Genomic DNA, 52,776 nt, shown 5'->3' on the forward strand with positions numbered 1-52,776 from the left:
AGCCCTGCGCGGCTGGTGTTTGCCGATTCGAGGGAAGGGGAGCGTTGGTTGGCGGCGATGTCTTCCCGATTGGCACGCTTTATTCCCGATGAGGGCGAGCGCCGCCGTCTGTTGGTCAATATTCAATATGAAAGCAGTCGCGCCGGACTCAACACTCAAGTGATTTTGGGTTTGATTGAAGTGGAAAGCGCGTTTCGCCAATATGCCATCAGCGGCGTGGGCGCGCGCGGTTTGATGCAGGTGATGCCGTTTTGGAAAAACTATATCGGCAATCCGTCGCACAATCTTTTCGATATCCGCACCAATCTGCGCTATGGTTGCACCATTCTTCGCCATTACAACAATATCGAAAAAGGCAATATTGTCCGCGCTTTGGCAAGGTTTAACGGCAGTTTGGGCAGTAACAAATATCCGAACGCCGTGTTAGGCGCGTGGCGAAATAGATGGCAGTGGGGTTGATTCGGGATAAATGGGATAGGGCAGATCTTGCGTGATGTTGGTTTCTGTTAAAACCGTTTTATACCGATGAAGCAGGTTTACGATAAACGGCTTGCGATTTGACCCCATGCAATTCCTTTGAATCCTGTATAATCAGAAAATCTGTTAATTCACACTTTCAGACGGCCTTTCGCAAACTTAAGGCCGTCTGAAACATTATTTATGGCAAGAGATAACCGTATTCAAATGTTTCCGCACGAGTGGCGTGCCAGTACCACACTTTCCGGCGTTTACGCACTGCGTATGTTGGGGATGTTTTTGGTGTTGCCTGTTTTGGCGATGTATGCCGCTTCGTTGCCTGGAGCAGAAAACAATAAAGCGCTGGTCGGTATGGCGATGGGTATTTACGGGCTGACACAGGCTTTGCTGCAACTGCCTTTGGGCATGGCTTCTGACAAGTTCGGCCGTAAAAAAGTGATTTATGCCGGCTTGATTGTGTTTGCGGCGGGTAGTTTTTTGGCTGCAGTTGCCGACAGCCTGCAGATGTTGGTTGCCGCGCGTGCCATTCAGGGCGCGGGCGCAGTCAGTGCGGCGGTAACGGCTTTGCTGGCAGATTTGACCCGTAACGAAGTGCGGACGCGTGCGATGGCGATGATCGGCCTGAGTATCGGCTTGACCTTTTCCGTCAGCCTAGTGCTGGCCCCGATGATTGCCAGCTTTATCGGCGTATCCGGCCTGTTTGCGCTGACCGGTATTCTGACTGTAATCAGTATCGGCGTGGTTGCCTGGATGACACCTGATCCGGAAGTATCAAAAATGCACGAAGACACGCAGGCGCAGCCTTCGCGTATGGGTGAAGTATTGAAAAACCGCCAACTGCTCAATCTCGACTTCGGTATTTTTGCCTTGCATGCGGCGCAAATGGCTTTATTTACCGCATTGCCGTTTGCCATGACGCAGCTGGGTTTGGAAAAAATCCATCACTGGCAAGTCTATCTGCCGTCAACCATTACCGGCCTGATTATTATGGTGCCGCTGATTATTGTCGGCGAAACGCGCAACAAGCTCAAACAAGTGTTTATCCTTGGTATCGTCTGCATTGCTGCGGCGCAAATCGGCCTGCTGTTTGGAATGCACTCGGTATGGTTGATTACCGCTTATCTGATTGTTTACTTTATTGGTTTCAATGTATTGGAAGCCAGCCTGCCGTCTATGGTATCGAAAATCGCTCCGTCCGATTTGAAAGGCACCGCGATGGGCGTGTATAACACCATGCAGTCGGTCGGCTTATTTGTCGGCGGCGCAACCGGTGGTTTATTGTTCCAAAAATACGGTTTTGTAGGCGTATTTGCCTTTTGTAGCGTATTGATGTTGCTGTGGCTGGTATTGGCAGTCATTTCGCCGGCACCTAAACCTGTCAAAAACCTCAGCTATCCGCTTAACGCCGAATGGCAACAAAATCCGGATTTGCTCTACCAAAAATTGACCGAAATTGAAGGCGTTGAAAGCATCAGCTTTAGCGCAGACAAACAAACCATTTATATCAAGGCCTTGCAAAAAGGATTCGACCAAGAGGCCGCCGAAAAAATTATCACAGGAGTGTAAAATGTCATTGAATAAAGTTATCCTCATCGGCCGTCTCGGCCGCGACCCGGAAGTCCGCTATATGCCCAACGGCGAGGCCGTCTGTAACTTCAGCGTTGCCACCAGCGAAACGTGGAACGACCGTAACGGCCAACGCGTAGAACGTACCGAATGGCACAACATCACCATGTACCGCAAACTCGCCGAAATCGCCGGTCAATACCTGCGTAAAGGCAGCCAAGTGTATCTGGAAGGCCGTATCCAAAGCCGTAAATACCAAGGCAAAGACGGCATCGAGCGCACCGCTTACGACATCATCGCCAACGAAATGAAAATGCTTGGCGGTCGCAACGACAACAGCGGCGGCGCACCATATGATGACGGCTACAACCAAGGCGGTCATTCAAGCCAAAGCAGTTACCAACAAGCATCACAACAGCAATACCAATCCACCCCAGCGCAAGAACCCCCGGCCGCCCCAGCCCGTCGTCCTGCTCCGGCACAACCGACCGCTCCGGTTGATGATATCGACGACGATATTCCGTTCTAATTATTGAGCAAATAAAAAGGCCGTCTGAAAAATATACTTTCAGACGGCCTGAGATCTTTGTAAAATCCCCAAAAATCCCTCAATGTCTTGGGGAGATTTAGGGGATTTTTACAAAGGTTTTTGTCAGGTTTTTATGCTTAATCAATAAATTAGGGAGGCGTTTGTTTTTCAGGCTGTCATGTTACTGCCTTTCAAACGTCAATTTTCCTATATCCATAAGGAATAAGGGGGTTATATATGTTTAGAAACTAAGCTAAACAGATTTAGTCTCAATATATTCTCAGCTTCTGAAATATTCATCCCCCAAATATCTGCTAATATTGCAATGCCAATATTGGCATTCCAGGGTAGTAAAGCTTGTGTTTTAAAACACCCAAAAGGTCCATCGGTTTCAATCAATATTTTTTCTATTGGCATTAGTTTGACCAACTCATAACCCTTTTTACTGCTTAACATTGCAGGTCCTACAGAAAAATAGCAGCCTATTTCAATCGCTCGTTTTAGCTGTTGTTTTGTGCCTGAAAACCAATGAAGGATTGGTAAGTTACCATTTACTTGAATTAATTCATCTAGTACAGCATTTGCACTCATTCTAGAATGTATACTTAATATTTTTCCTCCAGATTTTGCTGAGCTTCTTAAAATATGGCGAAAAACCTTTAATTGGGTTTCCCAATGTGTTTTAAACTCTTTTCCGCCATCCAGCCCAATTTCACCTACATAGCGAGTTTGGTTTAATAATTCATCAAACAAATCCAATTCCTGCCAACGTTCGTGAGCCAGTTGCGGATGCAATCCCAAGGCGGTACGAATACGAGGACAATCTTTTGCTAATGAACTTGTTCCATACCACGCTTTGGGTGTGGTTGTAACAGATAAAACATAAATATTTTCATCTTTACATCGTTTTGCAACGTATTGTGGATTAGTATATAAATCCAAATGGCAATGCATATCCATCATAATATTTGGTTCACTATTAAAAGTTGCTCCACTTCATCCAGTCCGCTCCTAAAAACATTTGCAAACTGATTTAGTTGTTGAGTGGGTAGTGGACCACTTTGTAAAACCCATTGATTGATGTTGCGATGATTTTTTTGACGAATAGCACTTATTAAAGCAAATAAATCATCTCTTCTGTCCTGATTTATTAAAATTTGCCGAATATCATTAAATTCATATTGGGCATCATTGGTAATACCAGCATAATGCAATGACGCTCTACGAATCAGGCATGGAACACAAACCCCGCATTGTTTATTTTTGCGTTTCCAATGGCTACACGAAACAGTATCAGGGATAATTTGCTGTAATAATGGTAAATTTTTACATTCTGCTATCATTTGCCCTTTAGTTTTAAATTGATAAGGATTTCTTAAAGTGAAAGGAATATTGACCGCAGTGAAAAATTTTTGTATTTCTTGGATAAAATAAGGGTGAGTGGTACGGGTACTTAAAGCGCCTACTCTGCGTACTGTTAAAGGTGCATTGATTGAAATTACCCCATTTTCAGGCACTAAAATATCAATCTTTTTTTGCGCGACTTCCTGTAATGTATAAGCTGATACAATAGCAAATGCCAAAAAATTTAAACTTCTGGTTCGCATTGTGATTTCAGCAGTTTTTCCATTATTTAGATGTGGCTGTGCAATCGCATTAAATTGCGAAAATCGATCAGTATAACCATATTGATTAAGTTTCTGGATAATGACATGCTGACGTGATTTATCACCTTTATAAGAATGGCTAACTAAAACCGGTGAATGTCCCTGCTCCAATAAATCAATCGCCCCAATTGCTGAATCTAAACCACCTGAAAACAAACAAACGCTGTCTTTATTTCTTAAATCCACCAATTTGGTTCGGCTACTTAATTTATAGGGCCGTGGCGGTAATTGCCCTCCTGCCTGAAAATTAAACTGCCAAATATCGCCACTTAAAAAGTGTAAGATCTGTTCTAAATGGGTTTTGTTTGTATGCCAAATATCAGGCTGGCACAAAGGTAAAGTAATGGAAAACGAACGACACCAACCATTTGCGGTATCTTTTCGCAAAACAAAAGTGTCTGCTGCCGTTACTGCCAAAGCAATCGTCAAAAAATCCATTACAGTATCACTGGGTGCAACACCCAATTTTTTAACTTGTTTCAAAATCCTATTGCCGATATAAGCAATTTGTAGATTTTTATCTCCCATTCCATACAACCGAACAGGTATTACACCGTTTGGTAGATTTTTTAATTGTTCAATATCGTGATGAAAAACTAATTGAGCCATCAATACTCCTCCCACTCTTCCCAAATTTCCAAAATAGTTTGATTTTGAATTTCTTGCATTTGTTCAATTGTTAACTGGCAAACATCATCCGTAAATTTAGGGGCAAGCTTAATATCTACTACTTCACGAATGAGTTGTCGTAAATCATTTTCTGCTATGGCAATTTGCACAGGATCATCACCTTTCTTCCAAGCCTTGCCGGCATCGTGTGCAATTTGCAGAAAAATACTTTCAGTTAAATAACAAACCATCATTCCACCAATGACTTCAGTAGTAATGCTATTTTCATCAAAAGTTGTCATTCCTTCCAATGCTTCTGATAAAGCAATATTCATCGCAGCACGAATTTTGTCTGAATCACCGTGGTGACCAGCCAAAAGTTCGGTAATTTGGGTGATGACTTGATCACAAGGCTGGCCATTTAAACTATGTAAATTAACCGAATATTGTTGCTGCTGGCTGCCTGAAAAAATGCCAAATAAATCCGAACCTGCTTGGGTAATTTTCCCTAATTTTTGGACGGCTGTATGCTTACCACCACTGGCTTTTCGTGCATAATGACCAAGTGCTTTACGTACATCATCACGTCCACTGCCTCGTACAGCCCTACCGATTGCTTGACGCAATCCCTTTAATCTCTGTGGATCTGGCGTTTGAGTCGTTGCTTGGCTGTCATCAACCCAAGCCGGTAACAGAGGTGAACGACCATTTGGTCCTACGCTAGACTGTGAAGTACCCATTTATTATTCCTTATACCAATTTGCATTTTTTAAAGCCGTATTTAACCAAGGTTTTTTTACACTTTGTTTTAACCCAATAATGAAACGGTTTAAAATTCTTGCCCCATCTTCTGAATTTTCTGCCAACAAACAAGCCCCCACAAAACCATTTGGACTTTTATCCCAATTATCCACTTTTCTTAATTGTTCCACTAACGCGTCCATAACAGAGATTTGTTCATCCATTGTTAGTTGTTGAATGGCATCTTGGGTACCTTGTGAGCCTGTTCTTGATGTGGTTGTAAGTAAAATGTTTAAAGCATCTTGGGCTTTTTGAGAAAGTTGAGCGGTATAAGTATTTAGCGGTATGGTTTCTCTGGATAAATAGATCGCCGCACGCAAATCAACATTGGATAATTTGGGCTCTAACTTTGCCCATTCTTTGATAAATGCTTGAATAGGCTTATTTTCAGAGAGTGTTGATAAATTTTGCTCATTGTTATCTTCCAGCTCTTTTAATAGTTCAGGTTTACCCTCTCTTTCGTTAACAAGCCGATAAAATTTTGTTATCACATCATAATCCACGCATCGCTCAAAAATAACCAGCTTGGTAATAATTGCTTCATCTAACGGCATTTGACGCTTGTTTGCGATTTTGGTACGCATTTTAATGGTATTTAAAATACGTTTTACAATTCTAGGATTACCCTGAATATTAGGTGAATTTGCTAATAAAGGCGCTATTCTGTTTGCGCGTTCAAAATCTGACAATAGAGTTTGATTGTGTTGCTCCTCAATAGTTTCAGCCACTTCTTCTGGATTTAAAGATTGACTTTTCCAAGATTGTTGCAAATGATTTTCTAAAAATTGGCGTAAACTTGCTAATTTTCCGGTTGGTACTTTTTGATGAATGGCGTACAGCATATATAAATACGCACGAATTTCAAGCACACCTGCTTTGGGTACACGAATAGGAATCTGTATGAGCTTATCCAAATAATCAATTTGATGACGATACGACAAATCTTTGTAATGCTCCGCAACTGAATGGCGAATCATTTCCTCGTCAGCCGCGATAATGAATGCCGTCCGATTTAAAAACAAAAATAAACGAATCGCCTCCAATGTCTGAATAGCATTAGCAGGCAGACAACGGTCAAGATTATCAATTACAATAACCAGCTTTTTGCCTAAATCCTGTAAGATTTCGCCATATTCTTTTCTGAACTCATCAATTTGTTTTGGTGGAGTTTGTTGTTCTTTGGATTTGATAAGATTTTTTTCTGAATCAACGATTTCTTTTACTGTTTCTACAACTTGCTTACTTTCCGTTTCATTTTGAATACCATCCAAAGCATTTTGGGCTGTTTCAAATATTTTGGATACTAAACCAAAAGCAGGTAAGCCTGCTGCTAAAGCTGCACCCTCTACAACTAAACCAGCTACACGTAAGCCATTAATTCTTGCAAATAAGTTTTTGGATTTTTGCAAGATGGTTTCTTTATCTTTGGCGGCCTGAATCAAATGGCTTGCAATAGTTTCCAAAAGCGCCGCTCTGGCATCATCAAATCCCTGATAGAGCCAAGCATCAAATTTAATTATAATCCATTCATCAGGTTTGATTTGTTGCTCAATTAAATTTAATAGAGAGGACTTGCCTGCCCCCCAGTTGCCAAAAACACCTATCGAAACGGGAAGCATAGCTTCAGTTTCTAATATTTCAGTAACAATTTGCGACACTTCGCCAAAATTGAGATAGTCTTCTTTAGATTCAGTATCTGACCACATTTAATTAACCTCATTTATAAAATATAATTTTTTACATTTTACATATTTTTAGTAAACATTTTAATGTTTTTATAATGATAAGTATATAGAAAGTAGCAAGGTCGGTGGATGAGTTATCGAAATTAAAAGATATTAGGAAAAGGGATGGAAGTGGAATAAAACAGATAAACAGATTAAACTACTATAATCAATAAGCGTAAAAAACAGTATACTCAAATTTAGCAATGCCTCTTACTAGAGTTAAACGTGATAATTTCTACTATAACCTACCAGCTTTTCCTTCTTTCAATGATTTTATGAATAAACATTGTCAACTTGGTATCTCATAGCAAGCATATTGTGTAAAAATAAAATCTGAAATCTAATCTTTTCATACTTTATTTTTACGCAATCCAGATTGAAAAGTGAATAATAAGAATTTAATTATCTGATTTTAAATATCTTTATAGTTTACATTTTACTATAAAATAGAAACAACCGTTCTAATCATTGAACAATACAAAAGGCCGTCTGAAAAATATACTTTCAGACGGCCTTTTAAATGATTTAAAAGAAAATCCTACATTTGCACCGAACCGCTGACGGTCAGGCTGATTTCTTCTGAGCCTGGGGAGGCTGGTACGCCATCTTCTATTCCTGCAGCTACCTCTGCGACAGGGGCTGCCCGCAGCATTTTGGCGTGTGCAAAGTCGCCGCCGACTTGGCGGTTGCCGATGTGGCCCAAGTTGAGTTTGACGATTTTGTAGCTGGAGAAGCCGAGCGTTTGGGCGAGGTTTTGGGCGCGGTCTTTGAAGCGCAGGATGACGGCTTTGCTCAGTTGGTCGACGGTTTCTTCGCGTTTTTCTTTGGATACGGAAAACGAGGAGCTTTCCAAAACGGCAATATTGATGCTATCGGCAATCAGGCGGTTGAGTGCTTCAAAGTCTTTGCTTTCTACTTTGAAGTAGGCGTGTTCTTCCCAGCCGGTTTGGGTGCGTTTGCCGTTGGTGTATTGATAGCGCGGGGAAGCGTTGCGCTCCATCAGCTCGGCTTTAAATTTGTTGTTTTGGGAGATTTTGTTGAACTGGTTAAATTTTTTCATGAAGGCTTGGTTGACGGCTTGACGGTCTTTGCCTTCTGCGTTGACGCTGAAATGCGCGGTCATGGTATCCCGTGGCACTTCCATGTTGGCGGATTCGGAAAATTCAACGATGTTGTAGTTGAGGCTTTCTGCTGCTACGGGCAGGGAGGCCGCTAGCAGTAGGGCGGTAAGGGCTGGACGGAGCATTTTGTTTTTCCTTGTAATGCGGATTTTAAAAAAGTAATTTAGCATGAAAGATGGAAACGTTGGCTTTGGCAAGCGTAAGGATTTGTATGGGTTGAGGCCGTCTGAAAAGAAGTTACTTTGTGTCCATCAAGCCGACCTCATGGGGATTGAGGCGGGCTTTTTCTTCTTGGCCTAAGCCGACCAATTTCCGTAAGCGAGTCATGTAGGCATTGACGTCAAGGCCTCGTCCGTAGCGTTGCGCCTCCCAGATGGTTTCTGCCAAGGCTTCCATCATATCGTGTTCGGCTTTGACCCAGTCGCCGTTGTAACGGGCGCAAAGTTGTTGGTGGATGGCACGGATGCCCGAGGGTTGGTCGATGGCGCTTTGCTCTTGCAGGGAAAGGTGTAGCGACATATGCAGGAATGGATTGCTTTCGCCGTCTTCGGGCAGCCATTCTTTATCTAAATATTGTTCGATGTCTTCGAGATAGTGTCCGTATTCGGGATGGGCTTCGATAATGCGTAAGGCTTTTTGTTGCAGGCCGTCCAATTGGAGCGGTGCGAGCCTGTGTTGCCAGACGTGGGCAAAGAATCGGCGGACATCGTGGGTGTTTACGTCATACATGATGGGTGTGATTTGATTTTGGGATATGTGATTATATAGCGATTGCGATAAAAAAGGCCGTCTGAAAAATATGTTTTCAGACGGCCTTTGTTTTGCAGGGTTTAGCGGCGGTCGATGATTCGGTAATACACTTCGCCGTCTTGGACATAGCCCAATTCGACACGGGCAATTTCGGCAATGGCCTCTTGTCCGTGTGCCAAATCTTCAACTTCCGCATTGAGGAAATTGTTGCGTAAAGTGAGCGTTTGGTTTTTTTCCTCCTGACGGACGAGCTGCTCCTGCAATTCTTCCGTATGCCCGACGCTGCCTTTACCAAACCAAAGGCTGTACTGACAGCACAAAAGTGCGAAGGTTAAAACAAAAGTTACCCACTTCATACAATCAATATCCTATATTCTGCTTATTTGCCCAGTTGGTAGAATGCGGCTTTGCCAGGGTAGTAGGCGGCTTCGGCCAATTCTTCTTCAATGCGCAACAATTGGTTGTATTTCGCCATGCGGTCGGAGCGGGACAGGGAGCCGGTTTTGATTTGCATACAGTTGGTGGCAACTGCCAAGTCGGCAATGGTGCTGTCTTCGGTTTCACCGGAACGGTGGCTCATTACGCTGGCGTAGCGGTTGCGTTTGGCCAAGTCAACGGCTTGCAGGGTTTCGCTCAATGTACCGATTTGGTTGACTTTGACCAGCAATGCGTTTGCCACGCCTTTTTCGATGCCTTCGGCCAAGATTTTTGGATTGGTTACGAACAAGTCGTCGCCGACCAATTGAACTTTTTTGCCCAATTTTTCGGTCAGCAGTTTCCAGCCTTCCCAGTCGTTTTCGTCCATGCCGTCTTCGATGGAAACGATTGGGAATTCGTTAACCAGACCTTCCAAGTATTCGGCAAATTCTGCGCTGGTGTAAGAGCGGCCTTCGGCTTCCAGATGGTATTGGCCGTCTTTGTAGAACTCGCTGGATGCGCAGTCCAGGGCGAACAATACGTCTTCGCCAGCTTTGTAGCCTGCGGCTTCGGTTGCTTCAACGATCAGCTGCAGGGCTTCTTTGTGGCTGTTCAGGTTAGGTGCGAAACCGCCTTCGTCGCCGACGGTAGTTGGGAAGCCTTTGCCGTCACACAGTTTTTTCAGCGCGTGAAAAATTTCTGCACCGCAACGCAGGGCTTCGCGGAAAGATTTTGCGCCGACAGGCATGATCATGAATTCTTGGATGTTCAGGCTGTTGTTGGCATGTTCGCCGCCGTTGATAACGTTCATCATCGGAACAGGCAGAGCCATTGGGCCTGCGCCGCCCAAGTAGCGATATAGAGGCAGGCCTGCATCTTCGGCAGCTGCGCGTGCTACGGCCATAGAAACGGCCAAAGTAGCGTTGGCACCCAAGTTGCCTTTGTTTTCAGTACCGTCCAATTCGATCATGATTTGGTCGATATAAGATTGTTCGTTGGCATCGATACCGATGAGGGCTTGCGCGATTTGGTTGTTGACGTGGTCAACGGCTTTCAATACGCCTTTGCCCAAGTAACGGGATTTGTCGCCGTCACGCAGTTCCAAAGCTTCTTTTTGGCCGGTTGATGCGCCGCTAGGTACAGCTGCGCGTCCCATGACGCCGGATTCCAACAATACGTCACACTCTACGGTAGGGTTGCCGCGGGAGTCCAAAATTTCGCGTGCAAAAATATCAACGATTGCGCTCATGAATATCTCCAAATAGGATGGTAAAAGAAAAGTAGCTTTGTTACGCTTCAGACGGCCTTGAGGATGATTGCCGAAGTCTGATGAATGCAGCCATTATACCGTCTTTGCCGGGCATGGCATCGGTGTCGGTATGAAACCGACTGTAAGTTTGTTTCACGTCAATATCGTTCAAACAAACATAAGCCGTATAGTGTAACATTTTTTACCCTTTTTAGGGTGAAAAGCTGATTAAATCAGGCATAAGGCCGTCTGAAAAACGGATTAGCCTTCGCCAAAAATCATCGAGCCTACGCCGTCATCGGTCAGTACTTCCAAGAGCAGGGCGTTGGGAACGCGGCCGTCTATGATATGCGTGGCTTTGACGCCGCTTTTGGCGGCTTCGACGGCTGAGGCAATTTTAGGCAGCATACCGCCGTACAGCGTGCCGTCTTCAATCAGTTTGTCAATGCGGCTTGGCGTCAGGGTGGTCAATAATTTGCCTTCTTTATCCAGTACGCCGGGGATATTGGTCATCATCAGCAGTTTTTCGGCCTGAAGTTTTTCCGCCAGTTTGCCGGCAACCAAGTCGGCATTGATGTTGAACGCTTCGCCGTTTTGGCCTACGCCGATGGGTGCGATGACAGGAAGGCAGCCGCGCTCGACCAAGCCTTCCACCAAACGGGTATCGATGTCAGCCACTGTGCCGACTTGGCCGATGTCCACGCCTTTTTGTTCGGGCGTGTCGATCAGGAGTTTTTCCGCTTTGATGAAGTGGTTATCCCGGCCGGTAATGCCGACGGCGCGACCGCCGAAGGTGGTAATCATGGAAACGATTTCTTTATTGACGTGTCCGCCCAAAACCATTTCTACGATGTCCATGGTTTCGCTGTCGGTCACGCGCATGCCTTGAACAAACTCTCCTTTTTTGCCGACTTTTTCCAACATTTCATTGATTTGCGGGCCGCCGCCGTGAACGATGACGGGATGCAGGCCGATTAGTTTGAGCAGGACGACATCGCGTGCGAAGCCCTCTTTTAAGGCCGACTCGGTCATGGCATTGCCGCCGTATTTGATGACGATGATGGAGCCGGAAAAACGGCGGATATAAGGTAAAGATTCGGCAAGGACGCGCGCCTTGATGGCAGGGGAGACAGATTGTTGCTGGGTCATGGTTTCAACCTTGTTTCATGATTTCGGCCTTTATCTTAATCCCAAAGGCCGTCTGAAACAATATTTCCAAACGCTTGAAATCCTGTTAAATCAGTTAAATGGTTGAAACCAGCCTCATGCAAACGGTAAAATGACGGTTTGCTTCGGCCTCTTCGCCGATTACTAAGGATACCCATGATGAAAATCAGCACCCAATTCGATGCCGGTTCGGTCGTTGTCAAAGACTTGAGCAACCCTGCCGATATCCGCCTCGCCCTGCGTCCCGACAATGCTTCGGAGTTTGCCCAATGGTTTTACTTCCGTTTGCAGGGTGCGGCCTATCAAAACTGCGTGATGCATTTTGAAAATGCGGCGGACGCTGCGTATCCTTTGGGCTGGGAGGACTATCAGGCTTGCGCCTCTTACGACCGCCAAAATTGGTTCCGTGTGCCGACCAGCTACGAAAACGGCGTGTTGACCATCAACCATACGCCTTTGTCCAACAGCGTTTACTACGCTTATTTCGAGCCTTATTCCAACGAGCAGCATTTGAACCTTTTGGGCGATGCGCAGGGCAGTGGTTTGTGCCGTATCGACGACTTGGGCAGTACCGTTCAAGGCCGCGATATCAATCTTCTGACCATCGGCAACCAAGTCGAAAGCGACATGAAAGTCTGGATTATCGCCCGTCAGCATCCGGGAGAAACCATGGCGGAATGGTTTGTTGAAGGTTTGCTGGGCCGCCTGCTTGATCCGCAAGATCCGACCGCGCGTATGCTGCTTGACCGTGCGACTTTCTATATTGTGCCGAATATGAATCCGGACGGTTCAGTTTTGGGTAATCTGCGCACCAATGCCGCCGGCGCCAACCTCAACCGCGAATGGGAAAACCCGACTTTGGAGCGAAGCCCCGAAGTCTTTGCCGTCCGCGAAAAAATGATGGAAACCGGCGTGGATTTGTTCTTGGATATTCACGGCGATGAAGGTCTGCCGTTTGTCTTTGTGGCCGGTACCGAAGGCGTGCCTAACTACAACGAGCGCATCGAAGCCTTGGAAGACCAATTCAAACTGGCGTTGCTCAATGCCAGCCCCGATTTCCAAGACGATTACGGCTATGACAAAGATGCGCCGGGTCAGGCAAACATGACTTTGGCGACCAACTGGGTCGGCAATCATTTCAACTGCCTTGCCTATACTTTGGAAATGCCGTTTAAAGACAATGCCAATCTGCCGGACGACGATTTCGGCTGGAACGGCCAACGTTCGCTGCGCTTGGGCGAGGCCATGTTGTCTGCTATTTTGAATGTGGTTGACGATTTGCGTTAAACCATCCGACACCGCATACAGGCCGTCTGAAAGTTCAGGCTTTCAGACGGCCTTTGAGATAAGGAACACACATTATGATGATACATCCCCAGTTTGATCCGGTGCTGATCAGCATCGGCCCGCTTGCCATCCGCTGGTATGCCTTGAGCTATATTGTCGGCTTTATCCTGTTTACGATTTTGGGCCGCCGCCGTATCGCGCAGGGCAATTCTGTGTTTACCAAAGAAACACTCGACGATTTCCTGACTTGGGGTATCTTGGGCGTCATCTTGGGCGGCCGTATCGGCTACGTTTTGTTTTATAAATTTTCCGATTATCTTGCCAACCCGTTGGATATTTTTAAAGTTTGGGAAGGCGGTATGTCGTTTCACGGCGGCTTCTTGGGAGTGGTCGTTACCATGTGGTTGTTTGGCCGCAAGCACAACATCAGTATCTTGAAATTGATGGATACCGTTGCGCCGCTCGTACCGCTGGGCTTGGCTTCCGGCCGTATCGGCAACTTTATCAACGGCGAACTTTGGGGACGCGTGACCGAACTCAATGCTTTCTGGGCGATGGGTTTCCCGCAAGCGCGTTACGAAGATGCGGAAGCTGCGGCGCACAATCCTTTATGGGCCGAATGGTTGCAACAATACGGCATGCTGCCGCGCCATCCGTCTCAGTTTTACCAGTTTGCCCTTGAAGGCATTTGCCTGTTTGTCATTGTTTGGATTTTCTCGAAAAAACCACGTCCGGCCGGTCAAACGGCAGCATTGTTCTTGGGCGGTTACGGTTTGTTCCGCTTTATTGCAGAATTTGCCCGTCAGCCTGACGACTATCTCGGCCTGTTGACCTTGGGTTTGTCCATGGGTCAATGGTTGAGCGTGCCGATGATTGTATTGGGTGTGATTGGTTTTGTTTGGTTTGGCCGTAAAAACAGTGTTGCCAAAGCGTAAATAAAACAAGAAATAAAGGCCGTCTGAAAAGGTTTTCAGACGGCCTTTTTATGGCTTCAAGCAAACGGATTTTGGGTTTAACCGAAAAAGCCCATTTTGACTTGAATGAGTTTTTCCAACTCCGGCAGAACACGGCGGCGTGAGACGAAGAAGATAATGTGGTCGCCGTCTTGCAAGATGGTTTCGGTGTGGTGTCCCATGATGACTTCGCCGGTTGCGCCGCGGACGATGGCGGCGATGTAGCAGTCGCTTGGCCATTTGATGCCGCTGATGCGGCGGCCGACGATGGCGGAAGTGTTTTTGTCGCCGTGTACCACCACTTCAATGGCTTCGGCTGTACCGCGGCGCAAAGGATGGACGGCAACGACGTCGCCACGGCGGATGTGGGCGAGGATGGAGCCGATGGTAATCAGGTGGGGGGAAACGACGATATCGATTTTGTTGCCTTCGAGCAAATCGACGTAGCTTGAGCGGTTGACGATGGTGATTACGCGTTTGGCACCAAGGTTTTTCGCCAGCAGGCTGGACATGATGTTGTTTTCGTCGTCGTTGGTCAGCGCGCAGAAGACGTCGATTTCGTCGATGTATTCTTCGTCCAGCAGGGTTTCATCGGTGGCGGAACCTTGCAGGACGAGGGTGTTGTCCAGATTCTCGGCTAGCCATTCGGCGCGGTGGGGTTTGTATTCGATGATTTTGATGTCGTATTTGGATTCGAGCTGTTTGGCGAGGCGGTAGCCGATGTTACCACCGCCGGCAATCATGATGCGGCGGGTACGCGCTTCTTTGGGGCGCAGTTCGCGCATGATGATGTTGACGCTGCTGATGTCGGCGGTAAAAAGTACCTCGTCACCTTCGATGATGACGGTTTGCGGCGTGGGGACAATAAGGCGGTTGTTGCGGTATATGGCACAGATTTGGCAGTCCGCGCCTTCGGGGAGATGTTGGTTGATGTCGGCAATTTCACGGTCGATCAGCAAACCGCCTTTGCGAGCTTGAACAATCACCATGCGGACTTGGTCGTTGGCAAAGCTGAGTACTTGCAATGCGCTGGTGTAGCTGAGCAGGCCGACAAGTTGTTCGGTAACCAGTTGTTCGGGGCTGATGGTTTCGGTAATGCCGAAAATGTTGAGGCTGCCTTCTTCGGGTTTGTCGCTTCCAGCAACTGGATATTCGAGGTATTCGCTTGAGCGTACGCGTGCAATGCGGCCGGGGATGTTGAACAGGTCGGCGGCGATTTTGGAGGCGACAATGTTGGTTTCGTCGCTGCGGGTCAGGGCAAGCAGGAGGTCGGAGTCCGCCGCGCCTGCCTGTTCGAGGGTAAAGGGCGATGCGCCGTTGCCGACGATGGTTTGGACATCGAGGCGGCTGCTGATGCGGTTGAGCGCTTTTTCGTCGATGTCGATGATGGTAACGTCGTTGCTGGGAACGGAGGCAAGGTTTTGGGCGACGGTCGAGCCGACTTGGCCGCTGCCGAGGATGAGTATTTTCACGGTAATTGAGTGTGTTCGGTAAAAATGAAATTGTAACAAAAGGCCGTCTGAAATTGGAGTTTCAGACGGCCTGATTTTTCAATCGGCTAAAGGATTACCAATAGCCCAAGGCTTTCCACCACAAGATGCCGACAGTGCTGAAAATCAGAATTTCGACCACACTCATGATGAAGCCGGCTTTCCACCATTCGGTCATGTTGACGTAGTTCGAGCCGTAAATGACAGGTGCAGAACCAGTGGCGTAGTGGGTCAGCGACATCATGATGCCGGTAGCGGCTGCCATAACCAGGGCAAACAGCATCGGTGGTGCGCCCAAGGCCAAGCCTGCGCCGTAGAATGCGCCGAACATGGCGGTAACGTGTGCCGTACCGCTGGCGAAAACGTAGTGGGCGTAGAGGTAGGCCAGCATCAACAGGGCGCAACCGGCTTCCCAACCCAAGCCCATATGGGCGATACCGCTTTGCATGGAGTCGGACAACCAGCTGATGAGGCCCAGTTTGTTGAGGAAGTTTGCCATCATCACCAAGGCCGCAAACCAAACGATGGTATCCCACGCGCTTTTTTCTTTTAGCGCATCTTCCCAAGTCAGTACGCCGGTCAAAAGGCACAGGCTCAAGCCGAGGAAGGTGGTGGCGGTAGCATCAACTTTCACGCCGAACAGCATCTCGGGAATACCCGCCCACAACAGCAGCAGAACCAGGAAAATGCCCAGCATGATTTTTTCTTCACGCTTCATCGGCCCCATGGCAGCCAAATGCTCTTTTGCCAATGCAGTGGCGTTAGGGGTTTGTTTGATTTCAGGCGGATACAGGAAGTACAGCACCAGCGGCATCAGCAGCATGGCAAGCAGGCCGGGTACGACCATCGCCAAGAACCAAGTACCCCAAGAGAGTTGGATTTGCGAATTGGTGGCTTTGGCAACCAATTCGACTACCAGCGGATTGGGGGCGGTGGCAGTGATAAAAATCAGACAGGTAATCACATTGGAGTGGAAGTTGACCAGTGAAAGGTATTTACCGATTTTGCCTTCCGTACCTTTTTCAGGGTCGGAGTCGAAGCTCAGTGCGATGGATTTCATAATCGGATGCACGATCGCACCGCCGCGTGCAGTATTACTTGGCGTTACTGGACCGATGACCAAATCGGCAAGCGCTAAGCTGTAACCTACGCCCAGCGTGCGTTTGCCGAAGAGGGAAATCAGCAGGTAGCCGATACGCATACCCAAGCCGGTTTTCAACAGGCCGCGCGAGATAATGATGGCGATACCGATCATCCAGATTAACGAGTTGTTGAGGCTGCTCAGTGCGTCTTTGGTCGCGTCGGCGGCTTTTGCGTTGGTCACGCCGGTCAGTGCAACCAAAGTAATGCCCAAAATCGCCATTGCGCCGATAGGCATGGCTTTGCCGATGATGCCGGCAATGATGCCGACAAACAATGCCAAAAGATGCCATGCGTCAGGCGATACGCCTTGAGGAACGGGGATAACGAACCAGATAAGCAGCGTCAGCACAAGTGCGACCGCAGCAGGAATTGGCTTGAAGCCCATGTTGAATCTCCTAATTTGAGGATTGAAGTATTGGGAAATCTGTTTTTAGACGGCCTGAGTGTTGCTTAAGCTTGTCTGAACGTGTTTTGGTAGGTTCGGAAGGTATTTTTCTTATTGGGTTTCTCTTCCATCTTGGAAAGAAGAGAAAGGGAGTTTGGTATTGGTTTTTCAGACGGCCTTTACAGTAACAGGCCGTCTGAAAACAACGCCGTTTTACTCCTGTTCTTGCGGCAGGCCGTACTCTTCGGGGAAGGTGCGCAGCGAGCTTTGCAACACGGTAACTGCGCCGTCAATCAAACCGCAACGGCCGCTTCGTGGCAACAGTTGGCACAGGCTTTGCAAGGCGCGCAGGTCGTCGGGAGTGCCGATGCCGGTGTCCACGCGGTTGAGCAGGCGGGAAAGCTGGAATGTGCCGCCTTTGCAAGGTGGGCATTGACCGCATGAGTTGGAAGCGAAAAATTCCACATATTCGGCCACTTTGCGCACCACACTGGTGCCTTCGGAAATCACAATCATCGCGCCGGTACCGAGGCTGGATTTGCGTTCGCGTACGGAAACGAAGTCCAAAGGCACATCCAAATCTTTGACAGTTAAAAGCGTGTTTGACGGGCCGCCGGTAAATACGGCTTTAAACGTACGGCCTTCAAGCATACCGCCGCCGTGATCGTAAATCAGTGATTGCAGGGTCGTGCCCATTGGCAGTTCGTACAGCCCCGGATTCAATACGTCACCGGAGAGTGAGTAGAGTTTTGTGCCTGCGGCATCGCCCAAACCCAAAGATTTGTACCATTCCGCGCCTTTGGCAAGGATTTGCGGAATATTGGCGAAGGTTTCGGTATTGTTGATAAGGGTCGGCTCACCGTTGACACCGCTTTCGGCTGGGAAAGGCGGCTTGCGGCGGGGGAAGGGGAAACCACCTTCCAACCATGAAATCACGGCAGTTTCTTCGCCGCCGATATAACGTCCTGAAGTTTCAACCAGTTGTAAGTCCAAAGGTTTACCCAAGTAGTTTTCGATACGGATAAACAAATCGCTGTTTTTCCATTGCTCGATGGCCGGTGTGATGGAAGTGATGGATTCGGTTTGATGAGGGTTGACGTACAGAATCGCTTTGTTGGCACGACAGGCAACGGCGGCAATCAGAACTCCTTCGATGACTTGGTGCGGTGTATTTGCCAGCAGTACACGGTCTTTAAATGTACCCGGTTCGTCTTCGTTGGCATTGCAGACAACGTATTTGTCGCCATTTTTGCTTTGGGCGGCAACGGCGGCCTCCCATTTGCGCCAAGTCGGAAAACCTGCACCGCCCATACCGCAAAGATTGGCATCTTGCAGTTTGGAAACAATGCTTTGAGGATCGGCAAGCGCAGCCAGCAGGCCTTCGCCGCCGCCGACTTTGCGCCACGCGGCTAAATCCGCGCCGACTTGGCGGGAAGGATGCAGTAAGTTTTGATTGGCTTGATTCATGATTGTTGCTCCTGCAAACCGGCGTGTTCGCGCAAATCGAATTTGCCGTAGTCGGGATATAAAACGGGGGCTTTGATGTCGCTGGTCAGACCGGCGCGGGTCATTTCGCGTTGCAGGTCGTGGACGTGGCCGACACCGCCGCGCACTTTTTTCAGCGGCAGGCCGCAATTTGCTGCGGCTTTACCGGCACGGCGGCCGAAGCTGATGATGTCCAAAAGCGCATTTCCCATCAGACGGTTGCGGCCGTGAATACCGCCGGTTACTTCGCCGGCGCAATAGAGGCCTTCGACGCAGGTTGCGCCGTCGCCGTTGATTTCGATACCGCCGTTTTGATAGTGCAGAGTCGGATGAATCATGACCGGCTCAACGGCAGGGTCGATGCCGCATTTATGGGCAACGTGGCCGAGTGTTACTAGACGGTTCAATACGTCAGGGTCGTTAGCAATCAGGCGCGGGGTGTCGAGGAACACGCCGACTTGTCCGTCGCGTACCACGCCGCGGCCTTCGCGGCATTCGCGCAGAATCGCAGCGGCAACAACGTCGCGCGGTTGCAATTCGTCAACGAAACGTTCGCCCAAACCGTTGACCAGTTTGGTCCCTGCAGAGCGCACGGCTTCGGAAATCAGCGCGCCTGCCAAGTGTGGAGGGTGGGCGACGCCGGTCGGGTGGTATTGGAAAGAATCGACATCGCGCAGTTTGGCGCCGATACGGTAAGCCATCACCAGGCCGTCTGCAGTCGCGCCATAATGGTTGGAAGTAGCAAAACCTTGCAAATGCAGGCGTCCGCTGCCGCCGGTTGCCAAGACCACAGCTTTGGCGTGAACCAATACCAAAGAGCGTTTTTCCAAATCGTACAAAATCGCGCCGACGCAGCGGCCGTGTTCGTCTGATAATAATTCGATAGCTGGGTGGCGGTTGAGCTGGGTGATGTTTTCGTCGAGTTCGACCGCCTCGCGCAGTACGCGCATCATTTCGAGGCCGGTAAAGTCGCGGTAGCTCAAAATACGCGGTACGGTCGTACCGCCTGCGCGTTTGCGGCTCAACATGCCGTTGCTGTCTGCGCCTTTGGCAAGATCGAAAGTCATGCCCAAGCCAATCAGCCAGCGGATGGCGGACGGCGCATCGGTAACCATTTGTGCCACCAATTCTTTTTTGCCGACGTTGTGGCCGCCTTTGATGGTGTCGTTAAAGTGTTGTTGCAGGCTGTCTTCTGCGCCGACCGCTGCTTGAATGCCGCCTTCGGCCATCACGGTATTGCTGTCGCCGATACGCAGTTTGTTCGCCATGATGACGCGTGCGCCAGCTTCAGTCGCAGACAATGCCGCTGCCGCGCCTGCACCGCCGCCGCCAATTACCAATACGTCAGTGTTCAAGTGTTCTGCGCCTGATAAATTATAGTCGTCAATCAGAGGCTGACTGATTAAGAGTTTGGCCAAATCAGGATGGCAGTAATCGCCTTGGTTTGGACCGATAGGCAGTTTCACACGCGCATTTGCCTGATAGTCAGGGTGAAATTGGCTCAGTAATTCGTTTTTTTCAGGTAAATCGCCACGCAGTTCCAATGAGGATGCACGCAGATTGGCAAGGGCGGTTTCGTAGTCTATGCCTTGGATTTTGTTAGCCATCACAGTGCCTCCTCTTCAAATTCGACTTTCATTTTGCCACTGTCGATTTCGCGCAGGCGGCGCATCAAATCCACCGGACGCAGCGTGCGTGCCGCTTTCATACGGCGGGCGAACAGGCCTAAGTGGTTCGGACGGATGTGTTCTGGGCAGGAGAGGGTGCAGAGGTTGCACATCACGCATTGGTCGAAGGTCAGCGCAGCCGCGCCGAAATTGCCGGAAACTACCTGCGCTACGCCGTTTTCCACTTGCAAACCTTTAGGACAGGCGCGATTACAGCCGCCGCAATGACGGCAGTTTTGCGCTTCTGGGAAGGCTTTGGCGGTATCGTCCAACCAGTTCCAGCCATCACCAATTTCGCCGACGTCGTAATATTGGATGTGCTCCGGAATAAAGTAATCCAAGAAGCTGACCTGCATGCCTTCTTCGACTTTAGTCTCGCATGCCAGTGCAGTTGTTACTTCGCGCTCGCCTTCTTTACGAATCATGCAGCGGCAGGAACCGCATACGCCTTGACCCATACAGCCGACATTGGCAGTAATCGCATTGCCTGAACGGGCATAGGCTTGGATGATTGACGAGTCGGCGGAAGCTTTGACTTCATGGCCGTCTATGGTCAGGGTTAACAAATTTTCACTCATGGTTTGTTCCTGTGAAATTGGAAGTTGGAATAGTGGGTAATTTGATTAATTGTATTTTTATTACATTTATTGCGTATGAGGAAAATATCCAAGTGATTTACTCAGAAATTCTTTTAAAATCAATGTTTATCTATATAAGGCGAAGTGTATCAGAATTTGTTGAATTTGATGATAGGGAGGGATTAGCCTTGCTTAAGGAAGAGATTGTAAACAAAATGTGCCTATTATTTGGGCAAATTCAATATTTTTATTTGATTATAAAGGTAAAATAAAATTACTTTTTTAGTATAAATTTAAAAATATTAATTCATTCGCTAGTAGAAATCATTATTACATATTAGATAATTTTGCATAGATTGTTGTATATATTGAATAATATTTAGGTATATAAGCAAGTGAAAAGATTGTTATAAAATTTCAGAAAATCAAACAAGTTTGATATCAGTCAAGAAGGTTGAGGGAGAAAATGGCACAGATTTTATAATTATGTATTGTTTTGGAAAATAAGAAAGGCCGTCTGAAATTTAGGTAGTTCCCTTTTTAATACAGGCTACTAAATTTCTTTTTTAGATGCTTAAGACAAATATTTTCAGACGGCCTTGCAATAAGATTATCATTTAAAAATAATGTAGTTTTATTTCTATGTAAGTGAATAGCTAGTAGATATGGGTTATCAATAACCAAGTGATTTAATATGTTATTAAATTCTATTTAAATCAATAAGGTATGAAAATGATATTGTCTGGATTATTCATTTGAAAGCACTATTACACTATTGAAGGCCGTCTGAAAAATCGGTCTCTTAAAAAATAAACAAACCCTTCCTACCATGACTCCCGAAAAGGAACACAATCATGACCGTCATCAAGCAAGAAGACTTTATCCAAAGTATTTTCGACGCTTTCCAATTCATCAGCTACTACCATCCTAAAGACTACATTCAGGCTTTATACAAGGCTTACCAAAAAGAAGAGAACCCTGCCGCCAAAGATGCAATGGCGCAGATTTTGGTCAATAGCCGTATGTGTGCCGAGGGCCATCGTCCGATTTGTCAGGATACCGGTATTGCGACCGTATTCTTGAAAGTGGGCATGGATGTACAGTGGGATGCCGAGATGAGCGTACAGGAAATGGTTAACGAAGGCGTACGCCGTGCATACACCTATCCTGACAACAAACTGCGCGCCTCCGTATTGGCCGACCCGGCTGGTAAGCGTCAAAATACCAAAGACAACACGCCTGCCGTTGTACACATGGAAATAGTAAAAGGTGACAAAGTCGAAGTTACTTGCGCAGCCAAAGGTGGCGGTTCTGAAAACAAAACCAAAGTTGCCATGCTCAACCCTTCAGACAATATCGTTGATTGGGTCTTGAAAACCGTTCCTCAAATGGGTGCCGGCTGGTGTCCTCCGGGCATCTTGGGCATCGGCATCGGCGGTACGCCTGAAAAAGCAGTATTGATGGCCAAAGAAAGCCTGATGAGCCATATCGATATTCAGGAACTCAAAGAAAAAGCCGATTCCGGTGCAGAATTGTCTACTACCGAAGCCTTGCGCTTGGAACTCTACAAAAAAGTAAATGCCTTGGGCATCGGCGCACAAGGTTTGGGCGGTTTGAGCACCGTGCTGGATGTCAAAATCCTTGACTACCCAACCCACGCGGCTTCCAAACCGATTGCCATGATTCCAAACTGCGCGGCTACCCGCCACATCGAATTTGAATTGGACGGCTCAGGCCCGGCCAAACTGGAAGCCCCGTCTTTGGAAGACTGGCCGGATCTGACTTACAGCCCTGACAACGGCAAACGTGTCGATGTCAACAATCTGACCAAAGAAGAAGTGGCTACATGGAAAACCGGCGACGTATTATTGTTGAACGGTAAAATCCTGACCGGCCGTGATGCCGCGCACAAACGTTTGGTTGATATGCTCAACAAAGGCGAAGAATTGCCGGTAGATTTCACCAACAAACTGATTTACTACGTTGGCCCGGTTGATCCAGTCCGTGACGAAGTAGTTGGTCCGGCTGGTCCGACTACTTCCACCCGTATGGATAAATTTACCCGCCAAATGCTGGAACAAACCGGCCTCTTGGGTATGATCGGTAAATCCGAACGCGGCGCAGCAACTTGCCAAGCCATTGCCGATAATAAAGCCGTTTACCTGATGGCTGTCGGCGGCGCGGCATATTTGGTTGCCAAAGCCATTAAAGCATCTAAAGTCTTGGCGTTCCCAGAATTGGGTATGGAAGCGATTTACGAATTTGAAGTCAAAGATATGCCTGTGACTGTTGCGGTGGATAGCAACGGCGAATCGGTTCACGCCATTGCACCAAAACAATGGCAGGCTAAAATTGGTATTATTCCGGTTGAAGCTTGATATTTGACTGAATAATCAGAGGCCGTCTGAACGATTTCAGACGGCCTTTTTTGCTTACAAATAATTCAAATGTTTTCAAACGAGTAAATTTCCTTTTCTAAAAAGCACTTGTCAAAATCAGCGTTTGAAACTAAAATTCACAACCTATCGAGTCGGAGTGTGGCGCAGTCTGGTAGCGCACTTGCATGGGGTGCAAGGGGTCGAAGGTTCGAATCCTTTCACTCCGACCAAAAAAAGATTCAAGGACTTAACCTGTTTTTCCGGTTAAGTCCTTTTTGTTTTTGCAAAGGTCTCAATTTGCAGTTGGAAATGTTTGACAGAGAGGTAGAAGTTGATGAAAGTTATTTTGGAGGACGATATAAAGGCATGACACTTCTCGAAAGTCGTCGTATTTGGGTTTTTGAAGCGAAATGATAAGGTTTACATCGTCACACCGTACCGAATACTAGAACAGCAACTTTGTTTTCCGTTATTTGTGAACAAGTTTAACCTAACAGGATTGTTTATGCAAATTGTTACCACAGTTATGATGTGTTAGACGTGAGTAATTTAGTTATTTATGAATCTAGCACAGCGTACATTTCGCTGAACGGCAAAACCATATTAACGGAATTAAGAACTTTGGGAACTAAGAAAAGTGCCATTTACGTAAGTTTAACGGTATTCTAAAAGAGCATTTTTAGCTATATTCAAAGGAGTGTGAATGGTGTTTTAAAACAGTTAAATGAAGCCTCAAATTTCTATTTTAAGACAAGTAGTAAAGAAGGAGTTGTTCTGGTTATCTAGGATAGATCCTAAATCTTTATATCTTTTGCATATATTAGTCTAGGGACGAATAATTGCATGTACAGACTATTGGTAATTTTAACTCTGACTCTCAGTGGTTAAGCGGTATCATAAATATTTAAATTTGAATAGAAAATTGTAGAAGCTGAGAGAATTTGGTCTTTGTAATTGGGCTGAATTTTTGATACTTTTTTAAGTTTATTCTAGTAATTTAATAGTATATAGTTTTGTTTCCTAAGCTCCAAATTTAAAAATAAGAAGTTAAGGCTGTTTAATATTTTGATTTATTGATCGTAAACTATTATAGTAATTAAAATTTTGTTATAATCTAATTAAATAATTATTCTTTTAATTAGGGATAGAGAATGAAGGTTATAGATAATATTAATCAATTGTTGGGTGAGGATTTAAAAGGAAATATTGGTTTAGAGTCTAAAATTAGTATTGCTTCATCTATTTTCTCTATCTATGCTTATTCTTATTTAAAAGAGGAACTAGAAAATATTGAGGAGTTGCGCTTTATTTTTACGTCTCCCACTTTTGTTCCTGAGCAAGCAGCCTCTCAAGAAAAAAAGGAAATCCGTGAGTTTACGATTGAGCAGAATAATCGAGAAAACAAATTATATGGTACAGAATTTGAAATTCATTTAAAAAATAAATTAATGCAAAAAGCTATTGCTCATGAGTGTGCGGAATGGATACGCAAAAAAGTCCAGTTTAAGTCGAATAAGACCAGTGCATTTATGCAAGATTTAATTGCAGTAGAGTCATCGCCTAATGAAGCAATTATTTATTTACAATCACAAGGGTTTACACCTGTTGGATTGGGTATAGAGCAGGGTAATGCTATTGGGAATATTGTAAGTTGTATTGATGATCTGCCTTTTAGCCAGCAGTATCTTAACCTTTTTGAACAAATTTGGCAGGACGAAAGCAAATTAGAAAATGTGACGGAGGAGGTCATTCGTCATATTGAATCAGTTTATGAAGAAAATGCGCCTAATCGTATTTATTTTTTAATTTTATATAATATCTTCAAAGAGTTTCTTAATGATATAAATGAAGATGTTATGCCTAACGATAGAACTGGATATCAAGAAACGCAGGTATGGAAACAGCTGTATAACTTTCAAAAAGATGCAGCTATCGGCATTATTAATAAATTAGAAAATTACAATGGTTGTATTTTGGCTGATAGTGTGGGTCTAGGGAAGACTTTTACAGCACTGGCAGTAATCAAATATTATGAATTACGTAATAAAAGTGTTTTAGTACTTTGTCCGAAAAAATTAGTAGCTAATTGGACAAATTATAATGCAAATTTAATTACCAATCCTTTTGCTAAAGATCGGTTTAACTATGATGTATTGTTTCATACCGATTTATCGAGAGATTCGGGCATAAGTAATGGCGTTGATTTAAGTAAAATCAATTGGAGCAATTATGATTTGGTTGTGATTGATGAATCGCATAATTTCCGTAATCGTGACACATTTAAATATCGGAAAACCCGTTATGATCGGTTAATGGATCAGGTAATTCAACAAGGCGTGAAAACTAAAGTCTTGATGTTGTCTGCTACACCGGTAAATAACCGCTTTACAGATTTGAAAAACCAGCTTGCTTTAGCTTATGAAGGTGAGTCTGGCAATTTAGAAAGTAAGATCAATACACAATACGACATTGAAACCATATTTCGCCGCGCACAAGCACAATTTAATTTATGGAGTAAATTGCCTCCTGAAAAGCGTAATACCCAGGCAATTTTAAAAATGTTGGATTTGGATTTCTTTAAATTGTTAGATAGCGTAACCATTGCCCGCTCACGAAAACACATCCAAACCTATTACGATACAAGCAGCATAGGTACATTTCCAACACGTTTAAAGCCAATATCCTATCAATGTGGTATTGCAACGGATGATAGCATCGATTTAAATCAAATTTATCAGCAATTATCTTCTATACGTATGTCTGTTTACGCACCTGTAAACTACATTCTGCCAAGTAAGCAGAAAAAATATGAAGAAAAATTTGATACTCGTACCGGCCGAGGTGGACATTTTACTCAAGCCGACCGTGAGCGCAGCTTGCAAGCCTTGATGACAACTAATTTACTGAAGCGCTTGGAAAGCTCTATACATGCTTTTCGATTGACTCTAACTACTATCCGCGACCAAATTACCAGTGTCTTGAAACGAATAGAAGACTTCAATAAAAACAAAACCAATAGCGAATGGGATATTGATAATAATTTAGCTGTTGAATTGGCTGAGGGTGAAGAAGGTAGTAGCGAAGACTACATTGGAAAACGATTAAAAATCAATTTAGCTGATATGGATACCTTGTCTTGGGCTCAAGATTTACAAGGTGATTTGGATATTGTAGATAATCTATTACAAACCATTGTTTCTGTTACTTATGAGAGGGACGCTAAATTACAACATTTAAAACAGCAAATTGCCCATAAGCTTGCCCAGCCAATAAATGAAGGCAACCGTAAAATTATCGTCTTTACGGCCTTTGCTGATACTGCAGATTACCTGTATCAAAACTTGGCAGAAGAGATGTTGGTAACGCATGGCATTCACAGCGCAAAAATTACAGGCACCAGTAACCAGTCCACCATTAAAACCATGCCAAACAATCGTGCAGGTTATGATATGCAGGGCTTACTGACTTTATTTTCACCTATATCTAAGCAAAAAGCAGATATCTTTCCGAGTGAGCAGCGAGAGATTGACTTATTAATTGCCACTGACTGTATATCCGAAGGTCAAAATTTACAAGATTGTGATTATTTAATCAATTATGACATTCATTGGAACCCTGTACGGATTATTCAACGATTTGGACGAATTGATCGAATTGGTTCACAGAATAGTGTTATTCAGTTAGTAAATTATTGGCCTGATATTAGCTTAGATGATTATATTAAGTTACGTGAGCGGGTGGAAAGTCGCATGGTAATTGCTGATATGGCAGGTACAGGCGATGATAACGTACTCAGCGCACAATCCAACGACATGGCCTATCGCCGTGAACAATTAAAACGCCTACAAGAAGAAGTATTGGATTTGGAAGATGCCAATGGTGGCGTATCCATTACTGATTTAGGTTTAAACGATTTCCGTATAGATCTGCACAATTATCTAGAAGCTAATCCGCAAATCAAGCGCTTGCCATTTGGTTTGCATGCTGTAGTGCCTGCCGATACCGAATTAGGATTATTACCCGGCGTGATTTTTGCCCTGCGTAGCCGTAAAGGACAAACTGAACGTAACCCAAACAACCGTATACATCCTTATTTTTTAACCTATATCAGTACCGATGGCGAGATTATTCAAAATTATACCGAAGCCAAGCATATTTTAGACATTATGCGTAAAATCTGCCGACCTCATGGCGAACCAATCCCTTCAGCTTATCATTCATTTAATAAGAGAACCAAAGATGGGCGTAATATGAAACACTATTCTGATTTGCTTGAAAAATCAGTGGCTGCGATTCAAAACCGTAAGATCGAAAGCGATTTAGACAGCCTGTTTTCCTCCCACCAAACAACAGCCTTAGAAAACGATACCGCAGGCAGCAATGATTTTGAACTGATTGGTTTTATCGTGATAGAAGAAGTAAGCAAATGAAACTTTACCAATATCCGCACAATGCTTATGTCGGTACCAATATTCCCAAAAACCGCCTTTATCAACAAGGAAAAGGAGGTGCAGCCATCGAGCAGCTATTTATCGACGAAATTGAGAGGATTACTTGGCAATTTAAATTGTCTGCCGCCACACTCAATCTTCAGGTTGATGAAAAACTTCCTGAATTTCAAATTTTCCACATACAGGCACGCGTACCGCAAATCAGCGAAAGCATATTGCACTATATCGATAAACAAATCCCTAGCCCAATTATTTTTGAAATAGAATACCACAACAAAATTACAGTGGCTGCTGCCTATAAGCGGATTAGCCTGGCGGATGGCAATAAAAGTGTGCAGGACCGATATTATTTTTCAGACGGCCTACCAGCTGATACAAGCCGTCAACCGTTGCCGTTTTATCTTAAACTCAGCGATTTATACGCCCATTTAATCGACCGATTATTACCGTTGTCTGCCAACGCCAATATCATGCCGTCTGAAAATATTCAGCAACGATTGATTCAGGCGCAAGAGCATCAGCAGTTACAAAAACAAATCGACCAACTCAAAAGTCGAATCAAAAAAGAAAAGCAATTCAACCGCCAAGCTGAGCTTAATCAGCAGTTGGCACATTTAGAACAAACATTAAACCAATTCAAGTAACCGCAAAAAATTCAAGGAAAACCATCATGACAAGCAAACTTAAAATGCACAGCCTAGATTTAACCGAAGACAACATCGCGAAAATCGCCACACTGTTTCCCAACTGCATTAGTGAAAGCCGTGATGAACAAGGTCGTCTGAAACAAGTGGTGGATTTTGATTTGTTGCGTCAAGAATTATCCGACGTAATTGTCGAAGGCGAGCAAGAGAGATACCGCTTGGATTGGGTGGGCAAAAAAGAAGCCATACTTGCCGCCAACGCGCCAATAGCCAAAACCTTGCGTCCAAGCCGCGAAGAAAGCGTCAATTTCGATACCACAGAAAACCTATTTATCGAAGGCGACAATTTAGACGCGCTCAAACTTTTGCAGGAAAACTATCTTGGCAAAGTCAAAATGATTTATATCGATCCGCCTTATAATACAGGCGAAGATTTTATTTACAACGATGATTTTGCCGAAAGTAGTGAGGAATTTTTTGTCCGTTCGCAGCAATTTGATGAAGAAGGTAACCACCTGATTGCCAATACCGAAAACAATGGCCGTTTTCATTCCGATTGGCTTTCTATGATGTACAGTCGTCTAAAACTTGCACGGAACTTATTAGTAGATGATGGGGTAATTTTTATTTCTTGTGATGATAATGAGCAGGCAAACTTAAAGCGGATGTGTGATGAAATATTTGGTAGACAGCATTTCTTGACTACCATATCTGTCAAATTGTCCGAAGCAACAGGGGTTAAGATGGCTCACGTTAAAAAACGGATTCCAAAATTAAAAGAATATATTTTATGCTTTAAAAAATCAGATAATATTTCTATTACTCCTATTATGGAAAATAAGTCTGAATGGGATAGTGAATATAAAACAGTTATTCTTGGTATTAATAAAGATGAATTAGAAAAAATAAAAATTATTGCCGATAATGAAAACAGAAGTAAGCATGATATCGTAGAAGTAAATAAAATTCTATCTAAGTGTAGCTTTGCTGCAGCTAGCCAAATTTGTAAGGATGAAACGGGAAAAGAGTTGAATGAGGAATGGTTATTTAAAAATGCTTATAGAATCATTCAGTTTGTTACAATGACTGGAGGAGCATTGCAACAAGCTAAAGAGATTAAATTATCAGGTTGCGTTGAGGGAGAAGCTTTTTCTATTATTACATCCAAAAATAAAATGTATTTCATTAGAACAGATTTTAACCATGAATCAGATTTACCAAGGAGCAAAATATTATTTGCGGATGAATATTTACAGGTGAACATAGGGGATTTTTGGAAGGATATAAAGACAACGGGTTTAGATAATGAAGGTGGCGTACCATTTAAGAATGGTAAAAAACCTCTTAAGCTTATAAAGCGCTTGTTAAGTTTAGTAACAAATCAGAATGACCTAATCCTAGATTTCTTCGCAGGATCAGCAACAACCGCCCATGCTGTCATGCAATTTAATGCTGAAGATGGAGGCAATCGTCATTTTATTATGGTGCAACTTCCCGAAGTAATAGATCTAAGTCACGCTACTACAGATAAAGCAAAGCAGCAAGCTAAACAAGCTATTAAATTCTTGGATGAAATATCTAAACCACATACCATTGCTGAGATTTCCAAAGAGCGTATCCGCCGTGCTGCCGCTAAAATCCGCGCCGATTTTGCTGATAAGCTACCTGAAAATTGGGATGGCGGTTTCCGCGTGTTGAAAGTGGATTCGACCAATATGAAAGAGATGTATTACCGCCCTGACGAGGTATCACAATCGGATTTATTGGATATGGTGTCGCATATTAAAGAAGACCGAAGCGGCGAAGATTTGTTGTTCCAAGTGATGTTGGATTGGGGCTTGCCACTGTCACTGCCGATTCAAGAGCGAGATGTGGACGGTAAAAAAGTCTATTTTGTCGGCGAAAAATCTTCGCTTGGCTATGCGCTGGCGGCTTGTTTTGATGAATTGAATGAAGCTGTTATTCAAGCTGTAGCCGCTGAAACGCCGCAAAAATTCGTTTCTGTTGAATATGCCATCAGTCAAGATGCGGATAAAACCAATATCAAGGAATGGTTCAAACAATTATCGCCTGAAACAGACGTGAAGTTTATCTAAGAAGGCTGAGTGAAAAATGGAAATTAAATTCAAGTCCCTCAAATATCAGGAAAATGCGGTTCAGGCTGTGGTGCAATGTTTTAAAGGGCAGCCTAAAAGTATGGGACTAAGCTACCGCCGTGATTTGGGTGTGCAAAAACCGGTCACTTCCGACATTCAGACGGCCTTGTTTGATAGGCCGTCTGAAAAACAGGAGATCTTGAGCGAACAGGGTTTTGCCAATGCGCCGATTCAGGATATGGATTTGGTGTTGAACAATATTCAAGCGGTTCAGACGGCCTCGGGTTTGAATAAATCATTGACATTGGTAACTGAAGATAAAGATAAAGGTAAAAAACGTAACCTGACTTCCAGTCCGCTCAATCTTGATGTGGAAATGGAAACAGGTACGGGTAAAACTTATTGCTATATCCGCACGATGTTTGAATTGAATAAGCAATATGGTTGGAGCAAGTTTATTATTGTGGTGCCGAGTATTGCGATTCGTGAAGGCGTAGCCAAAAGCATGTCAATGATGGCGGGGCACTTCCAAGAACAATACGGCAAAAAAGCGCGCTTTTTTATCTACGATTCCAAGTCCTTGCATAATCTCGACAGCTTCAGTTCAACCGCTGACATCAGCGTGATGATCATCAATGTGCAGGCATTTAATGCGACAGGTAAAGACAATCGCCGCATTTATGAAGAATTGGATGAATTCCAATCACGCCGCCCGATTGATGTGATTGCGAAAAACCGCCCGATTTTGATTTTGGACGAGCCGCAAAAAATGCAGGCAGATAAAACGCTGGAATCATTATCAAACTTTAAACCTCTGTTTATATTACGTTATTCTGCTACTCATAAGCGTCAATATAATTTGGTCCATCGCTTGGATGCGCTGGATGCTTACAATCAGAAATTGGTAAAAAAAATCAGCGTAAAAGGTATTGAGGTTAAGGGTTTATCTGGCACGCACGAGTATCTGTATCTGGAAAATATCTCTGTTTCTAAATCTGCACCAGTAGCGCATTTGGAAATTGAGGTAGAAACGCAAAAGGGTTTCAGACGGCAAACGCGTAAAGTGCAAAAAGGCGATAATTTGTATACGTTGTCGAATAATGCCGAGCAATATGCCGACCGCTATGTGGTAGTGGAAATTGATGCGCGCGCGGGTTTCGTGGAGTTTGAAAATGGTAAAAAGATTTATATCGGCGAGGCTTTGGGCAACGTTGATGAAAAAACCATGCGTACCATCCAAATCCGCGAAACCATACGTGCTCATTTGGATAAAGAGCACGCCTTATTTCACTTGGGTATTAAGGTGTTGAGCTTATTCTTTATCGATGAAGTGGCTAAATATCGTGTGTACGATGAAAATGGTACAGCACTCAATGGTGAATATGCGGAAATCTTTAAGCGCGAATATGAAGCTCAAGTGGCACACCGTCTGGCCGTTTTAGATTTGGAAGAAGACCCATATTGTGATTATTTACGCAGTATCGATGTAGATAAAACGCATAATGGTTATTTTGCAGTTGATAAGAAAACCAAGCATTTTGCTGACCCGAGCATTGATAATAAAGAAGAGCAACTATCCAATGATAGTGATGCTTATGATTTAATTTTAAAAGACAAAGAGCGCTTATTGTCTTTTGAAGAACCGACACGCTTTATTTTCTCGCATTCTGCCTTGCGAGAGGGCTGGGACAATCCGAATGTGTTTGTGATTTGTACGCTTAAACATTCGGATAACAGTATTTCACGTCGCCAAGAAGTTGGCCGAGGCTTGCGTTTAGCTGTCAACAGTAAAGGCGAGCGTATGGATGCGAATTATTTTGGTGTAATTAGTGAAGTACATAAGTTGAATAATCTGACTGTTGTAACCAATGAAAGCTATAAGGACTTTGTTAGTAAGTTGCAAACGGAAATACGTGAAAGCTTGCAATCGCGCCCAACCCAAGCAACGCCTGAGTATTTCAAAGATAAAACTTTTACACTTTCAGACGGCACCAAGAAAATTATTTCTTTGGAAGAGGCAAAACAGATTCATAAATATCTAACGCGCAATGATTATATCGATGATAACGATCATATCCTTCCTGCTTATCATGAAGCCAAAGATACTGGTACACTGGCAGAAATACCTGAAAATTTACAACCATTTCGGGAATCTATATTTAATCTGATTAACAGCATTTTTGATCCGAAATCGGTTGAAAGTATGACAGAAAATGCTAATAAAAATCAGCCGAATCCGATTAATCCAGAAAACTTAAGCCGTAAAGAATTTCAAGATCTATGGAGTAAAATCAATCAGAAAGCTGTATTCAAGATTGCATTGGATAGTGAGAAATTAATTAAAGATGTTGCGAAGGAAGTTGATAAAGTCGCACATGATCGAAATAACAAATTTGTAGAAACTTTAAGTTATACTGTATCCGGTAGCACGCAAAAAGATGAGATTTCTTTGGAGGCTTTAGAGAGCAAACAGGCTTTCGGTAAAGTACAAACTGAGAGGCTACAAGCGAATATATCCGTTCATTCCTCAGTAAAATATGATTTACTAGGCGAAATTGCTGAACAGACTAATTTAACACGGAAAACTGTTGCGCGTATATTACAAAGTATTAATGCTGCTGTTTTTAGTCAGTTTAAGCATAATCCGGAAGCGTTTATCCGTGAACTCAGCTTGATTATTAATCAGCAACAAGCACAAATGCTGTTACAGCATTTAGAGTACAGTTTGACTGAACAGCGTTACGAACAGAATGACATATTTATTAGTAATGAGGTTTCTCGTGATGCACTTAAGCTAGAAAAACATGTCTTTGAATATGCTGCGACAGATTCAAAAATTGAGCGTGAGTTTGCCCTTGCTTTGGATGGTGCTAAAGAGGTTGTAGTATATGCTAAGTTGCCAAACCGTTTTCAAATCCCAACGCCATTTGGTGCATATAATCCAGACTGGGCAATTGCCTTTGATGGAAATCAAGTGAAGCAAATTTACTTTGTTGCTGAGACTAAGGGGAGCGTAGATACTAGTCAACTACGTGAACAGGAGCACAACAAAATTAAATCTGCACGTAAGTTTTTCGATGAGTTAAACAAAAAACAAAATGCTTATGGCACGAAAGTACAGTATGATGTAGTTGATTCTTTTGAGCAATTAAGAGAGGTATTGTTTACTTCAGAATAGGCTATTCAGCTAAAAACAATTTTGCAACCTTGTAGGGTAGCATTATGGTAAAGGCTGTCTGAAAAATAACGGTAAAACAAAACCTGCTTTCTCAAAGCAGGTTTTGTTGTTTATTATAAAGCAGGACTATTCGGTACTATCTTTCAGCGTGTCTTTATAAGTATAAAGATAAGACGCGCCGACAAAGGATGCGCCACCGACGACATTGCCCAGGAATACGGGAATCATGTTGAAGAAAAACTGCCCCCAAGTGATGTTTGCGCCTGCCAAAATACCTGCGGGGATAACGAACATATTGGCGACAAGGTGTTGAAAGCCGTTTAATACGAAAATCATGACGGGGAACCAAATGGCCAGCATTCGTCCGGTTGTGTTTTTGGCGGCAAAGTGCAACCACGCGCCCATGCAGACCATCCAGTTACATGCGACTGCTGATACAAAAGCGCGGCCGAAATCCATATGGACTTTTGCTTCCGCCACGGCAATGGTTTTTTCTGCCACGTTACCTTCAATCATGCCGACATAGTATCCGAGGAAAAAAGCCATTGCCAGCGTCCCCACCAAATTGCCCATGCAGACGATAACCCAGTTGCGCAGCAGCATTTTGGAGGAAATCCGTCCGGCCAATCTGCCTAAAGACATGATCATCATGTTGCTGGTTACCAGCTCGCCGCCACCAAGCAGGATACAAATCAAAGCGATTGGGAACACGGCGGCACCAAGTAAAGTCGCAACTCCGCCCCATTCGTGCGGAATGCCGCTGACTACTTTTAAATAGGCAAGATAACCGAAGCCGATGTATCCGCCGGCCAAAACGCTCAAGATTGCCAGTGTGGGGATGCTGGATTGTGCTTTGGCGCAGCTTTTGTCGAGAACAACCTGTAAAATTTCCTGTGGGTATAAATCGCGCGAAGCCATGATGTTCCTTAAAGTGGGTTGAGGAGGAAACGTTGTTTTAAAGGTGGTACAAACTGTCGCGGTAGAGTAGTGTTATAGGGAGCCGGTGTACGGTCTTTGTCTTATCAATCAGCCTGAATTAAACCTAAAAAACAGATACTTCGCCTTGCTTTAGCTCAAAAGAAATATTATTACATTTTGTCTCCATATTCAAAAAGGCCGTCTGAACGTTGAGGTTTCAGACGGCCTTGTTTTGAATTTTTAAACTTACAAATGTGCCAGCTTTGCATTGCCTTCGCGAGGAATAGGGCGCGGATTGCCTTGTGCATCGATGGCGACGTAAGTGAACACGGCTTCGGTGACCAATTGGCGGTCTTCCGTTACCATATCGTTCATCAAAGTCTTCACCCACACTTCGATTTTCAGTTGCAAAGAAGTATTGCCTACACGGACGCAATGACCGTAGCAGCACACGACGTTGCCGACCTTTACCGGTCTGATGAAATTCATTTCTTGAACAGCCACGGTTACAATTCGTCCCTGTGCGATTTCTGCCGCCAAAATACCGCCGCCCAGATCCATTTGCGACATAATCCAGCCGCCGAAGATGTCCTGATTAGGATTGGTATCGCGCGGCATGGCTACCGTACGTAATAAAAGTTGGCCTTCGGGTGCCGCATGTGTTTGTTTGTTGTCAGTCATAAAAAATCCTGTCAAAAAAGTGCTATTTTACGCCATTTGTCGCGATAAACCTATGTAGGCCGTCTGAAAAATCAGCAGGTAAAGTGTTACAATCAACATATTCATCAGACAAAGGAGAAAGCTTATGCATCCGATTCAAGAACCACGAAATAGCGGCCTTTTGCGCGTATCCGACATTCACGAGATCTACTGGGAAGAATCAGGTAATCCTGATGGCCACCCCGTGATTTTCCTACATGGTGGCCCCGGAGCAGGTGCATCACCGGCCTGTCGCGGCTTTTTCAACCCAGAGCATTTCCGCATCGTTATTATCGACCAACGCGGTTGCGGACGCTCCAAACCCTATGCCTGTATTGAAGACAACACCACATGGGATTTGGTTGCCGATATTGAAAAAGTACGCGAAATGCTCGGCATTCAAAAATGGCTGGTTTTTGGCGGTTCATGGGGCAGCACTTTGTCGCTGACTTATGCCGAAACCCATCCCGAGCGCGTCAGCGGCTTAGTTTTGCGCGGTATTTTCCTATGCAGGCCGTCTGAAATGGCATGGCTGAATGAAGCAGGCGGCGTAAGCCAAATTTATCCGGCTCAATGGCAAAAATTCATTGCCCCCGTAGCCGAAAACAAACGCCAAGCCCTAATTAAAGCCTACCATGAAATGTTGTTCAGCGAAGATGAAGCCACGCGCCTCAAAGCGGCCAAATCATGGGCAGACTGGGAAAGCTACCTTATTCAGTTTGAACCTAAAGACGTAGATGAAGACCCACAAGCCTCCCTTGCCATCGCAAGAATGGAAAACCATTACTTCGTGCACGAAGGCTGGCTGCAGGGCGATAAGGCTATTTTGGCAAACATCGACAAAATTCGCCATATCCCAACCATCATCGTCCAAGGCCGCTACGACCTATGCACCCCGATGCAAAGCGCGTGGGAACTCTCGCAAGCCTTCCCTGAAGCAGAATTGAGAGTCGTCCAAGCAGGCCACTCTTCTTTTGATCCTTCGCTTTCCGAGGCTTTAGTGAAAGCGGTGGAGGATATTAGAAGCAAGTTATAAAGGTTAATAAATGACAATGCCGTCTGAAAAAGTTTCAGACGGCATTTTTTAGTTAGGATAAATGTAATTTAAATATATTTAAGAAATTATATTGCAGTTGAATATTTGCGAGTATATGATTGGTGGTAAGTTACAGTAATAGTATTGTATGCCATGAAATTTACTTTTATTGCACATGTTCGTCAAACTGATAAGTGTCCTCAATCTGTTCAAACCCATTTAGTAGAAACGTCAGAACTTGCAAAAATATTTGCTCGAAAACTAAATTTAGAACCAGTGGGCGAGCTGCTCGGACTCATGCACGATTTTGGCAAATATTCCCGAAAATTCCAAAAATATATCCACGATGAAACCGGTTTATTTAACCCTGATTTGGATGATGAAGAAAGTACGCCTAACGGCAGTAAAGTAGACCATTCTACTGCTGGCGCGCAATGGGTTTACCGCGAATTGAGAAAGTTTGGCGCGGAACTGGGTATCGGCGAATTGTTCGGACAAATGTTGGGCTTATGCATTGCTTCGCACCACGGTGAAGGTTTGATTGACTGTTTGGACGGAGGAGGCAACGCCGTTTGGAAAAAACGGTTTGAAAAAGAGGACGAACTGACGCATCTGGCAGAATGTGAGCAAAATGCCGATGAAATCGTTCGGCAAAAAGCACATGAATTGGCAGGAGAAAACCTGATTCGCAGCCTGCTAAATGCAGTGAAACCGATTCTCTCTGACCAAGCCACCAATAACAAAATCAAAGAATTTTATCTCGGCTGTCTAACCCGTTTCCTGTTTAGTTGCCTGATTGATGCCGACCGTATCAACAGTTCGGATTTTGAGCGGGTAGCGCAAAAAGAAATCCGCCGCTTGACGGAAAAACCTAATTGGCAATCGGCAATTGATAAATTAGAAACGCATCTGGCGAGTTTTGAAAACCGTTATCCTATTGACGAAATCCGCCGTCGAATTTCAGACGACTGCTTAAAAAGAGCAGCCGATTCTCAAGGTATTTATACGCTTACAGTACCGACCGGTGGCGGCAAAACATTAGCCAGTTTGCGCTACGCTCTACATCATGCACAAAAGCACAATCTCGACCGCATTATCTACATCATTCCCTATACTTCCATCATCGACCAAAATGCCCAAGCCGTGCGCGAAATTCTCGGTGAAGATTGGGTGCTCGAACACCATTCTAATTTAGAACCTGAAAAACAAAGCTGGCAGGACAAATTATTGTCTGAAAACTGGGATAAGCCCATTGTATTTACCACGATGGTGCAGTTTTTGGACGCATGGTTCGGCGGCGGCACGCGCGGCGCACGCCATATCCATCCGATGACAAATGCGGTGCTGATTTTTGACGAAATCCAAACACTGCCCGTGAAATGCGTGCATTTATTTTGCAACGTATTGAATTGGCTGACGACATTTGGCAAAAGCACGGCGGTTTTGTGTACGGCGACGCAGCCTCTGCTCGGTGAATCGGGTTTGCGGAATTTCCCTGAAGATAAAAGGGAAAGCATTGCTTCACGCGGTTTATTAAGGCTGTCAGAAGATGCTGAAATCATGGGTAAACATCAGGATTTGGATAAATTATTTGATGAGTTATCCCGAGTAGAAATCCAATTTAACGAAAAAGTGGGAGGCTGGAATGTAGAAGAAGCAGGCACATTTTTGCTGAAACAGTTTCAGACGACCCAAAGCTGTCTATTTATTGTCAATACAAAAAAATGGGCGCAAGAGCTTTATCAATATTGCAAGGCGCAAAACGTACCGTCTGAAGCCTTATTCCATCTCAGCACCAACCAATGCGCGGCGCACCGAAAAGCGATTTTTGACACCATCAAAGCTCGTCTGGAAAACAAACAACCCGTTGTTTGCATCAGTACCCAACTCATTGAAGCAGGTGTGGATATTTCTATGGCTTGTGTGATTCGCACTTTAGGCGGGTTGGACAGCATCGCCCAAGCGGCAGGACGTTGTAACCGGCATGGGGAGAAAGAAGGTAAAGGGCAGGTTTATGTATTGAATCTGCAAGAAACTGATTTCACTCGATTCTTGCCTGATATTCAGGCAGGCAAAACCTATGCCGAACGTGTGTTTCACGATTTTGCCGGACAGGATATTTTGCAGCCAGAAGCAATGAAGCGCTATTTTGAATACTATTTTTACCAGCGCAGCGATGAAATGTCATATTCCGTCAAAAACAGCACAACAGGTTCACTGCTGGATTGGTTGAGCGATAACGCACTGAATCCTTATGGCGAAAAAAACAATAAAAGAAGCAAACTGTTGCCACTGTTGATGCAATCCTTCAAAAGTGCAGGGCGCGTTTTCCAAGCCATAGACGCACCGACACAGGCCGTGATTGTGCCGTATGGCGAAGGTGCGGAACTCATTGCCAAACTCTGTGGCGAATGGGATCCGAAAGAAATGCACCGCACTTTGCAAAAAGCTCAGCGTTACAGCGTGAACGTTTTCCCCAACGTTTGGGATAAATTGCAAAAAGAAAACGCCCTGTATGAAACCATTGAAGGTTCGGGCATTTATTATCTGAATGAACGCTATTACAACGATGAATTCGGTTTGTCTTTGGATGAAACAAGCGAAATGACTTTTTACGACTTATAGGAGCAATATGGACAGCAAAATCAGTTTCCGCGTATGGGGGCGGCAAGCCTTGTTTACCGACCCCGTTACCAAAATCGGCGGCGAAAAATTCAGCTACCAAGTACCGACATACGAAGCTATTAAAGGCATTGTCAAAAGCATTTATTGGAAGCCAACGTTGATTTGGCGTATCGACCGCATCCGCGTGATGAAACCCATCCGCACCCAAAGCAAATCCACCAAGCCGCTGGATTGGAACGGCAGCAACACTTTGGCGATTTACACCTTTTTGCAGGACGTGGAATACCAAGTGGAAGCCCATTTTGAATGGAATGAGCATTGGGAAGAGTTGGCAGGCGACCGCAATTTCGGCAAACATATCGCCATTGCCAAAAGAATGTTGGAACGTGGCGGGCGGCAGGATATTTTTCTCGGCACGCGCGATTGCCAAGGCTATGTCGAGCCGTGCACTTTCGGCGAAGGCGAAGGGTTTTACGATGAAATCGATAATTTGGATTTTGGCCTGATGTTCCATAGTTTTGGCTATCCCGAAGAAACCGGAAAGCCCGAATTGGTCAGCCGTTTTTGGATGGCGAATATGCAAAACGGTGTGATTGAGTTTCCAAGTGTCAACGATACAGAAGGCCGTCTGAAAACTCGATTTATCCGCAAAATGCAGCCTGAAAAACCGTTCAAGCGCGGCGAAAACGTCAAGCCTGTGGAAGACGAAGCCAAGGAGATAGAATTATGAGCTGGATGCAGAAACTTTATCGGACGTATAACGAAATTGAGAAGAATCCAAACTTATCGGATTCGGAAAAAGAAAAACTAGCACCATTATGGCACAGCCCGCAAACTGCCCATATTCAAATTACTTTGGATGGAGATGGAAAGTTTCTTGGAGCTAGGGTTTTAACTGATAAACCGATTATCATGTTGCCTGTAACTGAAAGCTCGGAAGGGCGGACAAGCGGTTTGGCCCCTCATGCATTGGCGGATAGCTTGCAATATATCGCAAAAGATTTGGGACTGACTTATCAGAAAGAAGTCATTACGGAAACCGAAGGAAAAAATGGTAAAAAGAAAAAAACGAAAACCAAGCAAGAAGATTTGATTTTCAATTTATATGCAGACCAATTAGATAAATGGTGTGTGACGATAGATAACAAAAAGGTATTGGCAATACAAAAATATGTTCACAAGGGGACGGTATTAGCCGATTTGGTAAAAGAAAAAGTTATTCCCGTAGATGATAACGGCGAGTTGCTGACAAATTGGATTGAAAGGGAAAACAAAGATAAGCAAAAACCTGAATTGTTTAATGTTTTGACTAAGGAGCAAGGGAAATTTGAAATCCGAAAAGCTCTTGTTGTTTGGTCAGTGCAAATACCCGGTGATTTTGTTCCTGAAACTTGGAAGGATAAGGAAGTTCAGCAAAGTTGGGGAAATTATTACCAACAGACTTTAAAAAGCCAATTCTGCACAGTAACGGGAGATGAACAGAAAATTCGCGAAAGTCATCCTGCAAAATTACTTTATTCGGGTGACAAAGCAAAATTGATTTCTTCCAATGATAAGGAAGGATTTACCTACCTAGGTCGATTTGAAGAAGCTAATCAAGCGACAACAATTTCGGCTGAAGTATCGCATAAGGCTCATGCTGCGCTTAGATGGTTGATCGATAGGCAAACTACTGCACGAAATAATGAACAAGTTACCATTGCATGGGCAATTAGCTGTAACCCCGTCCCGTCACCGATGAAAGATATTTCCAGTGAAATTAATTGGGATAATCTGGACATCAGTGCGGTCGAAAATCCTGATGAATTTTCATCACAAACATCATCTGAACAGCCGTCCCCCGATTGGTCTGTAAATATCGGGCGTGCTGCTGCGCAAATCATCAAAAAGAAACTGCATGGCTATCAGGCGGAATTGAAAGCCCACGAACAAATCTCCCTGATTATGCTCGATTCCGCCACGCCTGGGCGCATGGCATTAACTTATTACCAAGAGTTTCTGCCTGCCGACTATTTCGCCAATTTAGATGCATGGATTGACGATTTTTCTTGGTATCAGCGTTACAGCATTGAAGTCCCAAACGGCAAGAAAACCGACAAGCGTACCCAATGGCGCTTCGTCCCGCCATCGCCTTACAGCATTGCCGAAACCGTGTACGGCAAATCTCTGTCCGACACGCTTAAAAAACAGCTTTATGCCCGACTTCTTCCTGTTATCGCAGGCGGAACATCCGTGCTGATTCCCGAAGATTTGGTACGTCAAAGTTTTCAGGCGGCCTGCAATCCTAATGGCTGCGAAAACTGGGAATGGCAAAGAAACATCGGCGTTGCCTGTGCCCTATACAAAGGCTGGCGCGCTCGTCATCACGATTTATCACAACGGAGAACTTACCCTATGAGTTTGGATACCCAAAACCGCTCACGCGATTATTTGTATGGCCGATTAATTGCACAGGCAGAAAGCATGGAGTGGTATGCCTTATATCTACAAAATGGCAAAAAAACACCTACTCGTGCGACTAATGCAGAACGTTATTTCCAACAGTTTGCACAAAGGCCATACAGCACATGGCGAAACCTTGCAAGTGAGAAATTGGTGCCATATCAAAATTATCTAACTAGTCAAGGAAAAGATTTCTATAAGCAGGCTATTGGTGAAATTATGGAGCTTTTCCAAAGGGATGATTATGTTTGTGATGACAAATTAAGTGGCGAATTTCTCTTAGGCTATCATTGCCAAAAAATGGAAAATGCCCGCGAAATTGCCAAACGTAAAGCAGCTAAAGCTAGCAAAGCTAAACCAACAGAAACCAATTAATCTTTTTATGGAGAATGAAAAATGTCTTTAACCAAAAAAATTGACTTCGCCTTAATTCTGAAAGTCACCAACGCCAACCCTAACGGCGACCCCTTAAACGGCAACCGCCCGCGTGCCGATTTCCAAGGATTTGGTGAAATGACCGACGTGTGCCTGAAACGCAAAATCCGCGACCGCCTGCAAGACAGTGGCGAGAGCATTTTTGTACAATCGGATGAAAAGAAAACCGACGGCATGACCAGCTTGGCCAATCGCGCCAAAGACAAAGATGTCGGCTTGGGTGCGGATGCCTTTAACGCTAAAAAAGCCAACAAAGACGATACCGCCAAAAAAGCCTGCGAAAAATGGCTGGATGTGCGCAGTTTCGGACAGGTTTTCGCATTCAGCGGTGATGGCAGCAGTGGCATATCCATCGCTGTGCGCGGCCCCGTTACTATTCAATCCGCATTTAGCATTGAGCCGATTAACATCACCAGCACCCAAATCACTAAAAGCGTCAGCGGCGAAGGCGATGGCACGAAAAAAAGCTCCGACACCATGGGCATGAAACACCGCATCGATCACGGTGTGTACGTTGCCTTTGGCGCAATGTCACCACAACTTGCCGAGCGCACCGGCTTTTCAGACGGCGATGCCGAAAAAATCAAAGCCGTACTGACCAAACTCTTTGAAGGCGACGCATCATCCGCCCGCCCCGAAGGCAGCATGCAGGTGTTGAAACTTATCTGGTGGGAACACAACAGCAAAGCAGGGCAATATTCTTCTGCCAAAGTGCACGGTAGCCTAAAAGTGAATGCAGATGGCAGCTATGAACTGGAAAACCTTGATGGTTTAACTCCGCAGGAAATTGACGGCTTCTAAAACATTCAAAAAAATGATCGCACTTTCAACCGAAAGCCAAAGGGAAAATCAGGACATGCGCCTGATTCCCCTTTCCGCCCTGCAACACTACGCCTTCTGCCCGCGCCAATGCGCGTTGATTCATAACGAGCAGGCGTGGGCGGAGAACTATTTGACCGCGCAGGGCAAGGCGCTGCATGAACGGGTGGATTCGGGCGAGCCGGAAACGCGCAAGGGTGTGCGCTTTGAGCGGACGGTGCATGTGTCGGCGGAGAAACTGGGCATCAGTGGCGTGCTGGATTTGGTAGAAGTAGAAACGAAAACAGGCCGTCTGAAACCTGTGGAATACAAACGCGGCAAGCCTAAACCTGGCCCGATGGACGAAATCCAGCTTTGCGCCCAAGGCTTGTGCTTGGAAGAAATGACGGGGCAAACCGTCTCTGAGGGCGCGCTGTGGTATATGCAAACCCGCCACCGCGTCCCCGTCGTGTTTTCAGACGACCTGCGCGCCCAAACACTCGCCACCATCGCTGCCGTCCGCGAACTTCTAAACAGCGGCAAAACCCCACTGCCCGACTACGGCAAACGCTGCAAAGCCTGCTCGCTGGTGGAGATTTGCCAGCCGGAATTATTGGGGAAACGGGATAGGAGTGTGGGGTATGTGGTTGGGTTGTTTTGGGAAATTTAAATATAGAGGTAATAAACATGGATTTTATGAAAATTATAAATAGAGCAATAGTTAAGTTTTCCAAAACTAAAACTGTTTATTTTTTAGATAGAAATATCATTTCTATAATTAAAGATGCGAATGTAGGGAAAACAATAGATGATCAAAATAAAAAAGATATTTTAAGTCATTTATACAAAATTGATTCTATTAACTCTATTATTACTCCAATGTTCTCTTTATTTGAAGGGCAGTATGGACGTATAGAGTATGATAATGAAGTTATTGATACCGTAGATAAGGAGTTGAATGTATTAAAAAACTTTTTTAAAAAGGCTAAAGTAGATGATTCATTTATAAGTAATTTTGAATTATTTGAGCAAGCTAAAGTTAGTATTGAATATAAAAAGAATGTTGAAGATAAAATAAGCTTTTTAGAAGACATTAATGACTATTTGTATCAGCCTCTATCTTCAGATAGGAAGTCCAATGCAATAGAGAAAATCTTGCACATTCAAGGGGAAAAATATGGTGCTTGTTTTGATAAGCTCAACCCAGTTGTTGTTGCAAGTTTGTGTTGTGTTTATGGAAATGATATTTGCAAAAAAATACTAAAACCTAAAAAGGAAGTAGAGAAGACAAATTACTATAATGCAGTGCTGGATTTTCAGCACTTTACTTTTTTTACTATGCTTGTTGGTCAAATAGAGGGTAAATATAGTAAACAACATAATGCAAATATTCATTGCAAATTTCTATCTGGTGATAAATTCTTAAACGAATTTTTTAACTGGTACAAGGTTAATGAATCATCCAGTTTTTTAGGTAATGGAGAATTCAAAATAAATGCAAAACTTAATGACAAGGGTATTAGAAATATACCTATAGAATTAAAAGATTTTTTTGGTATTGATATATCAAGCGTAGATGACCAGAATAATTCGTAAAACTAAAAGGCAGACGTAGGTCGGATACTTGTATTTGACAACTATTTGATATTTATGAACTTTAAAATCATTGCTGTAATTTTGAAAATATTTGATTCAAGAATCAGAGCTACCATTTTTCAGGTGGTTCAACCCTGTTAAACACTCAAAAAAGTGCGGTCAAAACCCAAGGAGTTTCCCCCCATGCGCAAACTGCAAAACACGCTCTATATCACCACTCAAGGCAGCTATCTGCATAAGGAGCGGGAGACACTGGTGGTGGAGCAGGAGCGTAAGAAAGTGGCGCAACTGCCGGTGCATTCCATCGGGCATATTTTCTGTTTTGGGAATGTCCTGGTGTCACCGTTTTTGCTGGGTTTTTGCGGCGAAAATAATGTAAATTTGGCGTTTTTTACCGAAAACGGACGTTTCTTGGGACGGCTTCAGGGACGGCAGAGCGGCAATGTGCTGTTGCGTCGGGCGCAGTATCGGGTGTCAGAGCAAAATCCCGTGCCGATTGCGCGCAATATCATTGCGGCAAAGATTCAGGCGAGTAAACGGGTGCTTCAGCGGCAGATTCGCAATTATGGCGAGAATGAGGCGATTCAAAGTACGGTCGATTCTTTGAATATTTCGCTGCGGCAGTTGAAGGGCGCGGCGGAGCTGGACGTGGTGCGTGGTATTGAGGGCGACGCAGCAGCGCGTTATTTCGGCGTATTCGGGAAGCTTTTGAGCGAAAAAAGCGGCTTTACTTTTGACGGGCGCAACCGCCGTCCGCCCAGAGACGGGTTGAATGCGCTGTTGTCGTTTGTGTACAGTATTTTGGGCAAGGACATCAGCGGCGCGCTGCAAGGCGTGGGGCTGGATCCGCAGGTAGGCTTTCTGCATGCCGATCGACCGGGGCGCGACAGTTTGGCGCAAGATATTTTGGAAGAATTCCGCGCGTGGTGGGCGGACAGGTTGGTGTTGTCGCTGATTAACCGGGGGCAAATCAAACCGCAGGATTTTATTACCGAGGCAAGCGGCGCGGTGAGCTTAAAAGCCGATGCGCGTAAGCTGTTGTTTCAAGCCTTGCAGGCGAAAAAGCAGGAGAAAATCGTGCATCCATTTTTAGGCGAAGAAGTGGAAATCGGGCTACTGCCGTATATTCAGGCCATGCTGTTGGCGCGGCATTTGCGTGGGGATTTGGCGGAATATCCGCCGTTTTTAATGAGATAGGTTTGCAGGCCGTCTGAAAACGGACCGGATATTTTCAGACGGCCTTTAAAGCAGCCTGTATATGGGAATACAAAATGCTAATGCTGATTACTTACGATATTTCGCTGGAAGACGCGGACGGACAGGCAAGGCTACGGCGCGTGGCGAAATTGTGTTTGGACTACGGCGTGCGCGTGCAATATTCGGTATTCGAATGCGACATCGCACCCGATCAGTGGGTTGTTTTAAAAGATAAACTCTTGAAAACCTACAACCCTGAAACCGACAGCCTGCGCTTTTATCATCTGGGCAGCAAATGGCGGCGCAAAGTGGAACACCACGGTGCGAAGCCGACGGTAGATGTGTTTAAGGATGTGTTGATTGTGTGAATCGCCAACCTGCGGTTCTCATGAAAATGCGGCAGGGTTGGCGAACTGGGATTGTTCTTTAACAATCAGGATATTGTGAATGCAGGTGTAACGGAAAAGGCTGTGTTATACTCGCATTTCTGCTTTTCTTGGGAGCTTAGCGAAATTGGGGCTGCGAAACCTGATGGAGCAAGGCTTTTGAGAGAGGCTCAGCCGCCTTCGGGCGGCTGAGTGTTGAAACGATGAATTTGCCTTTTCCATCCGATACAAAATGGCAGCCGCCTTCGGGCGGCTGAGTGTTGAAACAGGCTTGCCCATTTTGTCACAGGCTAAAATGTCCAGCCGCCTTCGGGCGGCTGAGTGTTGAAACTGCTTCTCTTTGGCTTTTACCGCCTTTTCTGTAACAGCCGCCTTCGGGCGGCTGAGTGTTGAAACTGGTTTGCCTGTGCCTTCTACAAAGGGCGTTGGGCAGCCGCCTTCGGGCGGCTGAGTGTTGAAACCTGTTGAGCGCAACCATAGCAGGCATGAATAATGCCAGCCGCCTTCGGGCGGCTGAGTGTTGAAACTACAGTCTGATGACTTAGGCCGTTTCAAGATGGGCGCAGCCGCCTTCGGGCGGCTGAGTGTTGAAACTTACGAAACTTTGTGAAAGAATATACGCAAGATCAGCCGCCTTCGGGCGGCTGAGTGTTGAAACTCAAGAATTATGACCTATTGCAACAGTACATTGAAGCAGCCGCCTTCGGGCGGCTGAGTGTTGAAACTGCTCTTTGGCAGATTTGAGCAATGTTGCTTGTGCAGCCGCCTTCGGGCGGCTGAGTGTTGAAACGAGAAACGATAGGATTAATTAAAAACTATTTAAAACAGCCGCCTTCGGGCGGCTGAGTGTTGAAACCGCCGGTTGTTGACGTATCCAGTCCCGTACACTGCAGCCGCCTTCGGGCGGCTGAGTGTTGAAACTCTGAGAATCCGCTTTTTTTAATTTAGCAAGAATCAGCCGCCTTCGGGCGGCTGAGTGTTGAAACCAATAAATATCCATGCCGGATTTAACATCATGTCAGCCGCCTTCGGGCGGCTGAGTGTTGAAACGTCGTGTAACTAATGGCCGAATTAAAATTGATGACAGCCGCCTTCGGGCGGCTGAGTGTTGAAACCTTATCTAAGTAGGGGGCTTGCGCCCCCCTGTTGGGCAGCCGCCTTCGGGCGGCTGAGTGTTGAAACTGTATTCAGACTACAAAAATAAGGAGCATATGCTCCAGCCGCCTTCGGGCGGCTGAGTGTTGAAACGCTTGTATTCCGTCAAAATGGCGTAAGCAGACGGCAGCCGCCTTCGGGCGGCTGAGTGTTGAAACAGCTTAATCAGCGGTGCGCCGCCGTTGCCGATAATCAGCCGCCTTCGGGCGGCTGAGTGTTGAAACTGAATGGAACAATCATTGTAACATCTGTTGAGCCAGCCGCCTTCGGGCGGCTGAGTGTTGAAACGATACAGTAAGTCAAAAAGTATTATGACCAGTTTCCAGCCGCCTTCGGGCGGCTGAGTGTTGAAACAAACCGCAAAGGGTAAGTTTTCCGTTGTTTGTACCAGCCGCCTTCGGGCGGCTGAGTGTTGAAACATATATATACCCTCTTATTTTTTTTGTATCGGATCAGCCGCCTTCGGGCGGCTGAGTGTTGAAACAAGATCAGATTTAACAGCTTGATAGGCTTCGTAGCAGCCGCCTTCGGGCGGCTGAGTGTTGAAACTTGTTCGGTTTCGTAACAAATTCGGCCTACTTGATCAGCCGCCTTCGGGCGGCTGAGTGTTGAAACCTTAACTCTTTCGATTGATATTTCCAATCTTTTCCAGCCGCCTTCGGGCGGCTGAGTGTTGAAACGATTTGCGAGGCATCGAAATTTACTATGACACTACAGCCGCCTTCGGGCGGCTGAGTGTTGAAACAACATCTTGGCATAATCAGCCAGTGTGAGATAACCAGCCGCCTTCGGGCGGCTGAGTGTTGAAACATAATTTAACTCCTAAGATTTTGGATTCATGCGCCAGCCGCCTTCGGGCGGCTGAGTGTTGAAACTCGATAGCACGGTTGAACTCGTGTTCAGAAACCAGCAGCCGCCTTCGGGCGGCTGAGTGTTGAAACCCAGTTTGTAAGATTGGATATGTTGCCCCTGTTCACCAGCCGCCTTCGGGCGGCTGAGTGTTGAAACCACAAACAATAAAGACGGCGAATCATCAAGCCCTCAGCCGCCTTCGGGCGGCTGAGTGTTGAAACAAGACATGCACGTTTGGCTTAAGAAACCTGAAAACAGCCGCCTTCGGGCGGCTGAGTGTTGAAACTTTGAAATTTTCGGAATCAAGGGGGTATTCGTAAACAGCCGCCTTCGGGCGGCTGAGTGTTGAAACGATTTAAATGGCTCAAATCAATAAATTACCCCAACCAGCCGCCTTCGGGCGGCTGAGTGTTGAAACTAATGTCAGAGCAGTTACAACAAACTGCAAAAGCAGCCGCCTTCGGGCGGCTGAGTGTTGAAACATGCCGTTTGCGGTTTCGGCACAGTTTGACAGTCAGCCGCCTTCGGGCGGCTGAGTGTTGAAACAGAATAATTCTGTTGTCTGCGGTTGATTTCCTGACCAGCCGCCTTCGGGCGGCTGAGTGTTGAAACTATCAACGGCAGACGGCTTAACCGGTCGATATGCAGCCGCCTTCGGGCGGCTGAGTGTTGAAACTCAAGTGTATGACCCAGCTTGAAGTGTTGGGTACAGCCGCCTTCGGGCGGCTGAGTGTTGAAACTCTGTGGCCGCTGGAACATATTCCGCCCGCTTACCAGCCGCCTTCGGGCGGCTGAGTGTTGAAACCGCAAAACGATCAAGATATAGGCACTCTGAAACCAGCCGCCTTCGGGCGGCTGAGTGTTGAAACCGGCTCAAAATCTTGACCGTTATTTAATAAGTTGAACAGCCGCCTTCGGGCGGCTGAGTGTTGAAACCACAAATAAACAAGACGGCGAATCATCAAGCCCTCAGCCGCCTTCGGGCGGCTGAGTGTTGAAACATAAGACACCGCTGGGCGTGAGAATGCGTTATTCAGCCGCCTTCGGGCGGCTGAGTGTTGAAACTATTGAATTAGAACTTATTGATGATTACGGCATGGCAGCCGCCTTCGGGCGGCTGAGTGTTGAAACTAGAGATTTACAACGACTACGACAGCACCGGCAAACAGCCGCCTTCGGGCGGCTGAGTGTTGAAACCGGCACGGGTGGGCAGGTGTCGGCGGCTTGAATCAGCCGCCTTCGGGCGGCTGAGTGTTGAAACAACTGGGTATTGAGCATCATCCGCCCGGACGCGCCAGCCGCCTTCGGGCGGCTGAGTGTTGAAACCGAATCAGACCCTGCGCGCGCATTGGTACGCGTGCCAGCCGCCTTCGGGCGGCTGAGTGTTGAAACTACTGCTACCAAATTACGTTTCATAGTTTATTCCAGCCGCCTTCGGGCGGCTGAGTGTTGAAACACGGCATATCTAGGCCTAGACCCTAGAAAATATCACAGCCGCCTTCGGGCGGCTGAGTGTTGAAACAAAACCATGTCGAATTATATCTTGCAAAAATAACAGCCGCCTTCGGGCGGCTGAGTGTTGAAACAAGCAATAAGCGGGTTTTTGATAACAACCGTGTCAGCCGCCTTCGGGCGGCTGAGTGTTGAAACTATGTCTTCCGGCGACACCTAAAAATTCAAAAACAGCCGCCTTCGGGCGGCTGAGTGTTGAAACTATAACATTCCATGAAGACACATTGGTAAAAATCCAGCCGCCTTCGGGCGGCTGAGTGTTGAAACACGAAGCCAAGGCGATGAGAGGCGCACGAGGTGGCAGCCGCCTTCGGGCGGCTGAGTGTTGAAACAAACACTCAAGGCAACCGCCTTTAAAGGCAATGCCAGCCGCCTTCGGGCGGCTGAGTGTTGAAACGCGGTTATTTCTCCGGTAACTTCTTTCGTGATTGCAGCCGCCTTCGGGCGGCTGAGTGTTGAAACTCGTGCAACTGAGTGAGTGGGTTAATACCTGCTGCAGCCGCCTTCGGGCGGCTGAGTGTTGAAACTGAAAAACTGGGTGCGGTTACTACTTCCGCTAAAGCAGCCGCCTTCGGGCGGCTGAGTGTTGAAACATTCAAAATCCTCCGGTGTCCAACCATAAGCGGTCAGCCGCCTTCGGGCGGCTGAGTGTTGAAACTCGCATGATGACGAGGACTTGCAAGACATTTGGTCAGCCGCCTTCGGGCGGCTGAGTGTTGAAACATGACATAGACAAATTTTTCAGAAGCATTGATAACAACAGCCGCCTTCGGGCGGCTGAGTGTTGAAACATCTGAAATAAAACAGTTTTCAGCAGGGGTACATCAGCCGCCTTCGGGCGGCTGAGTGTTGAAACCAGTTTGGTTATCACTAACGAAAATGTAAAAGGCCAGCCGCCTTCGGGCGGCTGAGTGTTGAAACATCTCTTTCAGCACCAGTTGCCAAAGCATCTTACAGCCGCCTTCGGGCGGCTGAGTGTTGAAACTGAATTACTTAATACTTAAAAAAAAAATATATAACCAGCCGCCTTCGGGCGGCTGAGTGTTGAAACGGCACTACTGACGAATACTTAGAGAATGAGACAGCAGCCGCCTTCGGGCGGCTGAGTGTTGAAACAGCAACGTGTTAGAAGTTCGCTTTAATAAGTTGTTAGCAGCCGCCTTCGGGCGGCTGAGTGTTGAAACGTTTTACTTAGCCCCCCTTGGGCTTTGTTAAGCGCAGCCGCCTTCGGGCGGCTGAGTGTTGAAACTGAATCTGAATCAGACCAACGCCGCGCCTTGATCAGCCGCCTTCGGGCGGCTGAGTGTTGAAACCGGCTTATAAATGCGTGCTTCATCAACCATACTTTCAGCCGCCTTCGGGCGGCTGAGTGTTGAAACCGCTACCGATGTAGGCATAGCCATATCGGGCATCAGCCGCCTTCGGGCGGCTGAGTGTTGAAACGCTGATTTTGTATGGGTTGATAACGGATACGGTGCAGCCGCCTTCGGGCGGCTGAGTGTTGAAACTAACGTTACGGGTACAGTTGAGGCAGATCTAAAGCCAGCCGCCTTCGGGCGGCTGAGTGTTGAAACTAAGGGCGTGGCGACAATCAGTCGGCAATAGTCCAGCCGCCTTCGGGCGGCTGAGTGTTGAAACAGCTTGGTAGTACCTCAAATAACCCAAGACGGCACAGCCGCCTTCGGGCGGCTGAGTGTTGAAACTTCTTCTGTGAGTTCGTGTGCGTTGAATTTACGTCAGCCGCCTTCGGGCGGCTGAGTGTTGAAACAACGCCTGTAACTGCGGCAGGATTATCTAGGCTCAGCCGCCTTCGGGCGGCTGAGTGTTGAAACATTTCTGCGATAGCCTCGTCCATCAAAGGCTTCACAGCCGCCTTCGGGCGGCTGAGTGTTGAAACACGGCAAGGACTGGACGGCCTCCGTCTTTGCTGACAGCCGCCTTCGGGCGGCTGAGTGTTGAAACAGTATCCATCACAAAATCTCCATATCATAAGGGTCAGCCGCCTTCGGGCGGCTGAGTGTTGAAACTGTTTCGGTGTGGGATGTTGACAGGCTGGGTGCCAGCCGCCTTCGGGCGGCTGAGTGTTGAAACGCCAACACCCTGAAACCGACTACCGTCTAGGCCGCAGCCGCCTTCGGGCGGCTGAGTGTTGAAACTGCTGCTGAGCAGGATCTGGCTCGCTTGCGACAACAGCCGCCTTCGGGCGGCTGAGTGTTGAAACATCCAACACGCAGTAACAGTCCTACCGCCTGAAACAGCCGCCTTCGGGCGGCTGAGTGTTGAAACATGAATTATATCAAGCGTATCGTCGGTATTCCGGCAGCCGCCTTCGGGCGGCTGAGTGTTGAAACACGTATGCGAGACGGCCTGCCCGTGACCGAGTACAGCCGCCTTCGGGCGGCTGAGTGTTGAAACTACAAGAAGCGTTGGTACATCTTTATGAATGTCGCAGCCGCCTTCGGGCGGCTGTGTGTTGAAACAGAGTAAAGCGGAACGTGGCGATAATATTACCCTGCAGCCGCCTTCGGGCGGCTGTGTGTTGAAACTTGTTGGCCAGTGCCTTGCTGATAGATTTGATAAACAGCCGCCTTCGGGCGGCTGTGTGTTGAAACTGCGTTTATCACGTTAGGGAAAATAATTTCAAAAGCAGCCGCCTTCGGGCGGCTGTGTGTTGAAACCCCAAATGTTGAAACTTTTTGGCTGAGGACAAACCAGCCGCCTTCGGGCGGCTGTGTGTTGAAACGCGACATTGCTTCTCATCTAAGGGTGCAATGGTACCAGCCGCCTTCGGGCGGCTGTGTGTTGAAACAACACTGCGAGGTCATCGATATTGGCGTTGACGGCAGCCGCCTTCGGGCGGCTGTGTGTTGAAACTGCCTTGTTTCAAGTGCAAGACCATACGCGGACGCAGCCGCCTTCGGGCGGCTGTGTGTTGAAACATCATCGCAGGCAATGCATCGGCAAGCTGTCTGCCAGCCGCCTTCGGGCGGCTGTGTGTTGAAACATACACACCTCAAAACAAAGGCCGTCTGAATATCAGCCGCCTTCGGGCGGCTGTGTGTTGAAACAATGTACAGGTGGGCGCATGATTAAGATTGATGCCAGCCGCCTTCGGGCGGCTGTGTGTTGAAACTTCAACCTTTGGTAAATAATATCGAGTTCAGGGCAGCCGCCTTCGGGCGGCTGTGTGTTGAAACCAATGTATCAAGGTCGAAATCTTCAGGTCTCACAGCCAGCCGCCTTCGGGCGGCTGTGTGTTGAAACCAATGTATCAAGGTCGAAATCTTCAGGTCTCACAGCCAGCCGCCTT

General features: G+C 45.9%; 36 protein-coding genes, 1 tRNA gene, 1 pseudogene and 1 CRISPR repeat array. Of the genes and pseudogenes, 21 read left to right on the forward strand and 17 right to left on the reverse strand.

All coding sequences use genetic code 11. The features are described from left to right. From ACTHSP_RS00725 to ACTHSP_RS00735, 3 genes are all read left to right on the forward strand, one after another. Positions 1-459, forward strand: a 459-nt coding sequence (locus ACTHSP_RS00725; protein ID WP_440345453.1) for a lytic transglycosylase domain-containing protein, incomplete at its 5' end; no start/stop codon positions are given. Positions 460-660: 201 nt separating this feature from the next. Further along, positions 661-2,043, forward strand: a complete 1,383-nt coding sequence (locus ACTHSP_RS00730) for an MFS transporter (RefSeq protein WP_003685608.1) — start codon at positions 661-663, stop codon at positions 2,041-2,043. Position 2,044: 1 nt separating this feature from the next. Then, a complete protein-coding gene (locus ACTHSP_RS00735) occupies positions 2,045-2,572 on the forward strand; it encodes a single-stranded DNA-binding protein (protein WP_070608650.1) in 528 nt (175 codons plus the stop codon). 231 nt (positions 2,573-2,803) lie between these two features. On the opposite strand, the gene qatD is transcribed toward ACTHSP_RS00735, so the two are convergent. The 10 genes from qatD to argB form a co-directional block, all read right to left on the reverse strand. After that, positions 2,804-3,535, reverse strand: coding sequence for a Qat anti-phage system TatD family nuclease QatD (gene qatD, locus ACTHSP_RS00740; protein ID WP_070608652.1), 732 nt, complete (start codon positions 3,533-3,535; stop codon positions 2,804-2,806). Continuing rightward, entirely contained in the window at positions 3,532-4,848 is a 1,317-nt protein-coding gene (qatC, locus tag ACTHSP_RS00745; RefSeq protein WP_070608654.1) for a Qat anti-phage system QueC-like protein QatC, read from the reverse strand. The genes qatD and qatC overlap by 4 nt, the downstream gene beginning before the upstream one ends. Next, positions 4,848-5,588 (reverse strand): hypothetical protein, encoded by a 741-nt coding sequence (locus ACTHSP_RS00750; RefSeq protein ID WP_070608655.1) that lies wholly within the window; start codon positions 5,586-5,588, stop codon positions 4,848-4,850. The genes qatC and ACTHSP_RS00750 overlap by 1 nt, the downstream gene beginning before the upstream one ends. Positions 5,589-5,591: 3 nt before the next feature. Further along, positions 5,592-7,355 carry a KAP family P-loop NTPase fold protein gene (locus tag ACTHSP_RS00755; protein WP_070608657.1) on the reverse strand — a complete coding sequence of 588 codons (1,764 nt, stop codon included), beginning with the start codon at positions 7,353-7,355 and terminating at the stop codon, positions 5,592-5,594. A gap of 559 nt (positions 7,356-7,914) precedes the next feature. Next, on the reverse strand, positions 7,915-8,622 hold the full coding sequence (locus ACTHSP_RS00760; protein WP_070608658.1) for an SIMPL domain-containing protein: 708 nt from the start codon (positions 8,620-8,622) through the stop codon (positions 7,915-7,917). 112 nt (positions 8,623-8,734) lie between these two features. Continuing rightward, complete coding sequence (locus ACTHSP_RS00765) at positions 8,735-9,226, reverse strand: DUF1841 family protein (protein ID WP_070608660.1); 492 nt, start codon at positions 9,224-9,226, stop codon at positions 8,735-8,737. A gap of 101 nt (positions 9,227-9,327) precedes the next feature. Continuing rightward, on the reverse strand, positions 9,328-9,603 hold the full coding sequence (gene ftsB / locus ACTHSP_RS00770) for a cell division protein FtsB (protein WP_003679613.1): 276 nt from the start codon (positions 9,601-9,603) through the stop codon (positions 9,328-9,330). Positions 9,604-9,626: 23 nt separating this feature from the next. After that, positions 9,627-10,913, reverse strand: a complete 1,287-nt coding sequence (gene eno, locus ACTHSP_RS00775) for a phosphopyruvate hydratase (protein ID WP_070608661.1) — start codon at positions 10,911-10,913, stop codon at positions 9,627-9,629. Positions 10,914-10,953: 40 nt separating this feature from the next. After that, on the reverse strand, positions 10,954-11,112 hold the full coding sequence (locus ACTHSP_RS00780; protein ID WP_168166789.1) for a hypothetical protein: 159 nt from the start codon (positions 11,110-11,112) through the stop codon (positions 10,954-10,956). A 62-nt stretch (positions 11,113-11,174) separates the two neighbouring features. Next, positions 11,175-12,062 carry an acetylglutamate kinase gene (gene argB, locus ACTHSP_RS00785; protein WP_314512241.1) on the reverse strand — a complete coding sequence of 296 codons (888 nt, stop codon included), beginning with the start codon at positions 12,060-12,062 and terminating at the stop codon, positions 11,175-11,177. 174 nt (positions 12,063-12,236) lie between these two features. Between argB and ACTHSP_RS00790 the strand changes: the two genes are divergently transcribed. Beyond that, positions 12,237-13,367, forward strand: coding sequence for a M14 family metallopeptidase (locus ACTHSP_RS00790; RefSeq protein ID WP_314512243.1), 1,131 nt, complete (start codon positions 12,237-12,239; stop codon positions 13,365-13,367). 74 nt (positions 13,368-13,441) lie between these two features. Next, positions 13,442-14,302, forward strand: coding sequence for a prolipoprotein diacylglyceryl transferase (gene lgt, locus ACTHSP_RS00795; protein ID WP_440345454.1), 861 nt, complete (start codon positions 13,442-13,444; stop codon positions 14,300-14,302). Positions 14,303-14,379: 77 nt separating this feature from the next. Here lgt and trkA read toward each other — a convergent pair whose 3' ends face one another. The 5 genes from trkA to ACTHSP_RS00820 form a co-directional block, all read right to left on the reverse strand. Then, positions 14,380-15,792, reverse strand: coding sequence for a Trk system potassium transporter TrkA (trkA, locus tag ACTHSP_RS00800; RefSeq protein WP_314512247.1), 1,413 nt, complete (start codon positions 15,790-15,792; stop codon positions 14,380-14,382). Positions 15,793-15,886: 94 nt separating this feature from the next. Further along, positions 15,887-17,338, reverse strand: coding sequence for a DASS family sodium-coupled anion symporter (locus tag ACTHSP_RS00805; RefSeq protein WP_314512249.1), 1,452 nt, complete (start codon positions 17,336-17,338; stop codon positions 15,887-15,889). Between the two features lie 213 nt (positions 17,339-17,551). Then, positions 17,552-18,805, reverse strand: coding sequence for a complex I 51 kDa subunit family protein (locus ACTHSP_RS00810; protein WP_440345455.1), 1,254 nt, complete (start codon positions 18,803-18,805; stop codon positions 17,552-17,554). Then, the gene (locus ACTHSP_RS00815; RefSeq protein ID WP_314512252.1) at positions 18,802-20,430 is read right to left on the reverse strand and encodes an FAD-binding protein; all 1,629 of its coding nucleotides are present in this window, start codon (positions 20,428-20,430) and stop codon (positions 18,802-18,804) included. The genes ACTHSP_RS00810 and ACTHSP_RS00815 overlap by 4 nt, the downstream gene beginning before the upstream one ends. Continuing rightward, a complete protein-coding gene (locus ACTHSP_RS00820; RefSeq protein ID WP_314512254.1) occupies positions 20,430-21,068 on the reverse strand; it encodes a 2Fe-2S iron-sulfur cluster-binding protein in 639 nt (212 codons plus the stop codon). The genes ACTHSP_RS00815 and ACTHSP_RS00820 overlap by 1 nt, the downstream gene beginning before the upstream one ends. A gap of 854 nt (positions 21,069-21,922) precedes the next feature. Between ACTHSP_RS00820 and ACTHSP_RS00825 the strand changes: the two genes are divergently transcribed. From ACTHSP_RS00825 to ACTHSP_RS00855, 7 genes and pseudogenes are all read left to right on the forward strand, one after another. Further along, positions 21,923-23,446 (forward strand): fumarate hydratase, encoded by a 1,524-nt coding sequence (locus ACTHSP_RS00825; RefSeq protein WP_003746217.1) that lies wholly within the window; start codon positions 21,923-21,925, stop codon positions 23,444-23,446. Between the two features lie 153 nt (positions 23,447-23,599). Further along, positions 23,600-23,676, forward strand: a tRNA-Pro gene (locus ACTHSP_RS00830). A 73-nt stretch (positions 23,677-23,749) separates the two neighbouring features. Then, positions 23,750-24,275, forward strand: a pseudogene (locus ACTHSP_RS00835) (transposase); the annotation flags it as partial. Between the two features lie 322 nt (positions 24,276-24,597). Further along, positions 24,598-27,876, forward strand: a complete 3,279-nt coding sequence (locus ACTHSP_RS00840) for a helicase-related protein (protein WP_440345456.1) — start codon at positions 24,598-24,600, stop codon at positions 27,874-27,876. Next, positions 27,873-28,541: a DUF4391 domain-containing protein gene (locus ACTHSP_RS00845; protein WP_440345457.1), complete on the forward strand. Its 669-nt coding sequence runs from the start codon at positions 27,873-27,875 to the stop codon at positions 28,539-28,541. Before ACTHSP_RS00840 ends, ACTHSP_RS00845 begins: the two co-directional genes overlap by 4 nt. 26 nt (positions 28,542-28,567) lie before the next feature. Beyond that, a complete protein-coding gene (locus tag ACTHSP_RS00850; RefSeq protein WP_440345458.1) occupies positions 28,568-30,637 on the forward strand; it encodes a site-specific DNA-methyltransferase in 2,070 nt (689 codons plus the stop codon). A 16-nt stretch (positions 30,638-30,653) separates the two neighbouring features. Beyond that, a complete protein-coding gene (locus ACTHSP_RS00855) occupies positions 30,654-33,815 on the forward strand; it encodes a type III restriction-modification system endonuclease (RefSeq protein ID WP_440345459.1) in 3,162 nt (1,053 codons plus the stop codon). Positions 33,816-33,941: 126 nt separating this feature from the next. Here the strand turns inward: ACTHSP_RS00855 and ACTHSP_RS00860 are convergent, their stop codons facing one another. Then, positions 33,942-34,733, reverse strand: a complete 792-nt coding sequence (locus ACTHSP_RS00860; protein ID WP_440345460.1) for a formate/nitrite transporter family protein — start codon at positions 34,731-34,733, stop codon at positions 33,942-33,944. Between the two features lie 246 nt (positions 34,734-34,979). Further along, on the reverse strand, positions 34,980-35,414 hold the full coding sequence (yciA, locus tag ACTHSP_RS00865) for an acyl-CoA thioester hydrolase YciA (RefSeq protein ID WP_004520760.1): 435 nt from the start codon (positions 35,412-35,414) through the stop codon (positions 34,980-34,982). A 124-nt stretch (positions 35,415-35,538) separates the two neighbouring features. Between yciA and pip the strand changes: the two genes are divergently transcribed. From pip to cas2, 9 genes are all read left to right on the forward strand, one after another. Further along, on the forward strand, positions 35,539-36,468 hold the full coding sequence (gene pip, locus ACTHSP_RS00870; protein ID WP_314513810.1) for a prolyl aminopeptidase: 930 nt from the start codon (positions 35,539-35,541) through the stop codon (positions 36,466-36,468). Positions 36,469-36,621: 153 nt separating this feature from the next. Next, a complete protein-coding gene (cas3, locus tag ACTHSP_RS00875) occupies positions 36,622-39,093 on the forward strand; it encodes a CRISPR-associated helicase Cas3' (RefSeq protein ID WP_440345461.1) in 2,472 nt (823 codons plus the stop codon). Positions 39,094-39,100: 7 nt separating this feature from the next. Further along, positions 39,101-39,823: a type I-C CRISPR-associated protein Cas5c gene (cas5c, locus tag ACTHSP_RS00880; RefSeq protein WP_107723433.1), complete on the forward strand. Its 723-nt coding sequence runs from the start codon at positions 39,101-39,103 to the stop codon at positions 39,821-39,823. Next, positions 39,820-41,910 (forward strand): type I-C CRISPR-associated protein Cas8c/Csd1, encoded by a 2,091-nt coding sequence (gene cas8c, locus ACTHSP_RS00885; protein ID WP_107723432.1) that lies wholly within the window; start codon positions 39,820-39,822, stop codon positions 41,908-41,910. The genes cas5c and cas8c overlap by 4 nt, the downstream gene beginning before the upstream one ends. Before the next feature lie 21 nt (positions 41,911-41,931). After that, entirely contained in the window at positions 41,932-42,771 is an 840-nt protein-coding gene (gene cas7c, locus ACTHSP_RS00890) for a type I-C CRISPR-associated protein Cas7/Csd2 (RefSeq protein ID WP_300482072.1), read from the forward strand. Positions 42,772-42,784: 13 nt separating this feature from the next. Further along, complete coding sequence (cas4, locus tag ACTHSP_RS00895) at positions 42,785-43,438, forward strand: CRISPR-associated protein Cas4 (RefSeq protein WP_300482070.1); 654 nt, start codon at positions 42,785-42,787, stop codon at positions 43,436-43,438. Positions 43,439-43,455: 17 nt separating this feature from the next. Next, the gene (locus ACTHSP_RS00900) at positions 43,456-44,364 is read left to right on the forward strand and encodes a hypothetical protein (RefSeq protein ID WP_440345462.1); all 909 of its coding nucleotides are present in this window, start codon (positions 43,456-43,458) and stop codon (positions 44,362-44,364) included. Positions 44,365-44,547: 183 nt separating this feature from the next. Then, on the forward strand, positions 44,548-45,561 hold the full coding sequence (cas1c, locus tag ACTHSP_RS00905; RefSeq protein ID WP_150537927.1) for a type I-C CRISPR-associated endonuclease Cas1c: 1,014 nt from the start codon (positions 44,548-44,550) through the stop codon (positions 45,559-45,561). A gap of 74 nt (positions 45,562-45,635) precedes the next feature. Continuing rightward, complete coding sequence (gene cas2, locus ACTHSP_RS00910; RefSeq protein WP_150537928.1) at positions 45,636-45,929, forward strand: CRISPR-associated endonuclease Cas2; 294 nt, start codon at positions 45,636-45,638, stop codon at positions 45,927-45,929. A gap of 189 nt (positions 45,930-46,118) precedes the next feature. Then, positions 46,119-52,730: a CRISPR direct-repeat array (repeat unit 31 nt; unit sequence CAGCCGCCTTCGGGCGGCTGAGTGTTGAAAC). Positions 52,731-52,776: the final 46 nt, after the last annotated feature.

The sequence above is a fragment of the Neisseria sp. P0001.S005 genome (assembly GCF_051963715.1).

Excerpts from the sequence above, each read along its gene's own strand:
- ACTHSP_RS00730 (WP_003685608.1), top strand. The coding sequence starts at position 661 with ATGGCAAGAGATAACCGTATTCAAATGTTTCCGCACGAGTGGCGTGCC.
- ACTHSP_RS00735 (WP_070608650.1), top strand. The coding sequence starts at position 2,045 with ATGTCATTGAATAAAGTTATCCTCATCGGCCGTCTCGGCCGCGACCCG.
- qatD (WP_070608652.1), bottom strand. The coding sequence starts at position 3,535 with ATGATGGATATGCATTGCCATTTGGATTTATATACTAATCCACAATAC.
- qatC (WP_070608654.1), bottom strand. The coding sequence starts at position 4,848 with ATGGCTCAATTAGTTTTTCATCACGATATTGAACAATTAAAAAATCTA.
- ACTHSP_RS00750 (WP_070608655.1), bottom strand. The coding sequence starts at position 5,588 with ATGGGTACTTCACAGTCTAGCGTAGGACCAAATGGTCGTTCACCTCTG.
- ACTHSP_RS00755 (WP_070608657.1), bottom strand. The coding sequence starts at position 7,355 with ATGTGGTCAGATACTGAATCTAAAGAAGACTATCTCAATTTTGGCGAA.
- ACTHSP_RS00760 (WP_070608658.1), bottom strand. The coding sequence starts at position 8,622 with ATGCTCCGTCCAGCCCTTACCGCCCTACTGCTAGCGGCCTCCCTGCCC.
- ACTHSP_RS00765 (WP_070608660.1), bottom strand. The coding sequence starts at position 9,226 with ATGTATGACGTAAACACCCACGATGTCCGCCGATTCTTTGCCCACGTC.
- ftsB (WP_003679613.1), bottom strand. The coding sequence starts at position 9,603 with ATGAAGTGGGTAACTTTTGTTTTAACCTTCGCACTTTTGTGCTGTCAG.
- eno (WP_070608661.1), bottom strand. The coding sequence starts at position 10,913 with ATGAGCGCAATCGTTGATATTTTTGCACGCGAAATTTTGGACTCCCGC.
- ACTHSP_RS00780 (WP_168166789.1), bottom strand. The coding sequence starts at position 11,112 with ATGTTACACTATACGGCTTATGTTTGTTTGAACGATATTGACGTGAAA.
- argB (WP_314512241.1), bottom strand. The coding sequence starts at position 12,062 with ATGACCCAGCAACAATCTGTCTCCCCTGCCATCAAGGCGCGCGTCCTT.
- ACTHSP_RS00790 (WP_314512243.1), top strand. The coding sequence starts at position 12,237 with ATGATGAAAATCAGCACCCAATTCGATGCCGGTTCGGTCGTTGTCAAA.
- lgt (WP_440345454.1), top strand. The coding sequence starts at position 13,442 with ATGATGATACATCCCCAGTTTGATCCGGTGCTGATCAGCATCGGCCCG.
- ACTHSP_RS00805 (WP_314512249.1), bottom strand. The coding sequence starts at position 17,338 with ATGGGCTTCAAGCCAATTCCTGCTGCGGTCGCACTTGTGCTGACGCTG.
- ACTHSP_RS00810 (WP_440345455.1), bottom strand. The coding sequence starts at position 18,805 with ATGAATCAAGCCAATCAAAACTTACTGCATCCTTCCCGCCAAGTCGGC.
- ACTHSP_RS00815 (WP_314512252.1), bottom strand. The coding sequence starts at position 20,430 with ATGGCTAACAAAATCCAAGGCATAGACTACGAAACCGCCCTTGCCAAT.
- ACTHSP_RS00820 (WP_314512254.1), bottom strand. The coding sequence starts at position 21,068 with ATGAGTGAAAATTTGTTAACCCTGACCATAGACGGCCATGAAGTCAAA.
- ACTHSP_RS00825 (WP_003746217.1), top strand. The coding sequence starts at position 21,923 with ATGACCGTCATCAAGCAAGAAGACTTTATCCAAAGTATTTTCGACGCT.
- ACTHSP_RS00840 (WP_440345456.1), top strand. The coding sequence starts at position 24,598 with ATGAAGGTTATAGATAATATTAATCAATTGTTGGGTGAGGATTTAAAA.
- ACTHSP_RS00845 (WP_440345457.1), top strand. The coding sequence starts at position 27,873 with ATGAAACTTTACCAATATCCGCACAATGCTTATGTCGGTACCAATATT.
- ACTHSP_RS00850 (WP_440345458.1), top strand. The coding sequence starts at position 28,568 with ATGACAAGCAAACTTAAAATGCACAGCCTAGATTTAACCGAAGACAAC.
- ACTHSP_RS00855 (WP_440345459.1), top strand. The coding sequence starts at position 30,654 with ATGGAAATTAAATTCAAGTCCCTCAAATATCAGGAAAATGCGGTTCAG.
- ACTHSP_RS00860 (WP_440345460.1), bottom strand. The coding sequence starts at position 34,733 with ATGGCTTCGCGCGATTTATACCCACAGGAAATTTTACAGGTTGTTCTC.
- yciA (WP_004520760.1), bottom strand. The coding sequence starts at position 35,414 with ATGACTGACAACAAACAAACACATGCGGCACCCGAAGGCCAACTTTTA.
- pip (WP_314513810.1), top strand. The coding sequence starts at position 35,539 with ATGCATCCGATTCAAGAACCACGAAATAGCGGCCTTTTGCGCGTATCC.
- cas3 (WP_440345461.1), top strand. The coding sequence starts at position 36,622 with ATGAAATTTACTTTTATTGCACATGTTCGTCAAACTGATAAGTGTCCT.
- cas5c (WP_107723433.1), top strand. The coding sequence starts at position 39,101 with ATGGACAGCAAAATCAGTTTCCGCGTATGGGGGCGGCAAGCCTTGTTT.
- cas8c (WP_107723432.1), top strand. The coding sequence starts at position 39,820 with ATGAGCTGGATGCAGAAACTTTATCGGACGTATAACGAAATTGAGAAG.
- cas7c (WP_300482072.1), top strand. The coding sequence starts at position 41,932 with ATGTCTTTAACCAAAAAAATTGACTTCGCCTTAATTCTGAAAGTCACC.
- cas4 (WP_300482070.1), top strand. The coding sequence starts at position 42,785 with ATGATCGCACTTTCAACCGAAAGCCAAAGGGAAAATCAGGACATGCGC.
- ACTHSP_RS00900 (WP_440345462.1), top strand. The coding sequence starts at position 43,456 with ATGGATTTTATGAAAATTATAAATAGAGCAATAGTTAAGTTTTCCAAA.
- cas1c (WP_150537927.1), top strand. The coding sequence starts at position 44,548 with ATGCGCAAACTGCAAAACACGCTCTATATCACCACTCAAGGCAGCTAT.
- cas2 (WP_150537928.1), top strand. The coding sequence starts at position 45,636 with ATGCTAATGCTGATTACTTACGATATTTCGCTGGAAGACGCGGACGGA.